Annotated in this window: 38 protein-coding genes (2 of these 38 only partly in view); 13 read left to right on the top strand and 25 right to left on the bottom strand. The window is 44.3% G+C overall.

Annotated features, from left to right (window positions below; translation table 11 throughout):
• The 3 genes from H8S90_RS10935 to H8S90_RS10925 all read right to left on the bottom strand — a co-directional run.
• Nucleotides 1-474, bottom strand: the 5' portion of a protein-coding gene (locus tag H8S90_RS10935; RefSeq protein ID WP_187342562.1) for a DUF4886 domain-containing protein. Its footprint begins 450 nt before the window's first position; 474 of the gene's 924 nt are visible here — the first part of the coding sequence; its start codon is at nucleotides 472-474; its stop codon lies off the left edge, out of view.
• A gap of 535 nt (nucleotides 475-1,009) precedes the next feature.
• Nucleotides 1,010-2,401: a UDP-glucose 6-dehydrogenase gene (locus H8S90_RS10930; protein ID WP_187342561.1), complete on the bottom strand. Its 1,392-nt coding sequence runs from the start codon at nucleotides 2,399-2,401 to the stop codon at nucleotides 1,010-1,012.
• Between the two features lie 71 nt (nucleotides 2,402-2,472).
• The gene (locus H8S90_RS10925) at nucleotides 2,473-2,928 is read right to left on the bottom strand and encodes a VanZ family protein (RefSeq protein WP_187342560.1); all 456 of its coding nucleotides are present in this window, start codon (nucleotides 2,926-2,928) and stop codon (nucleotides 2,473-2,475) included.
• A 380-nt stretch (nucleotides 2,929-3,308) separates the two neighbouring features.
• Between H8S90_RS10925 and H8S90_RS10920 the strand changes: the two genes are divergently transcribed.
• Complete coding sequence (locus H8S90_RS10920; protein WP_187342559.1) at nucleotides 3,309-4,232, top strand: ATP-grasp fold amidoligase family protein; 924 nt, start codon at nucleotides 3,309-3,311, stop codon at nucleotides 4,230-4,232.
• A gap of 271 nt (nucleotides 4,233-4,503) precedes the next feature.
• Here H8S90_RS10920 and H8S90_RS10915 read toward each other — a convergent pair whose 3' ends face one another.
• From H8S90_RS10915 to H8S90_RS10900, 4 genes are all read right to left on the bottom strand, one after another.
• Nucleotides 4,504-4,944 carry a hypothetical protein gene (locus tag H8S90_RS10915; RefSeq protein ID WP_187342558.1) on the bottom strand — a complete coding sequence of 147 codons (441 nt, stop codon included), beginning with the start codon at nucleotides 4,942-4,944 and terminating at the stop codon, nucleotides 4,504-4,506.
• A gap of 219 nt (nucleotides 4,945-5,163) precedes the next feature.
• Entirely contained in the window at nucleotides 5,164-6,582 is a 1,419-nt protein-coding gene (locus H8S90_RS10910) for an undecaprenyl-phosphate glucose phosphotransferase (RefSeq protein WP_187342557.1), read from the bottom strand.
• Nucleotides 6,583-7,074: 492 nt separating this feature from the next.
• Nucleotides 7,075-8,619 (bottom strand): RagB/SusD family nutrient uptake outer membrane protein, encoded by a 1,545-nt coding sequence (locus H8S90_RS10905; RefSeq protein ID WP_255501911.1) that lies wholly within the window; start codon nucleotides 8,617-8,619, stop codon nucleotides 7,075-7,077.
• A gap of 28 nt (nucleotides 8,620-8,647) precedes the next feature.
• Entirely contained in the window at nucleotides 8,648-11,749 is a 3,102-nt protein-coding gene (locus H8S90_RS10900) for a TonB-dependent receptor (protein ID WP_187342556.1), read from the bottom strand.
• Nucleotides 11,750-12,337: 588 nt separating this feature from the next.
• Between H8S90_RS10900 and H8S90_RS10895 the strand changes: the two genes are divergently transcribed.
• The 5 genes from H8S90_RS10895 (at nucleotide 12,338) to H8S90_RS10875 (ending at nucleotide 18,326) form a co-directional block, all read left to right on the top strand.
• The gene (locus tag H8S90_RS10895) at nucleotides 12,338-13,753 is read left to right on the top strand and encodes a Gfo/Idh/MocA family protein (protein ID WP_187342555.1); all 1,416 of its coding nucleotides are present in this window, start codon (nucleotides 12,338-12,340) and stop codon (nucleotides 13,751-13,753) included.
• Between the two features lie 176 nt (nucleotides 13,754-13,929).
• Entirely contained in the window at nucleotides 13,930-14,808 is an 879-nt protein-coding gene (locus H8S90_RS10890; protein ID WP_187342554.1) for an NAD(P)H-binding protein, read from the top strand.
• A gap of 367 nt (nucleotides 14,809-15,175) precedes the next feature.
• On the top strand, nucleotides 15,176-16,051 hold the full coding sequence (locus tag H8S90_RS10885) for an AraC family transcriptional regulator (RefSeq protein WP_187342553.1): 876 nt from the start codon (nucleotides 15,176-15,178) through the stop codon (nucleotides 16,049-16,051).
• A 341-nt stretch (nucleotides 16,052-16,392) separates the two neighbouring features.
• Complete coding sequence (locus H8S90_RS10880) at nucleotides 16,393-17,157, top strand: AraC family transcriptional regulator (protein WP_222852290.1); 765 nt, start codon at nucleotides 16,393-16,395, stop codon at nucleotides 17,155-17,157.
• A gap of 77 nt (nucleotides 17,158-17,234) precedes the next feature.
• On the top strand, nucleotides 17,235-18,326 hold the full coding sequence (locus H8S90_RS10875) for a hybrid sensor histidine kinase/response regulator (protein WP_187342551.1): 1,092 nt from the start codon (nucleotides 17,235-17,237) through the stop codon (nucleotides 18,324-18,326).
• Here the strand turns inward: H8S90_RS10875 and H8S90_RS10870 are convergent.
• The 11 genes from H8S90_RS10870 to H8S90_RS10820 all read right to left on the bottom strand — a co-directional run bounded on the left by H8S90_RS10870 (nucleotide 18,311) and on the right by H8S90_RS10820 (nucleotide 35,424).
• On the bottom strand, nucleotides 18,311-18,577 hold the full coding sequence (locus H8S90_RS10870; RefSeq protein ID WP_187342550.1) for a hypothetical protein: 267 nt from the start codon (nucleotides 18,575-18,577) through the stop codon (nucleotides 18,311-18,313). The genes H8S90_RS10875 and H8S90_RS10870 overlap by 16 nt on opposite strands.
• Before the next feature lie 9 nt (nucleotides 18,578-18,586).
• The gene (locus H8S90_RS10865; RefSeq protein WP_187342549.1) at nucleotides 18,587-19,906 is read right to left on the bottom strand and encodes a PepSY domain-containing protein; all 1,320 of its coding nucleotides are present in this window, start codon (nucleotides 19,904-19,906) and stop codon (nucleotides 18,587-18,589) included.
• Nucleotides 19,907-19,918: 12 nt separating this feature from the next.
• The gene (locus H8S90_RS10860) at nucleotides 19,919-22,369 is read right to left on the bottom strand and encodes a TonB-dependent receptor (protein WP_255501910.1); all 2,451 of its coding nucleotides are present in this window, start codon (nucleotides 22,367-22,369) and stop codon (nucleotides 19,919-19,921) included.
• A 211-nt stretch (nucleotides 22,370-22,580) separates the two neighbouring features.
• Nucleotides 22,581-24,560: a family 20 glycosylhydrolase gene (locus H8S90_RS10855; protein WP_187342548.1), complete on the bottom strand. Its 1,980-nt coding sequence runs from the start codon at nucleotides 24,558-24,560 to the stop codon at nucleotides 22,581-22,583.
• A gap of 3 nt (nucleotides 24,561-24,563) precedes the next feature.
• The gene (locus tag H8S90_RS10850) at nucleotides 24,564-25,727 is read right to left on the bottom strand and encodes an exo-alpha-sialidase (protein WP_187342547.1); all 1,164 of its coding nucleotides are present in this window, start codon (nucleotides 25,725-25,727) and stop codon (nucleotides 24,564-24,566) included.
• A 228-nt stretch (nucleotides 25,728-25,955) separates the two neighbouring features.
• Nucleotides 25,956-27,149, bottom strand: a complete 1,194-nt coding sequence (locus H8S90_RS10845) for an AGE family epimerase/isomerase (protein WP_187342546.1) — start codon at nucleotides 27,147-27,149, stop codon at nucleotides 25,956-25,958.
• 23 nt (nucleotides 27,150-27,172) lie between these two features.
• Nucleotides 27,173-28,420: an MFS transporter gene (locus H8S90_RS10840; RefSeq protein ID WP_187342545.1), complete on the bottom strand. Its 1,248-nt coding sequence runs from the start codon at nucleotides 28,418-28,420 to the stop codon at nucleotides 27,173-27,175.
• A 1-nt stretch (nucleotide 28,421) separates the two neighbouring features.
• Nucleotides 28,422-29,576 (bottom strand): kelch repeat-containing protein, encoded by a 1,155-nt coding sequence (locus tag H8S90_RS10835; RefSeq protein WP_187342544.1) that lies wholly within the window; start codon nucleotides 29,574-29,576, stop codon nucleotides 28,422-28,424.
• Between the two features lie 11 nt (nucleotides 29,577-29,587).
• On the bottom strand, nucleotides 29,588-30,526 hold the full coding sequence (locus H8S90_RS10830; RefSeq protein ID WP_187342543.1) for a dihydrodipicolinate synthase family protein: 939 nt from the start codon (nucleotides 30,524-30,526) through the stop codon (nucleotides 29,588-29,590).
• A 33-nt stretch (nucleotides 30,527-30,559) separates the two neighbouring features.
• The gene (locus H8S90_RS10825; protein ID WP_222852289.1) at nucleotides 30,560-32,089 is read right to left on the bottom strand and encodes a RagB/SusD family nutrient uptake outer membrane protein; all 1,530 of its coding nucleotides are present in this window, start codon (nucleotides 32,087-32,089) and stop codon (nucleotides 30,560-30,562) included.
• An 11-nt stretch (nucleotides 32,090-32,100) separates the two neighbouring features.
• Complete coding sequence (locus H8S90_RS10820) at nucleotides 32,101-35,424, bottom strand: SusC/RagA family TonB-linked outer membrane protein (protein ID WP_222852288.1); 3,324 nt, start codon at nucleotides 35,422-35,424, stop codon at nucleotides 32,101-32,103.
• 158 nt (nucleotides 35,425-35,582) lie between these two features.
• Between H8S90_RS10820 and H8S90_RS10815 the strand changes: the two genes are divergently transcribed.
• Entirely contained in the window at nucleotides 35,583-36,287 is a 705-nt protein-coding gene (locus tag H8S90_RS10815) for a FadR/GntR family transcriptional regulator (RefSeq protein ID WP_187342542.1), read from the top strand.
• A 6-nt stretch (nucleotides 36,288-36,293) separates the two neighbouring features.
• On the opposite strand, the gene H8S90_RS10810 is transcribed toward H8S90_RS10815, so the two are convergent.
• Both H8S90_RS10810 and H8S90_RS10805 read right to left on the bottom strand, forming a co-directional pair.
• Nucleotides 36,294-36,836 carry a YfiT family bacillithiol transferase gene (locus H8S90_RS10810; RefSeq protein ID WP_187342541.1) on the bottom strand — a complete coding sequence of 181 codons (543 nt, stop codon included), beginning with the start codon at nucleotides 36,834-36,836 and terminating at the stop codon, nucleotides 36,294-36,296.
• Between the two features lie 193 nt (nucleotides 36,837-37,029).
• Nucleotides 37,030-39,492, bottom strand: coding sequence for a TonB-dependent siderophore receptor (locus tag H8S90_RS10805; protein ID WP_222852287.1), 2,463 nt, complete (start codon nucleotides 39,490-39,492; stop codon nucleotides 37,030-37,032).
• Between the two features lie 358 nt (nucleotides 39,493-39,850).
• Between H8S90_RS10805 and H8S90_RS10800 the strand changes: the two genes are divergently transcribed.
• From H8S90_RS10800 to H8S90_RS10780, 5 genes are all read left to right on the top strand, one after another.
• Nucleotides 39,851-42,808 carry a TonB-dependent receptor gene (locus H8S90_RS10800; RefSeq protein ID WP_187342540.1) on the top strand — a complete coding sequence of 986 codons (2,958 nt, stop codon included), beginning with the start codon at nucleotides 39,851-39,853 and terminating at the stop codon, nucleotides 42,806-42,808.
• A 20-nt stretch (nucleotides 42,809-42,828) separates the two neighbouring features.
• Complete coding sequence (locus H8S90_RS10795) at nucleotides 42,829-44,241, top strand: RagB/SusD family nutrient uptake outer membrane protein (RefSeq protein WP_187342539.1); 1,413 nt, start codon at nucleotides 42,829-42,831, stop codon at nucleotides 44,239-44,241.
• Nucleotides 44,242-44,254: 13 nt separating this feature from the next.
• Nucleotides 44,255-47,350: a sialidase family protein gene (locus tag H8S90_RS10790; RefSeq protein ID WP_187342538.1), complete on the top strand. Its 3,096-nt coding sequence runs from the start codon at nucleotides 44,255-44,257 to the stop codon at nucleotides 47,348-47,350.
• A complete protein-coding gene (locus H8S90_RS10785; RefSeq protein ID WP_222852286.1) occupies nucleotides 47,347-50,382 on the top strand; it encodes a hypothetical protein in 3,036 nt (1,011 codons plus the stop codon). Before H8S90_RS10790 ends, H8S90_RS10785 begins: the two co-directional genes overlap by 4 nt.
• Before the next feature lie 98 nt (nucleotides 50,383-50,480).
• On the top strand, nucleotides 50,481-51,452 hold the full coding sequence (locus H8S90_RS10780; protein WP_187342537.1) for an NAD-dependent epimerase/dehydratase family protein: 972 nt from the start codon (nucleotides 50,481-50,483) through the stop codon (nucleotides 51,450-51,452).
• Here H8S90_RS10780 and H8S90_RS10775 read toward each other — a convergent pair.
• The gene (locus H8S90_RS10775) at nucleotides 51,442-51,903 is read right to left on the bottom strand and encodes an Lrp/AsnC family transcriptional regulator (protein ID WP_187342536.1); all 462 of its coding nucleotides are present in this window, start codon (nucleotides 51,901-51,903) and stop codon (nucleotides 51,442-51,444) included. The genes H8S90_RS10780 and H8S90_RS10775 overlap by 11 nt on opposite strands.
• Nucleotides 51,904-52,115: 212 nt before the next feature.
• Here H8S90_RS10775 and H8S90_RS10770 point away from each other — a divergent pair, with 212 nt between their 5' ends.
• The gene (locus tag H8S90_RS10770; RefSeq protein WP_187342535.1) at nucleotides 52,116-52,661 is read left to right on the top strand and encodes a PepSY-associated TM helix domain-containing protein; all 546 of its coding nucleotides are present in this window, start codon (nucleotides 52,116-52,118) and stop codon (nucleotides 52,659-52,661) included.
• Here the strand turns inward: H8S90_RS10770 and H8S90_RS10765 are convergent.
• The 4 genes in view from H8S90_RS10765 to H8S90_RS10755 are tightly spaced (at most 45 nt apart) and all read right to left on the bottom strand, a layout consistent with a single transcriptional unit that may run on beyond the window.
• Nucleotides 52,658-53,770: a metallophosphoesterase gene (locus H8S90_RS10765; RefSeq protein WP_187342534.1), complete on the bottom strand. Its 1,113-nt coding sequence runs from the start codon at nucleotides 53,768-53,770 to the stop codon at nucleotides 52,658-52,660. The two genes, H8S90_RS10770 and H8S90_RS10765, sit on opposite strands and share 4 nt — an antisense overlap.
• A gap of 18 nt (nucleotides 53,771-53,788) precedes the next feature.
• A complete protein-coding gene (locus H8S90_RS10760; RefSeq protein WP_187342533.1) occupies nucleotides 53,789-55,540 on the bottom strand; it encodes a RagB/SusD family nutrient uptake outer membrane protein in 1,752 nt (583 codons plus the stop codon).
• A 12-nt stretch (nucleotides 55,541-55,552) separates the two neighbouring features.
• A complete protein-coding gene (locus tag H8S90_RS26205; RefSeq protein ID WP_255501908.1) occupies nucleotides 55,553-55,684 on the bottom strand; it encodes a hypothetical protein in 132 nt (43 codons plus the stop codon).
• A gap of 45 nt (nucleotides 55,685-55,729) precedes the next feature.
• Nucleotides 55,730-57,671 carry the 3' portion of a SusC/RagA family TonB-linked outer membrane protein gene (locus tag H8S90_RS10755; RefSeq protein WP_187342532.1) on the bottom strand. It continues 1,415 nt past the right edge of the window, so 1,942 of the gene's 3,357 nt are visible here — the last part of the coding sequence; its start codon lies beyond the right edge, outside the window; it ends in the stop codon at nucleotides 55,730-55,732.

The raw sequence follows: 57,671 nt of genomic DNA, 5'->3' as shown, positions 1-57,671 counted from the left end.
CCGGTAAGCCCATGTTTGATGGATCAAAATTTTGCAGTTGGGAAGTACACGCTTGATAAAATCACAGAGTTCCTGTGCATATGGCCAATAACTATCTTCGTATCCGGAAAACATCGATGATTGTTGGACAGTTACAATATGCCAATCATCGGCTTCGAGTAACATTTGAAGCGATTTTCCTTTATAAACTTTTCCTTTCTCTGAATTGTTTTCCGCTGCATGCACACCATCCCAATGCCTTTTTAGGCTGGCAGCCGGTAATTCTGCCCTACCTATTTTTAGCGCAATACCGCCTTCCTTTGCAAGTTGTGGGAGATAAGCCGTAGCATTCTGGGAAAAGCTATTTCCTATAATAAATATTTTAGTAGTATCCGCATTTTGTTTGAATTGTTCATCGCCCACTTGACCAAAGCAAAAATTGGCGCTAATTACCAAACATCCTATTATTTGGCAAAAACAAAAAAATCTTTTCATTACTTAATCGATTTGATTTGGATATCTCCGCATTAAGAGTAATCCGTTGTTATTTTTCTTATACCTAAAGCTAGATCTGTTCATTGCACCATCATGCATTCCTTTTCCCCTAACAGAGATCTCCACTTTTTGTGGCTAAAAAATGTGAAGCTGATACACCCGAATAAGTAGACCCTTCATCTAAATGCTACTTTAAAATTTTTCAAAAAAGTTTATGTGTGAAAAAAATCAACATTATTATATATTTTTTCTCACAAAAGAAGTGATTTATGAGAAAATCATGATAAAAAGCTGACAACGGACCGAATCTCGGTCCGTACCTGCTCTGGGCATCGCAAGGTAATCATTGGCTCATCTCATTATCAAAAGAGCTAGAAATGAGCTAGCAAATACCGAGAGGTATACTAGAGATAACTACCTACTACGAACGAACGCGGTAGAACGTCGGTTGCTCGATTGCTGCCAACATATATCTTATATACAAGTTAGAGAGACTTAGTTTCCTAAACCTCCCTAAATCCGTCATATTATTTTTTTAACTCCCGATAGCCTTCACCTTGAAGCCTATGGCCTCCAGTTTGGCCCTGTCCAGGATGTTCCTGCCGTCAAATACATGTGCCGGCTTCAGCATATTGTCATAGATTCGCTGCCAGTCGTAATCCCTAAACTCGTCCCACTCCGTCAGCACAGCTACGGCATGCGCATCCCTGCACGCCTCATAGGGATCGTTCACCACCTTCAGCAAAGACTTGTTCTCATCGCTGCTCCGCGTGGCAAGGTAATCCAGATCCGTGTAAACCTGCTGAACCGGCACCTTCGGATCATACACCGAAAGCTCCGCCTGCTCCAGCAGTAAATGGTCCGCTACGTAGATCGCAGCCGATTCCCGCGTGTCGTTCGTGTCCTTCTTGAAGGCCCACCCCAGAAAGGCGATCTTCTTCCCGTTAACCGTGTTGTACAGCGTTCGGATGATACGGCCCGCAAAGCGCCGCTTCTGGTGGTCGTTCATGATGATAACCTGTTCCCAGTAATCGGCAACCTCCTGTAGTCCATACGTACGCGCGATGTACACCAGGTTCAGGATATCCTTCTGGAAACACGAACCCCCGAATCCGACCGAGGCCTTCAGGAACTTCGGACCGATGCGGCTGTCCGTACCGATCGCTCGGGAAACCTCGCTAACATCCGCCTCCGTGTGCTCGCAGAGCTCCGAAAGCGAATTGATCGACGATACCCGCTGCGCAAGAAAGGCATTGGCCGTCAGCTTCGAAAGCTCCGAGGACCATACGTTCGTCGTCAGGATACGTTCACGCGGTACCCAGTTCGCATAGACCTCAACAAGCGACCCGATCGCCGCCCTGCCCTCCTCGCTCTGATCACCCCCGATCAGCACACGGTCGGGGCGCAGCAGGTCATCGACCGCCGTTCCCTCGGCCAGAAACTCCGGGTTCGACAGGATCTGGAAGCTCGCACCGCTGCCCGTATGGGAAAGGATATCCTTCAGCGTGCTCGCCGTACGCACCGGAAGTGTCGACTTCTCCACAACGATCTTGTCCGTGGTGCTCACTCGCGCTATCTGACGCGCGCACAGCTCGATCCATTTCAGGTCCGCGGCCTGCCCCTTCCCAGCTCCGTAGGTCTTGGTGGGCGTGTTCACCGATATGAAGACCATCTCCGCTTCATCGATCGCTCCGTCAACATCGGTAGAGAAAAAAAGGTTCCGGCCACGGGCCTCGGCAACAACTTCGCTCAGACCCGGCTCATAAACCGGGATCTTCGTCACGTCGGAATCGTTCCAGGCTGCTATACGCGCCTCGTTCAGGTCTACAACCGTAACCCGGATATGCGGGCACTGCTTGGCGATCACAGCCATCGTCGGGCCACCAACATAGCCCGCTCCTATACAACAGATTTTTGTTATGCTCATGAAGCTATATATTATTTAAGTTAAACATTTTTTTAACATATTCCAGTTTAGAATTCCAACATTTAAAAGTATCACTTTTTTGCATACCGTGTTAATTTCACACCATCAATTACTAAGATCCCTATTAGTGCGCCAAGCGTATTACAAATAAGATCATCAATATCTGCGTAGCCTATTCCTGTGAAATACTGCGTAGATTCTATAAATAAACTAAATGAAAACGCAGAAAATAAGATTACCCAATACGACCTGACGTTAAACGCTATATATAGAAACAAAGCGTAGGGAATAAACATCACGATATTACCGAACAGATCCAGGTAGAGGTCACTTGTATTCCATCCATGTGTATACCCGAACCACTTTCTACCAAAAGGCGAAAAATTAGGAGGAGCCGAAGCTTCTCCCAGTGTCGGGCTAGGCCTTCTGCTGGCCAGAAAAACTACATATATGATTAGAGAAAAGTAAAAGAAAGCCCAAAAACGCCAAAGCCAAACTTTAATGCGTATAATAGTTTTATTTTCCAATGATTAATTCTTCTTAGCTTGTTGTTTTTATTCCCAAACAATCAGTACCTATATATGCTACCAGATTCGCTGTTGAATATGGAGTGGTTCAATTAAAAATCCATAGCTTAAAAACACCAATTACTTCAAGTATATCTACCATTTATTAAAAGTAAGCAAACGAAACAAAGAACGCAAAAACATCCAATGCTGACAACGTTTTTTGTTCTTTATGTATGTATTTGTAAAAAAAACGGGAAACTAACCACAATGAGTTTGCTTGATATACATTCTTCACACAATATTTCTCAAAACTCCGTTGGTTTATTGTGCTGAATCTGCATATTACTATCTGATATATACCCCCTATCTTTGTAATTAAGATATTAAACAAACAATTTATGGAGAACAATCGACTTCTGCAAATTCCCTTCAAGGCACTGGACATGCCTGTAAAACTTAATCAAGCAATGTTGAAATATATTAAAAATTATTTAGGCAATAGCAATGACCTAACTACAAAAATAATGAAAAGACATCGGATTTTTTGGGAAGATCCACAAGCAGAAACCGTTAGAAACACCAGAATGTCCAGATTACAGCCGTTAGCAACGTGGAAAGACGTACCTAATTGGCAACGTAAATTAAGCAACAAATACAATGCCCGGGAGTTTGCCATAAAAAATGATTGCAAAACAGCCGATCTTTACTGGAAAGGCAGTCATGTTGATCAAATTGATTTCGAAAGTTTACCTAAGCATTACGTTATAAGACCTACTATCGGACATAATTCAAACAATGTATTTATTATGAAAGAGGGTCTCAATCTCTTTGATAATAAATATTACACCAATGAAGAAATTAGAGAATATCTAAAGCTTACTTTAAGCCAACAACCGGCTATAGAGTTCCTAATCGAAGAGTTTTTGCAAAATGAAACAGCAGAACACCAAATACTTACGGACTATAAGTTTTACTGTTTCAACGGACATATCGCGAGTTGCCACGTCATTAACCGGCTATCACCTAAGTCCGGTTTTGCTTCTTTCTATGACGAACACTGGAACAAAATGCCTACCGTACATGTGGGTTATCCCTTTAAAGAATGGCAGGAAAAGCCAAAATGTTATGAAGATATGGTGAGCAAAGTAAAACAACTCAGCAGGGCTTACGAAATATTTGTACGTATCGACTTTTATGCCACAGCGAAAGGAGCCGTTTTTGGTGAATTTACACCTACACCAAGCTTAGGCAATCACTTCACTTCTTATGGAAAACGCCTGTTACTTCAACATTGGGAAGCCTATTGTAAAGGAATGATATAAAAATCTGCCTACCAAATTGGGGTTAAGGTAGGCAGAAGCTACTTTCACAGTATTTAGTATCCAACCGTAACTACTGATAGAAGCGAAGTATGTTGTGATTATATCGCATACAATTCCTCAACATACTGTAACACAAAGCTAAGCACAAACGTATAGTTTATTGCGTGTTTCTACCTAATGTATAACTTATTGTTTACTTGTGAGAAAAAACAGGAAACTGTTGTTCACTCAAAATCTAGAACAAAACATCTCTAGTCCCAACCAGATCGGGTTACACTACAAATCGTTCGTGGCCGCTACTTAGAAGAATAGCATATTCATCAACCGCCATGATGTGCGCACAAGTTCCAACAGGTACTTCCAAGATATCACCAGTCAAAAAATGACTGTTACCCGATTTCCGGGTATCCTCTTCTACACCGACTATAGTTCCGAAAATAACCTTTAAGTTTAAGGCTTCCTTTTCACAAGCTGATACAACAGCATATCCATCGGCAACCACCATAACCATCTCCAAGCTCTTCTCAGTAAGATGACCAAGATCTTTTTTACTATCTAAGGAAAACCATTCATTCAGTTCAGTGCTTCTTCTAACAACCTTAAACACACCTCCCCAAGAGGTCTTTATAAAAGACTTATCTAATTCATACCCTTGCTTCAGCAGAATTGCATAGACACCATGAAAAATATCTTCTATCGAATTATTACACATAAATTTTTTATATCAAAAAACCCGTATCGTATTATTCAAGCAATTTACTCCCAGCGAATTAGATTTAATATTGAGCAGCAGTATAACAAAGATATTTAGAATATCTTCACAATAAATACACAATTTTACACCATATATTCACACATTATCCCATCTATTCACAAAAAACAAACCAAACAGACTGCCTATAAAGAAGTTTTGAAAGCGAAGGTGCACACATCAATACGCATTTTTATCTCCTATGATCATTTGCCAGAAGGTCAAAAAGATAATCTTCAGGTCGAGTAGAAAGGTCCAATGCTCAATATACCAAATATCGTGCTGTGTACGTGCCTTCAGCAACTGCGGATTTCCAGACTCCCCTCTTAAGCCATTAACCTGTGCCCAACCGCTTATGCCTGGTTTTGCTTGGTGCCGTACCAGATAGTTTTTGATTGTTTGGGTTGATTCTATATTCATAAGTGACGCGTGTGGCCGTGGGCCAACTACAGACATTTCTCCCCAGAAAACATTTAAAAACTGCGGAAACTCATCAAGACTCGTTTTTCGCAATAGCCGCCCTACTCTGGTAATTCTCGGATCATTTTTTGTCGCTTGCTGAAATTTACCATTGCCATTTGTCGACGGAGCTTTCACATACATCGAACGAAACTTATAACATAAAAACGGCCGATTGCGTTTCCCCCATCTCTCTTGCTTATAAAATACCGGACCACGAGAATCCAACTTTATTGCCAAAGCGATAATCGGGAACAACCAAGAGCAAATGAACACCATTACAAACAGTGTAAACAGTATATCAAAACAGCGCTTCAAGGCTTGATTATATACATCCTCTAACGGCTCATTACGTACACTCAGTAACGGAAAGTTGCCTATCATGCTAAAGCTATATATGCCAGAGTTAACCATATTAAACATGTTAGGAATTATACGCAATCGTACTGCATGAGAACTCAATACCGAGGCAATCTCTCGAGTACTATAAGTACCTTCCGATTCTTCTGTAATAAATATCTCATCAATATCATTTATATTCTCAAGAGGTTTTCCTCCAGCCAACAATATTCTTCCGGCAGAGTTGTAAGGAGAACTATTAGCAAGCAACAGTTCTCCTTGAATATAACGAACAAGTTCGTAACCATAATATTTATTGTCTCGCAGGTACTTACAGAACAATTGTCCATTTTTACCTGCTCCAATAACCAAGGCTCTTTTTCTTAATTTCCCACTACGATAGAGCCACAAGTAAACCCGTTTGAGTGTAAGTTTGCTCAGCGGCATCAAAAAAGTTAACATCACGCCGTACACTACGAAAAAAGTGCGCGAATACTCTTTTTCCTGAATGGCAAAGATAAATAGGATAGCCAGCATGACCTGCCATAATATAGTGTTAACTGTTTTAAACAGTTCCCGCATTTGGTTTTCCTGCATTTGTTCTTCATACAACCTGTTTGATCGGGCAGTAAAATACCATCCACAAAGCAAAAACAACAAAAAGCCAGCATCATACAGTCCAAACCTATTCAGATAATAAGCTTCACTTATAACAATAGCGATAAAAAAGGATAAAACAAGAATGCTTATGTCGGTTACCACGCGGGTAAAGCAGAAAAAATTACGACTAAATAAGTCCATATAAAATTTCAATTTTTATTTTTACCCATTTTCTTTATAGTACACGTCTCGTCAAACATTAAGGGTTAGCGATTAACAAGTAGTAAACGAGTCAATACTTCTCGGCATTTCTAAAACAAATTCCTCAAGAAGCTACTGGCACAAATACCACTTAGAAACACAACAAAGGACGCAAAAACCGACAATGTTTTCAACGAAAGCAATTGATTATGTAGGCATTTGTTGAAAAGAGTGAAACTTTACACGAAAAGCACATGTAAGTGGATTTTAATTACTTTTTTCACATAATAAATAACCTTTTGTGTGAAAAAAGTGTATTTAAATATGCAAAGCTATGTACAGGTCTTGGTCATCCATATTATACAAACAAAAGAACCAGTTCATAGCTAGGTAATAAGGGTGGATTGCCATTATTATCAGCTATACATGACAGCAAAAAGCCGTTACCTTTAAAGGGTAACGGCTGTATAAGTATTAGCATTGATAATCCGATTACTTATCTAGGTTCGGATTATTGATTGATTCGCTTTCCGGTATTCCAAAAACATAGTAAGGGCTGTTCTCCGTAAATTCACCACCGGCGTTGTTCTGCAGTCTGGTAGTGGTATGACCAACCGCAGTCACTGTTCTGGTAGATCCATCAGGTAAAGTGATAGCCACCTGAATAGGTTCTACTTCACCTTGTTCATTAATTTGCGTATATGCCCTACGTTCTACTTTCCCTTGTGTACGGATGATATCAGAAAGCGCAAAGCCCTCGCCCCATAACTCTTTCCTTCTTTCCAGTAAAATTTCACCAATTACTTCATCCTGTGCTTTTCCGGCAACGTTTAAGGTCGTCGCGTTACGAGCATTTCTCAACTCATTTAACACTGCCGCCGCTTCGACTAATTTCCCGTCACGTGCATATGCTTCCGCCTGTATCAGATAAGTTTCAGCTGCACGCAATAAAATTATATCGCCCGTCATATCTTCCCTAAATTTAAATTTCTCATAGCGAAGCAATCCGTAACGTGCCGGTGCACTATTATCCCAGGAAAAGAGGTTAAACCGAATATCATCTTCTTCAAAATAATCCTTAAAATGCGGATCGGCCATAAAACTATAATAGTAAGATGCAGGTGTGGTAACATCTAGGTAATGAAAATGATAACTTGCCGTGTTCTGATCAGGTTGCTGTCCATGTCCCCAGATCCACTCACGGTTTGTCAAATCGTTAAAGCCGGCATAGTATTCATTGGCGTTCATTAACGGATATCCCTCTCGGGCGGCAGCGGCCTTCTCTGCAGCCTCTGCCCAACGTCCTGTATGTAAATAAGCCCTGGCCAGTAAGCCCTGCGCTACCTGCTGGTTAATCTTATACTTCTGCGATCCCGGTCTTTGATAATCCTGCAGCAGTGTTTCTGCCTGACTTAAATCACTGATAACCAAATCAAATATCTCTCGAAGAGTAGCCTTCGGATTCCCTTCCATATCAGGGCCCGTAGGTTCCGTATAAATTGGTGCAGTTTTGGCGTCTGGATCTTTCAGATAGCTCAACTGATAAAAAGACGCCAAGGTTAAGTAACTATGTGCACGAAAGGCTAGAGCCTGTCCTTTTAAACGATTTCTAAGTGCATCGTCGCCCGGGATATCATCAATATGTGCTAATATGTTATTGTTACTGTTGATGGCACTGTATAAAATACGCCAGAATGCCGTTACCCGGGTGCCCACTCGGGTATGCATTTCTAAATAGTCGTACGGACTAAGATAACCATATCGTCCTCGCACAACCGCCACATCACTACCCATGGCATCGCTGGCACGTAATATAGAGGCGTAACCTGGATTTGCAAAAGTATAGTAAGTGTCCATATATTGCCTCCACGACCCGTTTAAAACTGTTTCCAGATTTTCAACATTATCAAATACAACCGATTCAGGTACCGATGAAGTTGGTACCGTATCCAGGTAATCTTTGCAAGAGCCCAAAGCAAAGGTTATCAGCAAAACGCCTAAATATTTTTTAAATTTTATATTTCCTCTATTCATCATTTTTAATATTATTATTTTCGACAACAACTTAAAAACCTATGTTAATTCCTCCCGAGATCACACGCATCGCAGGATAACGGAAATAAGTAGTTCCTTCAATAGTTTGCTCCGGATCCATTCCCTTATGTTTAAAAAAGGTCAGCAGGTTTTCTCCTAAAAGCTGAATACCGAGTCTATTCAAACCCAGTCGTTGAGCAAATTGTTGCGGAAAGGTATAGCCTAAGCTTAGGTTACGTAGTCTCAAATACGAAGCATCGTACAAAAAGCGTGTTGATTGACTGGAAGCCTCCGCACTTGCACCGCCCAAACGCGGCACATCCGTTTGCGTATTTTCCGGCGTCCAGCGATTAGCCATTTCTCTGTGCCAGGCCACACCAGCGGTACCGTTGTGGTAAAGCGCCGGTACGTCTCCATCTAAAATTTTTCCGCCCAAGCTGTAACTAAACAGAAAAGAAAGTTCAAAACCTCTATAAGCAAAGGTATTCGTTATCCCTCCATAAAGGTCTGGCAAAGCACTTCCGGTATAATAATAACTCGCGTCCGAGTAAGTACTGGTAGTTGTTTTTCCCACCACCGTAGTATTCCCATTAGCATCTGTTTCCGTAATGTCCTGATACCATAAAGGATTTCCATTGGCCGGGTCAACCCCTGCCCAATCCCTCAACCAAAAATCAAATACAGAGCGTCCAACCATCATCTTTTTTGTGCCGCTAACGATTTCTTCCTGGGGAAGGGCCGTGATACGGTTCTTAAAATGCGTAGCATTAAGCCCTACGTCCCACCTAAAACCACCGCTATTTACTGGAGTTGCATGTAAATCCAGTTCTATACCCGTATTTTTCAAACTTCCAATATTGTCGTCAATTGATAAAAAACCCGAGGAAGGAGGTAATGGGCGTGAAAACAGCAAATCTCTCGATCGCCTTTCAAAATATTCGACCGTACCGCTTATCCTGTCATTTAAGAAACCGAAATCAAGTCCCAGGTTGAGGTTCAGATTGGTTTCCCATTTCAAATTGGGTGTAGGCAAACGTGAAGGATACACTCCACCTTCACCTAAATTATTAGCAATGGTATATAGCGCTTCATAGGCATAATAGGTACCGATATTATCATTGCCTTGCGCCCCATAACTTCCTCTCAGAATTAAGGTACTTAACCAGTTCAGGTTCTTCAACGCTTCTTCTTCCCCTAACTTCCACGACCCGCCAAACGACCAAAATGTACCCCAACGTTGCGATGGTGAAAAACGCGATGTACCATCTGTACGTAACGACGCCGAAAGGAAATATTTTTTATGCAGGTCGTACTCTGCTCTTCCCAAGAAACTCAATATTCGGTGGTCATTTGAAGATCCCGTAAAGCTGTTCAGCTGAGACGCTGCCACAGGCTCGTAAAGATAAGGTAACACGAAATTTTGCCTACTTCCATCGAAGCTACGGCTGTTGAGGTTGTAAAGTTCCTGCCCCGCCAACAAATTCAGGTGATGCCCGCCCTCAAATTCCGTATCATAGGTCAGTATATTATTCTGTGTCCAAGACAATAGTCTGGAAGTACTTTTAGATACCGAACCGTTGATATTTGCAGCCGATCCATACAGCGGGTTTGCATAATTATGCCCCGTTTGGTTTCTATAATCCACACTATATGAACTCCTCAGCTTCAAACCCTTTAATAATTTGGCCTCTACAAAAGTGCGTGCCGAAACTTCATCCCGAAGTGTTTCCCGAAGATCCAAATGGTAGGTGCCCAACAAATTCCAATTTGGGTTTACGGCGCTAGGTCGGTATGCGCCAAAATCAATAATACGCTCACCCGCCGCGTCTAACTTATACGAACCGTCGTCATTACGCTCATGTATCGGATAAAAAGAGGGCAAGCGCCGACCAAAATTGATGATATTAGATACTTGACTGTCTTCCGACTGCGGAAAGTCTTGTCTACTGTTTGTAGCGGTTACATTTAAGCCCAGGCTAAGCCATTTAGTTGCGTCAACTGTTGTATTACTCCGAATGTTAAAGCGCCTATAACCAGATCCAATTCCGATCCCTTTATCGTTCAAATAATTACCTGAAATATAATACTGATTATTCTCCCCCCCTCCGTTTATATTTAATGTTGCTTCCGTTCGTCGTGCAGGTTGTTCCAGCTGTCTTTGCCAATCGTCATTCCACAAAGGCGTGGCACCATTAACAATACGGCCGTTAAGTCCTACAGGTTCGGGGTACGCAGGTCCATAAGGATTAATTCCAAGCTCCTGCGCTACACGGCCACTTGCCAAACGTGCCGCTGCATCGGGCGTGTTTGAAGTCGTCAACTGGTTATAGATATTCTCCCAGTAAAGCTCAAAATATTGGTCGGTACTCACATGCTCGTAATCCCTAACCGCTCGCGACGAAAAGCCCTGTGTAAAACGAGCATCAATAGCAGGCTTGGCATTCTTTTTACCCTGTTTTGTAGTTATTACAATAACGCCATTCGCTCCTCTCGAACCATACAACGCGCTGGCTGTAGCATCTTTCAACACACTGATCGATTCCACGTCGGCCGGATTAATAGCATTTAAACTTCCCGCATAAGGCACACCATCTACCACATAAAGCGGATCACTGGAGGCATTGATCGAACCAATCCCCCTTATGCGGATACTTGCGTCCGTCCCTGGCTGACCACTGGCAGAAACCGATTGCAAGCCAGGAGCCAAGCCCTGCAGCGCCTTCGAAATATTGCTCACCTGAGCGCGCTGTAACTGCTCATTATTAATTTGTGCAACAGAACCGGTAAAGTCAGATTTCTTGGCCGTTCCATAAGCAATCACTACCACCTCATCTAAATCCTCCGTCGATTGTTCCAGGCGAACATTCAATACGTCGCCCGTAATACGCTCCTCTTTAGAATGGTAACCTATTGAGTGAAATACCAGCAGCTCATCCCCTTCGCTAACCAGAATGCTGTATTTACCTGTGGCATCAGTGCTCGTCTGTCTGTTCGTTCCTTTAATCCCCACATTTACATCTGGAATAGGTTCACCTGTTACCAAGTCAGAAACAGTCCCTCCCACATACGTCTGCGCAAAAACACCGCACACATTAAAGAAGAAAAACAATAAAAAGTTAATGTAATATTTCATGTTAATAATTTCTTGTCATTTTGTCGTTTTTATATCGTTCATAATCAATAGCCACAACAGAGCATACCCGCCCAAGTCCATCTTTTAGAAAGCGAATGATTGAAATAAATAAAGGTGAGTACCTCCCCGCTGCATGCGATCACACATACAGTACTTTGGCTGCAGAAAGGTGCAATCAGAAGATAAAAGTTAAGTTATACGATCCCCTGATTGCTAACGCATTCGACGGAGATAAGGCATAACGATTACGAATTGATCGTTCGGTGTAGCAAAGGTAAAGTTAGGAAGCATAGTAATAATTTAATATAGTATTCTAGTTAAAACGGTACAAATATATATAAAGAAAACGAATAAAGTCTACTATAAACATAGACTTTATTCGTTTTCATAATAGATTTGTTCAAAAGCGCGCATTTTTCGTCGATTTTTGACATTCGGCTTACCATTTCTCTAAAAACACACAAACGATTGCGTTTCGCCGCGCCTTGATATATTACCTGAGAATAATTATGATTGTGCAATAAAAGCTAACTAATCACTTTCCTGTAAAACAGGGTTATCATATATACATATTCAAAAACAAACATTATGCATACGAAAAGAAGAGATTTTTTAAAATTAACAGGGCTCACCGGTTTGGGGCTCTTGAGCCAACCATTTATCGGTAAGGCCAATCCCGGGACTCCAACCGCATCAAGTGATTTTCCAGGTTCGCCAAACAGGCAACAAACATTCAATATGAGTGGTTATGCTGCCCCGAAATTAGCCAAAGTACGTATCGGTTTCATTGGTTTGGGCATGCGCGGTCCCGGTGCCGTATACCGTATGAGCCATATCGAAGGGGTTGAAATCAAGGGTTTATGTGATATCCGCCCAGAAAAGGCAGAGAAAGTATTGGCCGAGATACAACCGAAAGGGCACCAGCCTACTTTATATACCGGAAACGCAGCATCCTGGAAAGAAATGTGCGACCGAAAAGACATCGATCTTATATACATATGTACTCCCTGGCAATTACATACTCCCATGGCTGTTTATGCCATGAAAGCAGGCAAGCATGCGGCGGTTGAAGTACCTGCGGCTACTACCGTTGATGAGTGCTGGGAGCTGGTTAACACTTCAGAGGCCACCAAAAAACATTGTATGATGCTCGAAAACTGCTGTTATGACTTTTTTGAGCTCCTCACGTTAAACATGGCACGTCAAGGTTTCTTTGGAGACATCATACATGGGGAAGGGGCATATAACCACGACTTATTAGACCTCAATTTCAGTAAAGATGGCTACCATGATATGTGGCGTTTAAAAGAGAATTACCGCAACGGAAACCTCTATCCCACCCATGGCCTTGGCCCTATCTGTCAGCTCATGGACATTAATCGCGGCGACAAGATGGAGTATCTTACATCAACGTCTACGAACGATTTCAGCATGAAGGCAAAGGCAGCAGAACTTGCCGGAGAAGATCGCTTTTACCAAACATTTGCCGACAAAAACTTCCGTGGTAACATGAATACTACTACTATCCGAACCTCACGGGGACGTACCATCATGTTGCAGCACGACGTCTCGTCACCGCGACCTTATTCACGCATTCATTTACTGAGCGGCACCAAGGCATTCGCTCAAAAATGGCCTGAGCCTGCACGCATCGCCATTGGTCATAACTGGTTGTCTCCCGAAGAATTTAAAAAGCTTGAAGAGCAATATACACCGGAAATCGTCAAAAAAGTAGGTGATATGGCAAAAAAAGTAGGCGGCCACGGAGGTATGGATTTCATGATGGACTGGCGTCTGATCGACTGTCTCCGCAACGGTTTAGCGCTCGATCAGGACGTTTATGATGCCGCTCTCTGGAGTGTCATTGGCCCTTTAAGCGAACGGTCTGTTTCGAATCGCTCTAATTCCATCGATGTCCCCGATTTCACCGCCGGTTCATGGAAAAACAATAAACCCGTTGAGTTAACGCTTCAGGGAGGCGGAACTACCGGTGTACAGAACTAATCACAATTTCGCTTTGCGGGGGCAGTTGATACACGCTGCCCTTCCCTAAATTATTCCCGTGTATCTCACCTTTTTCATGCTGGTACAATAATTGTAAATAATCTGGTATACTAACGGCCGGCAAACTTCGTAGTATATTAGTATAACTTTCTGGCCAGCATAAAACAAGGAATACTATGCATATCATTTTGGGGGCTACCGGACAAATAGGTTCGGCACTGGTTTCGGGACTGTTAGAGAACGGCCAAACGGTGAAGGCTATTATACGAGACGAACAGAAGGCACATAGCGTACCTGCTATCGCCGCTGTTGAAGTTGCCGACCTCCTGCACCTACCTTCCTTGATTCATGCCTGCAGCGATGCTACCACCCTATTCGTACTCACACCTGAAGATCCGAAAGCCATCGACGTATTGGCCACCACCCGAAGCATCATCGAAAATTATAGAAAAGTCGTCGTCGCTACGCCGGTAAAAAAGATAGTTGGATTATCTTCCATAGGTGCCCAACATGAAAAAGGCACAGGCAATTTGCGCGCATCCTATCTATTAGAACATGCTTTCGAAGACTTAGCCGTCCAGCAGATCTTCATTCGCCCCGCATATTATTTCAGCAACTGGCTGCCTTATCTAGGTTCCGTAAAAGAACAAGGAATCCTACCTACCTTCTTTCCGGTTGATCAACAGCTGCCCATGGTCGCTCCAAATGATGTTGCAGCGGTATTAACCGATGTGATGATCAAAGATAGCGATGAAGCCAGTAAGCGCGTATATGAAGTAGAGGGGCCAACGTGGTATAGCGCAGCAGATGTGGCTTTAGCTTTCTCACAAAGTCTGGATATCGATGTGCGGGCCGAACAAGTTCCACGTGCCCAATGGGAAGAAATGTTACAAAGTTCTGGCTTCTCGGCCGATGCCGCAACGCAACTTATCGAAATGACCGAAGCGGTGATTGATGGTCGCGCTTTACCGGAAGGTATTGGTAATGTAAGCTTTAGGGGTCAAACCACTTTACAAAGGTATATAGCCGAGATTGTTGCTCAACCTATGACCTAAATCATTATGCAAAAAAATTCATATAAGTACATATAATTTCACAACTATTCACTTATATTACCTATATATTCAACGCATTCGTCATTACCTAACACACTAACAGCAAAGTAATTATTAAGCCGTAATTTAAACTATCCGTTTTTTTTATGTAATTTTATTGATAATTATTCTATAATATTATTTTTTGATTTATTGCTTATGACACATGGATACCGTGAAATTCATCACAAGCGTCTATTTTCAACTGGTCGTATTGACGTTTGTGTGGTATGTGGCATCTTCACATAATTATTTGAAGACGGTCAACTTTAGATCGGAAATTTTCAAGTTGTTTATTTGCGTTGGTTTCCATTTATTAGCGATCATCATGGAGACAGGAACACCTATTGGTTTACTGTATGGCCCTATTTTTTATCGCATTTATTTACACACTATCGTAAGGGACAACCATGATACAAACAAGCCTACTATCAAGCATTTTTCAGCGTTTTTCCTCGGCTCACTTATTTACCTGGCATTATATGTTTATTCGAGAATAAATGTACAGGGAGAGGTGTGGTTATACAACTATTACTACCCTTGTTATTTATTCGCAATGGGCGGTTCTATTTTAGGATATAGTACTTTTATTATTTTTCGGCAACTGCAAGCGCCCATTGGTAAACCAACCCTGGAAAATATATTTTTCAACGTCTTATTGTGGCTTGCATTGCTCACTTCTTTACCTATTTTGATTTTTGCCGCAACACCCTACTTTAGCTATAACGTCGGTATACATGTACAGTACCTGATTTACATGATATTAGTGTTTTCTACAGCTATTTTATGCGGTTTTATCTTCGTTAGAATACCCCGTAATGTTGTAAATAACCGTACTGATCTATTTAAAATATACAGGTGTTTATTGACAGATGACCTTTACCTTGAAACGAACCTCACATTAGACAAATTAGCACATCATTTAGGTTCATCTTCAGAAAAATGTTCTAAAATCCTCAATGGTTATATCGGCATTAACTTCTATCAATTGCTTGCCAACCTTAGGATACGGCATGCTAAAAAACTGATAAGGAACGATGTCGAAAACAGATTGACAATTGAGCACCTCGCCCTGTTATGCGGTTATCGATCGAAAGCCTCTTTTAACCGCCACTTCAAGAAACTAACAAGCTGCACACCGAGCGAATACAAACAGCAGACAAGCTACAGCTATGAAAAATCTACCAATCTCCAACCTTCGTAACCATGCTTTTATTAATTCTTTTGATATTACTAGCTATTATAATCATAAATCTCGTATGTATTTACATCGACAGGAAAAGTATGTTACGTCTGCCCATTGAAAACATCTTTAATATAGGAATATATTGCCTAATATTACATGCTATACATGTAGTAGTCTTCCGCTACATCTACACACCGCCAATCTACTTATATCTTGATTGGGCCGCTCCGTACGCGCTATTATATGGCCCCATATTATTCTTCGCTACCATGACAATGCTTAAAAAAGGATATCAAGGGAAAAAAATGGCTCTCCACTTCATACCTTTTTGCTTCTACTCAGGAGTATACCTCATAGGCATGATAAACTATAACTCCGAAGGCTTCGTTTACCAGTTTCTAAAACTCACCATCGTAAAAGCGATCATCTTATCACTATTTATCTACGGTATAACCAGTTTGCATTTATTTAATAGGTACCCTATCAAACCAACGGTTCATTTTAAATTATTGACAAAAATTCCGGTTATACTTTGCTTAGTGGCATTTCTGCTAATATCTACATCAATTGTTAAGCATGAAAGCAATTTTACTTACCATATTACAAGGTTCATGTTATACACCATGATGATGCTGGTTAGTATATGGATACTTGATCATCGAATAAATTTGTTGATCGGCACAGGAGACAACAGGTTGGAGGATGCCTCGCTAAAAAAACAAGAAACGAATAGACGATACTACAAATCTGCTCTTCCTAGAGCAACATTACTGGCTTATGAAGAAAAGGTAGCACATGCAATAAATGAAGAACGGTTGTACCTCAACCCAAGTTTAGATATTAAAATGATGGCAGATTATCTACATATTAGTAAACACCATCTATCACAGGTTTTCAGTATGCAAATACGCAAAACCTTTAATGAGTATATCAGCGAAGCGCGTATCAAACATGTTTGCGACGTGCTGAAGAGCAATAACAACATAATTATAGAACATTTAGCCTATGAAAGCGGTTTTAACTCCAAAACATCTTTTTACAGACATTTCAAACAACACACCGGCTTTACGCCTTCACAATATCAGGAAAACATAAAAACAAAACCAGTAGCGTGTATCAATTAATTGGGACATACAAAGTATGCGCATTTTGAAACTATCGTCGACATAAATACACGTTATTTTGCACAAAATTTCCACCAATGAAAAAAGACATACAGATCCTCTACATAGACGATGAAGTGCAAAACTTAATCAGTTTTAAGAGTTCGTTGAGATTTGATTATCAGGTGTTCATTGCCAGTACGATCAATGAAGCGCGGCATTTGCTGGAAAAACATCCTGATATCCGTATCATCTTTTCCGATCAACGGATGCCCGGTATGATGGGTACTGATTTTTTTGAAGAGCTCAAATCCACCTATCCCCTTCCCATACGAATCTTATTAACAGGCTATGCAGATAAAGAGGCCGCTATAAATGCTATCAACAGAGGTAACGTCTTTAAATTTCTCACCAAACCCTGGAACATAGAAGAAATTTATGGAGTTATAAAAGAAGCCAATACCCATTACGAAACAAAGCTGTTAATGATTACGCAAAAACAAGAATTAGAACGGGCCTATAGCGAGCTAGATAAATTCACAAACAACGTCAGTCATGATATCAGAAACCCATTGGGAGGAATCATCTCCATTATAAAATTCGCCGAACGTAGTAAGAATCCAGAGGAGATACAGGATATCCTTTCACTGGTGAGAACCTCTTCTGAGCATCTGGATAACTATGTTATCAATCTTCAGGATTTCTACAAAACCAAACAAGGTCAGCTACACTACGAAGCAATTGACCTCAACAGTATATTTCAAGATCTTTTAAAGGTATTTCAGGCAGCAATCATCACAACAAACATCCACTTCATTGTAAAAAATGATTTGCAGACCCCCTTTCAAAGTGATAAGACCTTATTACAAATTATCCTATACAACTTAATTGCCAATGCCATTAAATTTCAAAAACCAGATACTGACGAAAAAAAAATAACCATTCATTCCTATATCGAAGACAAACAAGTTTATATCGCGTTAACCGATACAGGAATTGGCATCAAAGAGCAACATAAAGACAATATATTCAACCTCTTCTACAGAGCCTCTTCGCAGTTTGAGGGTAGTGGTTTAGGTTTATATAACGTTTCACAGGCCGTGCAGAAACTCCATGGTCAGCTAACCGTAAACTCGGTGCCTGGAGAGGGGTCTACCTTCACCATTAAGCTACCCTATATTGCCCACTGAAAGCACCAAAGTAAAACCGCCAAATATCCTCCTACAGCAACAATCAGGTACCATTCGTTTTTCTTCATCAATGCCGCTCCCAGAATAAGCGCGATTCCACAAAGTAGCCCTTTATGCCAGCCACTGTATGGCACACCGCTTTCAAAAGCATAAATGGTGTGCATCAAGCATATATTCAGCACGAAAAGTGTTAGCGGCACCAAGTAATGTTCGGTTAGCTTCACCCTTTTCATTCTCTTTCCTTTATCCATAAGTTGCGCCTATTGTAAATAGCGTTTTCTTAAAAAATCTACCAATGCGTAAAGCAGTAACCCCACTAACAAGGTGTTAATAATAACCGCGGCAACAGTTGCCGCTTGCGTATACCCCACAAACAAACTGATCAGCGCTATCAGTATCAGCAAGAGCAGAATCACGGCCGACCACAAAAAAGTCATTTTAAGTGCAGTTGTTCGGCGCCCTTTTTTCCTTTCCGTCCGGTAATAATAAATAACAAAGCCACTGATAGATAGAAAAGCGCTCACCAGCCCAAGTAGGGCATAAACAAATTTCAATAACAGTCCACCAAAGTCGCCAAAATGTAGCGCCTCTTGTATAAAATAAAACTTAGCGCCAACCGTTTGTTTACGAATATCGTATTTAAAAACGGGTCGATAATGTACTTTATCCAGCACCAATAAGTTTGATTCACGTTCGTACACAGTACCACGGATATTACCTCTGATGCCGATGGTACCAGCTCCATTCGTAGAAGGCACTAAGTAACGCGGCTCCAATTCCGGAAAAGTCTCTTTAGTCACAGCTAAAGCTTTGTTCCAATCAACGTCTAAGGCTTTATCATCAGCTGCCTCCATCACTACCTCCTGTTTAAAGGCATTCGGTATCCCAATGTTCAACCACCGCATCAACCAAGGTTGCAGTCCAAGCCAGGCCCCCGTAAGCGCTATCACCAAATTAAAAGCGAGTGCACTGATGCCCAACAACTTATGCCAATCAGCCATCATAATACGCAATTTTCCCGTTTTCCGGAGCTTAGGCCATTGCTGCTTTTTCATAAAGTCGCCATAGATCAGTAAACCCGTAATCACCAGCACAGCTAAAGCAATTCCGCCAATTCCTACCAGCTGCCTCCCCCAATTACCTTCATACAAGCGCACGTGCATCTGTCGCATATAATTCGCCAAACTATTCTGGTGGTCGCGTTTACCGATAAGTTTACCCGTTCCAGTATCTATAAAGAAATCGTACCGTTCAAAACCTTCTCCTCCCTTTCCAGGCCTGATCAGGTCCACCTGCAATACCTGCCCTTCTTTCTCGGGGAGTGCGATCATCATCGAACGATAATCAGCATGGGCACGCTTCAGCGAATCGATCGCTACATTTAGCTTTAGCTCAGCTAGGTTATTTTCAACCTTTGCCTGATGATAATATTTGATGATAAGCGCATCAATTTCCGGAATAAAAACAGCCAGGGCTCCAGTAAGGCTCAGTATACCAATGAGCACGCCCGTATACAGTCCGGCCCAATGGTGCAATTTCCATAGCAACTTCTTATCCTTTTTACCAGTACCTCCAGCCATCCTATATCCCTTCTAAAAAGTGTAGCCTACACCTACCAGAAAATTTCGGGGTGTTCCCGGAAACAGACGGTTAAAATCATACCCACCTACCCAATGCGTTTTGTTAAATATATTATTCAGGTTGGCAGACAGCTTAAACTTGTCAACCGTATAATACAGCGCCGCGTCTGCCACCACATAAGCAGGCAAAGTCAGCTGTTCACTGAAAGTGGCACGCGTACTCACATAATTTGCGCCCGCACCAATCCCTATACCTCTCAGAGCAGGAATGGTAAAGGTATATTTTGCCCAAATGCCCCCTTGATGTTTAGGAGCATTTGGCAGTACATTACCTATTTCCGCTTCATCATCACTTTCCGTAATGATGGTTTCATTTATCGCTAAGTTAGCAGTAATACTCAAATTTGGCCGTAACTGTCCATACACATCCAGTTCCATTCCTCTCGAACGCTGCTGACCTACCTGACGAAGTAACTCCGGGTTTCCAGGGTCATTGGCATTAATCAAAATATTGTTCTGTTCAATATGGTAAGCGGCAAAATTCACGCTCAACATTTTCTGCAAGAACTCCATTTTAGACCCGACCTCAAGCATGGTACTGGTTAGCGGGTCGAAAGGTCCGCCGAAGCGCCCCGGATCACCAATGGTACCTGCTCCCTGGGGCTGATATCCCTGTGCATAAGTTGCATACAGACTCACCGGCTCTATAGGTGTATACACCAAACCAAAGCGCGGTATAAAGGCCTTTTGCTGCACCTCTTCACTATCCTCCTGTTGGTAATTTAAAATATCGGTATAAAACTCCTGTCTAAAAGCAATCAGTGCCTGTAAAGGGCCCCAGGTAATCTGATCCTGTAGATACACCCCATTCACGAAATATTTGGTAACCGGTTGTGGACTAGAAACATTGAAATAACCTGAAATCTCCGAAATGGAATAATCTGGATTGGCCAGGTCGAAATGAGGCACATTTGGTACTGGAATATTATCGCGTATTAAATAGGCATCACGATTAGCCGGATCATAAGTGTTGATAATTCCATTATTCGCTGCATTCCGATACCCTAAAGCATTATAATTAGAGCCCCCAACCGGAGAAACATTCTGTATATAATCATAGCCGGTAAGCAGTTTATGTTTTAAAGGTCCGGTATTAAAATCACTCACAAGATACAGCGTGATATTATCATTATAGTTCTTTCGTTGGCGACGGATAGTCTGCATTTCCATTAGCGTAGGTATCTGTACGTTGTCTGCATCAACGGCATAGCTATTAGACGTGCGGTGCTCCAAAAGATCCTCATCGTACAGAAACTTCATATACGAGGCATTAAAAGAGATATTATCGGTAAACTTATGCTGCAAGGAAGCGGTGGTATAAAGATTAAGCTCATTGGCATAATCGTTTTCCTTACCGATGGCAAAAGATACCGGGGTAGAGTATAGATCTGTACCGGCCGAAGCACCAAAAATCGGCTGACCTCGGTCGAGCTTTGATTTGGTTTTGGAGTAGACAAAATCGATATTTACCTGCGTTTTATCATTCGGTATAAAGGAAACCGAAGGTGCAATCACGATATCTTCACCCCCCTGCAATACCCTGAACGACTGCGCATTCTGATAGGCTAAATTCAAGCGATACAATAAGGTCTTCTCCTCATTCATCGGTCCGGTAAAATCGCTGGTCATCCGGTAAGTGTTATAGCTTCCCGTGGCAAAATTAACCGACTTACGATTTACGTCCAATGGTTTCTTAGTTACCGTATTTACCGTACCTCCCGGATCAGTATTGGCAAATAAAGCCGAGGCGGGGCCTTTGATAACCTCTATGCGCTCCACATTGGGCAATAGCGATTGTCCCCAACTGTTTGTAGCATCGCGCAGGCCATTGATCAAAGCATTACCGGCTCTGAAACCGCGCAGCGTAAAATCATTATTATAGAAAGAGAAAACATTCACACCGCTAATGTTCTTCAACACATCACTGGTTTTAAAAGCTTGCTGATCATCCATCACCTCCTTTGTAACATAACTAATGGCCTGCGGTACATATTTGATAGGGGTTTCGGTTTTTGTACCCGCAAAGGAAGAAGTGTTCTTATAAGTCTGTTCTTTACGACCAATGATTTCCACTGCCTGTAGCTGATCGGCAGCCGGCTTTAAGAATATACGAAGGTCTTTCGACTCCGGCAAAGGAAAGTTAACCTGCATACGTTGTTGCTCATAGCCCAGGTAAGTGAACGATAACGTATACGTACCTTCAGCAAGGTTTTCGAAAGAAAACCGCCCTTCATCATCAGAAATACTACTGTTAGGTATGCCGCTCAGGCGAACCGTCACCCCTTTTAAAGGAGAAGCATCCGATTCGGCAAATACGTAGCCAGCAAGTGAGCGCTCCTGCGCATACAATCTATTTGTGGCTACCAGCATCAAAGCCAGCAGGAAAAGGTAGGCTTGTTTCATGTTGATTTTATTTAAATTGATTCTAAACGACAAAGTAAGTGTATAAGAAACACTTCAGCAAATTTATTTTGAATTAATCTAAACAACATCCATTAAGAAACAAGCATGCCGGTTCTCATTAAAGCACAAAAAAAGCCCGGCACACTTCGGGAGTGTACCGGGCATATCAAAAATGCTATATCAAATTCAAATCAAATGTTTTTTTGCTGGCTCAGTCCACCGGAACAAAAGTAAACATCCATTTCACTGGGTTTTGCCAATCTTTTCCTTTAAAACTACCCACAGGTAGTTTAACCAGCACATTGTTCCAGCCTCTTTTTAATTTTATTCGTGAAGGTTCCCGAAAGGTATAACCCTCGTCCATCATCGGCCGCTCCAAATCTCCTTTCCTACCCGCCTGTTTCCAATTGGGAGGCCTAATTTCACCGCCATTTACCCAAACACGGCTTTTCCTGTTATCCCAGGTACCAGCCAGTGGAGCATCTGAAGCATAAGAGCGGGAGAAATTATCGAAACCTATCCAAAAATCTCTTATCGTATCACTCTCACTCCAAATGCGCGTCTGTGCATACCAAGTGGTAAATTCCTCTGGATTCGTCAAGATACCTTGGATCACTTTATCCCACCAATGTCTTAAAATAACGGTACCCCCAAGCGTTTCAAAAGCAGGAGTATACTTCACCGAATCCATTACCCTATTTGAAGGTTCAAAAGACTGCTCCAGATCGCCTCCATTGGCATAAGGGCCATAAAACTGCCATTTGATGTTAGCCTGCCTCATATAAGGAAAGGGCTTGTTTACAAAATAATGCTGTTGATGGTCCAGTAAGCGCTTTTCAAAGGCTGCAAAACAGCTACTTTCCCAGGTGCCCGGGGCACCTATATTTGCCACCCACTCCGCTACGCCCCCTCCCTGCCACGCTCTTTCCGCAAAAGTAATCATGCCCGGATAGATCGCATTCTGATTCAGTACATCCCTTTCGCAGCGTACCGCCCTATCCGGCCAAGAGCACAAGATTCCTCCCAGTAATGCGTTATTTCCCATAGGCTGCCCACCAATCTGCCGGTGAAAAAGTGTCGTTACCGTCTCCAAGGGATCCATATGGTTGAGGTAAAGGTGTTTCGAATCCACATACTGAAGCAACGCGGTATCCGAAACAGGGCTGGGTCCTTCCTGCCAAAGTTGACGAATAGTGCTTCCCGGCAGATTCCCCCCGGGTTCCCACCCTAAAGTGCGCTTACCCATGCTATCCAGAAAGGCAACCATTTCAGGCAAAAATTGCTCATTGGTAATTTTCACCTCATCGCCTCCCACATGTAAGTAGTCCAGATCATAGGTATCACAAAACTCCTGTAAGAGCTGTTTTAGATAAAACATGCCGCTATCACTTTGCATGTCGGTTTTCATCGCTCTCTCGAAGGCACCGCTGTGGCCCGGCATATCTATTTCAGGCACCAACGTAATATGTCTTGCTTTACAATAAGCAATCAGCTCCTTAAAATCAGCTTCCGTATAGTATTTACCCGCGTTACGCAACATGTTTCCCGATTCGGTTAACTGAGGAAACTTTTTACTTTCCAAACGCCAGGCAATATCTTCGGTTAAATGAAAATGAAAGATATTAAGCTTATAAGCGGCCATTACGTCAATCTGTTCTTTCAGCAGTGCCATAGACTGAAAGTTTCGTCCTACATCCACCATATATCCACGCCACGCATAGGCAGGCCAGTCATTAATGTCACAAGCGCTCAAGATGCCTGATGGCCTTGCCAACTGCATGAGTGTCTGTATAGCATAAAAGATACCTTTCTCCGTATTCGCTTTTAACGTAATACCCGCTGGTGCCACTTGCAAATGATAAGCCTCCCCCTCATGATGAGGGGCCTCCACCTGAGCCAAGGCCAGGGAGATAACCGGTCTATGCCCAGCGGTACCCTCCCGTTGGTCTACAAGCTCCAACTCTGCCCCCATTTGCTTCATCATCTGCTGTAAAATCAAAGCCTCCTTTTGCAAGCGATCATCGCTTATGACTATTGACTTTATATTCCCTATACTTATCTGCCCCTTCCCCCAGCTCACCTGTTGTGGTAGCGGTATCAGCATAGACGGCTTTTCATCTACCTTGGCCAACAAGCTATAAAAAGAAAAAAATAAAGCAAAAAAGACACTTGTTTTCATCAGCCTACCCATTGATTACCATTTTACCGGTCTAAACACAATTTCTTTATACCCATTTTTTTCAAAGAGTACACCAATGCGCCTTTTATTCACCTGCACCATATCCGAATAGGCCGCATGATCACCTTTTCCTGGCTGCTCACGTCTGGCAATCGTCTTTTGGAAAAACCAAGACCTGCCACCATCGTCACTTAAACGCAGCGTCAGGTTATTCCTGGCGGCAGTATCTGCGGCATTACAGAAAGCCAGCACAACTCCCTTTTTCTTATCGTTAAAAGAAAGTACGCTCCCTTGATTTACCGGATCAGGCAATTGTCTGTCATAATATGTTGTATCCCAAGTTGCTCCACCATCACTACTAATGGATACAATCCTGCTACGTACATTTCCCTGCTGATTTCTGGAATTCATCACCAAACTATCGACACCGATCACTGCCGCCATCGATTCATTTCCACCTTCGAAAGGAACATCTTCGCTTAACTTAAATGTTTTTCCATGATCATCGGTATAATAGCCATGCGCGCTGTAATCTTTAAAAGCCTCCTGTGGCTCACCACTGGAATGGTTTGCTGCTACGAAAATCCGACCTTCAAACTTACCCTGTCCAAACTGCACGGCGTGCCCGGGCGTATTGGCGTAGCTGCGCCAATCTTCCGAAAAATTATAGGCTTTATTTTGTTGCGGCTGTTTTGGCCGATGTACCGCTAAGGTAATATTTACCGGTTCCGACCAAGTTCTACCGTCATCTTCCGAAGTCACGTACCATACTTCGCGTAGGCCCTTACCTTTTCGTACTTCTCCCTCATGATTATTTCCGGTATTATAAAATAGAAAAATCCGGCCATCAGGATATGCTGGGTCCAAAAAGTCTACCACGGGAGCAGGGTTTCCTGCCTGCAAATCACTATAATCCACCACCCTATGTAAATCTCCCCAACTTTTTCCACCATCGGTGCTGCGTTTCATTACAATGTCAATATCACCAAAGTCGCCCGCATGCTCCACCCTGCCTTCGCAAAAGGCCAATAGACTCCCATCCGGAGCTTTGATCATGGCAGGGATACGAAAGCTTTTATAGCCTTCCTGTCCCGAAACAAAAACGGAAATATCTTTTTCCTTTGCCTGCGCCAATAATGACACACTGCAGGCAACAACAAGTATTATGAGATAATGCATACGTTTAATTTTTATGGTTATTATTTTTTAGGACTATCGTGTAAAATACGCAAAAAAAACTCCCGGCTTGACCTGCGAAGCAAGCTTCATTGCCATTAAAAACGAATACGACAATGAAAAATCTCCTTTAAAAGGCGCTGCCACTACTTAGCTTCTGCTAACCGGGTATTTCGAGGCCGAATTTTTTGCTAACGAACAGTTGTTGCATAGCAGGCCCTTCTTGGGCAATTATTCCGATAGTCGTTTTTTTAAATATTCGTCCAAAAGCAAGTAACCATACCACTCCTGCCGAGGCAAATGGAAAGGTCCTTTAAAAAGGTTACCTTTGGCTGTTTGCGCAATGCTGCCATCCCGGTGCAGGTATCCGAACCATTCACCATTTACCGGATCGTGGAAATGTTTATAGGCATAGTTATGTATCATTTGATGCCACTTCGCATATTTTTCCTCCCCCGTCATCATATAGGCCAGCAGGGTAGCAATAATCGTTTCGTTCTGTGACCACCAGAACTTCATATCCTGCCAATATTCCTGCACCGGCTTATGGTATACATCTCTGAAGTACAGTATGCCTCCATGTTCCTCATCCCAACCGCGAGCCCACATATAATCCAGCATCTTACAGCCAAGCCTCGTTAAATCCGGGTCGTTGTTACGCACTTTTGCTTCATGCAAGATAAACCACGCACCCTCAATGGCATGCCCGGGATTCAAGGTACGGCCATCGATATGATCAATGATCTCCCCATCCGGCGCAACCTGTTCCATTACACATTTCATATCATCCTTTACGAAATATTGTTCAATCTCCCTTATCCAATTGTCGATCGCGTCGTCGCAACGCTCATCGCCAATTGTCGCCCTCAACTGCTGAGCGGTATTCATCATAATCATAGGTACACCAATCCCTCTAACCGGTCTGGTATCGGTAAATTTTGACGGGAGCTCAAGTTCACCGGAAGCGTAAGCCAAACACCTGCTAAAAAGTAGTCTTGCCTGTTCGGCCACCTGTTCATCACCGCTTGCTTTGGCATAGGCTGCAAAGGCTATTACGGCAAATGTTTCCGAAAAAAAATACCTCCGTTTACGTAGCGGTCTTCCATCTCTGGTTGTGTGAAAAAACATTTGACCGTCTGCATCAAAACAATGTTTGATCAAAAAGTCGTAACCCAGCTTGGCTCCCTCCAACCATTCCGGCCGCTTTTCAACCGTGTTATACAAGGTAGCCAAGAGCCATGTTGTGCGACCTTGAATCCAAACCGCCTTATCATCATCAATCAAGCTACCATCGGCGTCCCGCATCAATAGAAAACCGCCATACTCCCGATCATATGACCTCGGAAACCAAAAAGGAATGGTATCCTTCAACAGTTGATCATGATAGAAATCTCTTAAATCGTGTAATTCTTTTTTTGTGTACATCTTTTAGCTTCTAAAAAATTGGTTTAGGCGTTATATTCCTCTTTAAAATCATTTACTTTTGGTTTTAACACGTACAGTTGAATCAGTACTACCGCCGCCACAATCACCGCGAGCATAGCAAAGTCACTGCCGAGGCTGCCTGCATCGACCGATCCACCGAGCAGATCCGTAATAAAGGCGCCAGAAAACACCCCCACCATATTCATCAACCCATAGGCCGTGGCCCGGTATTTTGACGATACAAACTGGCATAAGATCGGCATATTGTTCGCATCGAATAAGCCAAAACCTAAGCCAAACCCCATAGCCGCCGTCACCACTGCCGATAAGCTATGCCCATAGCTCAGCAGAAACAAGGAAGGAATGGTAAGCCCCAAACCAATGGCGCTGGTATAAATCCGCCCACGTATATGTCGCTGCACCCATCTATCAGACAGTATCCCGCCTAAAATCACCCCCATAAAAGACGATGCGGCTATGGTTATAGTTGCTATAGGGCCAGCCTTTGCCATCGGTATATCCAGGTTCTGGGCAAATAGCGTAGGCAGCCAGTTCTTTGTTGCCCATCCGGGTAGGCTTGGCACGGCAAAATATAAGAGAATAACCCAAAATGAAACATTGCTCAACAGTAATGCCAACCCTTTGACCACGGGCACACGTTTAGGTGTAAGTAAAGTCTGCACCGATGCTACTTGTCGCTTTTCCTTGAGCAGCAGCATCAGCACTACGGCATAAGCCATCCCAACGAAGCCAAAAGAACGAAAGGTTAGTTCCCAAGAATAAGCACTGGCAATAGTGGCTCCGAAACCACCTAAGGCCTGTCCCATATAAAGGCCTGTCATATGAATGCCAATGGCCAAAGAGCGTGTTCTCTCCTGGTGGTAGTCGGCAATCAAAGCCAGGGCTGCGGGGATATAGAGCGCCTCGCTTACCCCCATTACTGCACGAAGCACGTACAGCTGCTCAAAATTCCGGGCATATCCCATGCCGAAGGTTACACCAGACCATACAAAGAGGCTCCCCACAATAAGCCATTTTCGGTTAACCCGATCAGCAATAATTCCAGCTACCGGACTCATAAGACCATAAATCCAGAGAAACACCGCCATGAGGCGACCAAAGTTTGCGGCCTGCTGCAGCTCTGCGATATCACCCTCCATAGCTGGGCACATGGTTGCCAACATCTGTCTGTCCATGTAGTTAAGCAAAGCCACTATCCAGAGCAGTGCTACTACCAGCCAGGGATAATTATGTTTACGGAACAGGTTCATATTACGGTTTTTCTTTTATAATTGGTTTTCCCACCCAAATCCGTGGGCTGCGGATACCCGCGCGAATTTCACCACTGGGAAGGATTACGTCATCTCCCCACACCGTTGCCGTGGTTGTTACCGGTGCCTCGTGAGGAATGGGTTGCTTAGCCTCCCACGTGTCTGTCGCCACCCGATAGCACCATATCTGGCAACTAAACCCAGGGTGGGCTGCCTGCAACGCTGCTTTCTGCTGGTTAAGTATACGGTTATTTTCCGAGTCCTCCGTCTTTTTGATCAACAGCAACAGCTCTTCCACTCTGCTAAAAGTTGTACCATTATCTCCTCCGAACACCCATATACAGTCTTTTCCGTAAGCCAAGGCTGCCGCGGCCGACAAAGGTTCAGGCAGTGGAGCCCGTTGCTGCCAGGTATCTCCCAAGGTGTCGAGATACCACACCGATTGGTAAAAGTCACTCGGCCTATCAACGTTACTTTTTCTTCCCCCAATCAAAAACAGTCCACCACCTTTCGCGATCAAATTTGCGTGCGACACCGCATAGGGCAGATTTATATGCCTTATCCATCCCTTTTCCAGCTCGTTTAAGTCTAATATCCAAAGTTTGTTAGAAACACCGCTGTCGGTTTCTCCTCCTGCCACATAAAGCGTCCCATCCAAGCAGGTCATTGCAGCATTGGTTACCGCAAAAGGCAAGTCAGGCAGCTCAACCACGTCAAGATGCTGTTCAGAAGCAAGCCAGGTAAGCGCGTACGCCCCTTTGCTCAAACCTCCTTCATTTTCACCTCCCGCTATTACCACACCCTCAGGTGTTGTACAACTGGCGGCATAGGCTAAGGCGAAAGGAAGCTCCATTGTGTGTAGCGAAGATTCTCCATCGCTGGCCTTTCGCAGGTACACATACAGATCCCGATAATACTTTTTGGCTCCCCCTTCCCAAGGCAATTTGTTTGGGAAATTGGCTCCACCACCAATTAATAACGCATCGTTAGACATGCCAACCAACGGTCCGGCAAGGCCTAAATGAGGCTGTTCACCCTCCCTGTTAGGCAGCGAAAAAGCATCATCCCATGTTAGATCTTCAATTAATGCCTGACCTTTCACTGTCAGGGACATCGCCAATATACACAACATTGCCATTCCAATAGGTTTCCGCATAATATATCCATTTAAGAAGTCTCCAGTGTAGGGTGAAGCGATTTAAAACCGGCAAAGCCCAAAGCCTCCACCTCTTGCGTAAAGACTTCAAAATCATTCTTATCCATATTGCCTACCGGCAGACGAAAATTACCGCAATCAAGTCCTATCAATTTCATGTACGCCTTACCCGTGGCTATCCCGCCAAATTTACCCAGCAAACGGATCATATCAATGGCTTGTTGCTGTAAAGCCTGCGCCTCAGCAAGATTTCCCTGGTTGAAGGCATCCATTAAACGCAGGTACAGGGGAGCTGCATAATTGAACGTACTTCCCACGGCACCTTTCGCCCCCAGCACCAAGGCCGACAACATATTTTCATCCCTTCCCCAGAGCATATCATATTTACCCTGTGCGTATCGCAGGCAAGAAAGGAAGTCCATAAAATCCTCATGGGTGTATTTAATACCGGTAAAGTTGGGTATGCGCCCGTCAACTGCCTTTAGCAAGTCAACCATATTAAACCCCACCCCGGTAAGCACCGGGATATGATAGTAATAGAAAGGTAGTTGCGGCACTTCGGCCGCTACCTCTGCGCAGCATTCGGCCAAAGTCTCCACCGTTGCCGGCTTAAAATAAAAGGGTGCAGTAAACGACACACCGTACAAATCCAAGCGCTGTGCCTCCCGGGCCAAGGCTTTACAATCAGCCAGACTAGTTCCTCCCAGTAAGACCATCACCTTAAAATCTGGATCGTTTGCAGTTATCCTTGCCCATGCCTCCATGACAGCCACCTTTTCTTCAGCAGTCATCGACACACCTTCTCCGGTAGATCCACAGATAAACGCCCCCGTAATACGGTTATGTTTCAATAAGCGGTAATATGCTGGAATAAGTTCCAGTCGTAATTCTTCCTCATCACCCATTGGGGTGAAAGGGGCAGCTATTAAGCCTTCTAAATGAGTATGCATCTAATATTTAATCAAATTATCTATCTATTTGTTCTATTCATAACCCGGCGTCTGCGCCAGTTCCGGATCGGCATTCAACATGCCCTGTGTTATCGGCAATAAGAATTTATACTGCTCGTTTGGCCGCAGATATACGGGGTTCACATATCGGAAAACCCATTCATCACCTGCTCTACGCAGTGCCCACCAGCGTTTTCCCTCCGCGATAAACTCACGCAGGCCTTCGTCTAATACGGCCTCCATGTCCTGCTGTGCACCACCCTGCCGGTATACCGGAAAATCAGCGCCATAAGCCCGTTCCCTAATCGCATTGATCTCCGTGCTCGGGTCTATTCCCAATTGCACCTTAGCTTCGGCTAGCAATAACAATACTTCGGCATAGCGATAAATCGGAAAATCATTATCGTAGAGTTGTGCCCCAGCATTAACCCGTCCGATAAATTTAGTAAGCATGGTAGCCGCTACCGGAAATTCAGGTGTATTACGGTACATGATACGGAAAGTGTTATCGAAGCGGCTATCGCCGGCAACATTTAACTTCTCAATCATTGCTAAAGACAGGCCGGCACGACTAGCGCCGCCCACCAAGGGGTATACCACATTTACAGGCTGGTTATTCTCTGGTGTACCGAACACCAGCGTTGCAGCCTGCGTAGTATTCACCAAAAAATTACCATAAGCCATCATCTGCTCCTGGTCGAGCTCATAATTCAAGGCAAAAATAATCTCCTTATTATTGTTCTTTGCCGTAGGGTCAAAGACATTTGCATAATCTTCTTGAAGACCTAACGTACTCCCTTCCTGCGCGGCAACCTCCTCAAGGGCCTCTCTAGCCAGGCTATAGTCGGCCGCATTTCCGCCAAAATGCGTTCCAGACCACAGATAAACGTCGCCTTTTAAGGTCAGCGTTGCCAATCGGTTCCAGAAAACCCTTTTCGCAGGCAAGCTATTATTTCCCTGATAGGCCGTTAACGAACTTTCAATATCAGCTTTTATCTGTTCCATAATCAGCTCCGGTGCCGACCGTGCTTTGTATAGCTCCCGCAAATCACTTACCGACGCTACCGGCTCTACTGTTAACGGTACTCCACCCCAGGTTTTCAACATGGTGTAATAGATATAAGCCCTTAAACCATACATTTCCGCCATGATCTGCTGTTTTTCCTCATCCGGTAAAGTCGTTTGTGGAAATAAAGCAATTACCGTATTCACGCGGTCAATCAGCTGGTAAAAGTTTGCCCACTCGGCAAAAGGCACCTGATTGATATTGATATTATGGGTATACAAGTTGCGTAAGCCACCATCTTCCGATTCGGTAAACAAGCCATCCGCCCATATATCCGAGCGCATTTCACCCAACTGAAAAAACGTAGCATGAAAACTTCTGAACGAGGAATAGATACCATAGTATAAGGTACGTGCCGCATTCGGGTCAGACAATACCAAATCTCTTCCCAGATCTGTCTGTGGCTGCACCTCTTCCAGTTGTTTCTGACAGCTCCCCATCGCCAACAACAATAGCGCCGCCATAAAAATTCTGTTGATATTTTTTAAGTTAATCATTTTGAAGCGATTTAGAGGGTTAAGTTTAGACCAAAAGTATATGTTCTAGGCAAAGGGAAACGACCTACATCATTTCCACCCACTTCTGGGAAATTGCCGCTATAGCCCGTAAGATAAGCCAGATTGGTTCCCGAAACATAAAGGCGTAAACCGTTGACTCTATTTCGGGTAACATTGGCCAAGAGTTCAACCGGCAGGTCGTAGCTCAGGGTTACCTCCCTTAGGGCGAGGTAATCGCCTTTTTCATAAAAGTTAGCAAAAGTAGTCGTACTTCCTCCGGCATCCTGAAAATAATTACGGCCATAATTCGCCCAATAGTAACGAGGCAAGGTGCCCTCGGGATTTTCCGGGTGCCAGGTATCTTTGATATCTACCGGTCCGTTCTGCGAACCCTGTACCTGCGATAAGCCCCTTAACACCTGTTGGTTCAACAGCATAAAACCCAGCGCATAATCGGTTTGTACAAATAACGACAAACCTTTATAGGCAAATGAAGTAGAGAAACCACCCTGCACAGTAGGCCGTGTTCTTCCCACAAACACCCTATCCAGAAAATCGATGGTACCATCTCCGTTAACGTCACGCCAACGCGCATCTCCCAACAGTTTGGTGTTTTTATTGATATGTGGCAGATAAGTATTAATGAGTTGCGCATCCTGATCCAACATTTCCTGTGAGGTATAAATACCATCATAGATCGGCGCCCAGATTTCATCATTTCCAATGCGCAAACCTTCCTGCAGACCGCCTACAAACACGCGCTGTCCACTTACCGGATCAAACACTTCTATTGCCCCTTGTCGGTTACGATCCAAGCCATTGTCTGGCAAACGCACCGCATAGTTTTTCACATGGTAGAAATTGAACCCTACCTCCCAGCTCAAACCGCCAACCGTTGTGGGCTGTAGCAGTGCCGCCTTTACTTCCAGCTCAACACCTTTGTTTTGTAGCTGTCCGAGATTCGTACGGTATACGCTATAACCCGTCCATGACGGAATCTGTAAGTCGGTGATCTTATCATACACGTCCCGGATGAAATAATCGGTAATCACGCTCAATCGATTGTTGAAGAATCCCAGATCCAATCCAAAATTCAGCGATGATACCCGTTCCCAGCGTAAATCGCTGTTTACGATCGTGGTTGGCACAAAGCCCGCACTTCCGTTGTAAATAGCATCAAAACTATACACACCAGCGGCGGGATAATCTCCAATCACATCCCTTCCCGGCAAACTACCGTTCTGCCCCCAACTGATCCTTGGTTTTAATGTACTCAGCACGTTAGACAGGGCCATATCACGGTAGAAACTTTCATTGTGTATATTCCATCCAGCAGATAAACCCGGAAAAAACCCAAAGCGGTTATCCGCTAGCCGGCTGCTACCATCGTAGCGTAGGTTCATATTAAAGAGAAAACGATTATCATAATTGTAATTGGCCCGACCAATGATGGAAGACAGTCGTTGCCATTGGTCGAAACCAGAGGCAGGCACCCCTACTGCCTCGGTAGAAGCCGATAGGTAAGGTATGAAGTCTGTCGCCCCACCTCTTGCCTCGGCTTGATAAAACCGATTCTGGTATTCATAAAACTCACCTCCACCCAAGAGGGAAAGTGTATGCTTATCCCAGGTATTATCGTACTGCAAAAAAGCATTGTACTGCCATTGGTCTGAACGCACATTACTAAAAGAAGCATTACGTGTATCGATGAAAGCGCCCGCTGTTCCGTTCTGATAAGCCTTGTTAAATGTTTCCCTTGTATTATAGCGGATAAAGCCCGATGCCGATGCCAAGGCCTTCAACTGTGGTAAGATCTGGTATTCCAAGTTAAGTGCTCCCGAGTACCTTTGTTCATTATCGTGAATATTAAACTTGTCCTGAAAGTAGCTTGGGTTACCTAAAGTACCGCCATCCACACCAGGTAATATTTCTCCCGTAACATCGTGGGTAAGTCTAACGGTAGGTGCCACACCACCAAAACGTTGGATAAGGCCGCCCGTTAAGCCGCCACCTCCATCTGCCGTCAGGTAAGACGGTCTAGATCGGTCGTTATACCCCGCAAGGTTCAGGTTAATTTTAAAATCTTTCGTTACCTGTAAGCCTCCGTTAAAGTTCACATTCATCCGTTTGAGCGACGAGCCACGCACCAAGCCAATATCCTTCACCGCACCGAGGCCCAAGGCAAAATTGCTCTTTTCTGTAGCGCCCGAAAAGTTCAGGTAATGCTGTTGGAGGCTGCTATTCTGTAAAATTAAGTCTTCCAGCTCGCGTTGAGACGTCGATCGGTACAGGATACTGTCTAATTGCTGGGCATCAAAGGGATTTCGGTCGATCAATAAGTTCCATGCCGGATCTTGCAGTAGGCTTCGGTTACCCTGAGAAAGCAGCTGCGTAGAATATAAACCATCCGGCTGTGTCCAACCCGGACTCGCAGCCCAGCCCCAGGCCCCTGTCAGTTGATTTCTTGTAGCATTCATTTCCGCTTCATTGCCATCAGCCGCGGCCGCCTCATAACGGCTACCCAAACCCCTTCGGTTCCAAATGATATAATCCTCTGCAGATAAGAAAGGAACATTATTTCTGCGCACCGTATTTTTAGCCATTTTCAGGTTATAGCTAATCTGCGTACGTCCCATCTTTCCCTTTTTTGTTGTAACCAATACCACCCCGTTGGCCGCGCGCGCACCGTAAATAGCCGTAGAAGCCGCATCTTTCAGTAAGTCCATCGACTCGATATCATCAGGATTTATTCCATAGAGCGATGGAACGATCACGCCGTCTACTATAATTAAAGGTGAACCACTGCCATCAAAGTTGGTACCTCCACGGAACGAGATGCTTGGAGTAGCACCCGGTTGCCCTGTTGTTTGCTGCACCCTTAACCCCGCCACTGTACCTTGGAGTGCCGTAGCCGCATTGGTACGTGGAGCAGATTGCAGTACCTGGCTATTCACCGAAGAAACCGCACCAGATAAATTACTTCTTGTTTGCGTACCATAGCCCACCACCACCACTTCATCCATCACCTGTACATTCACCTCTAAACCAATAGTTAATGGTTCGCCAAATACCACCGGCACCTCCTGAGGCGTATACCCAGTATAGGTTACTACTAATATGTCAGCTTCGTCGGCCTGTATGGTAAATACACCTTCGGCATTGGTTTGTGTAGTTTGCCCTTTTCCCTTGAGGAGCACCGTTACTCCGGGAAGTACATCATTTGTTTGTACATCTACCACCTTCCCCGTCACTTCACCTTGCGCGAAGGTCTGTAGATGCATAAAAAACAGCATCAATAGCAAAAATGCGTGTTTTGTCATTAGGTTCACATTCATAATCTCATGTCTAGGTAAACTAATAAGTATTACATAATACACAAATGTAAAAACTATATCATAAAAAACAATATATTTTTTATATTATGTATAACATATTAGAAGTAAAGATTAGTTATATTTGCTTTCGAAACAGCACACCATAATATCAGGCCCATATGGACAAAGCATCATTTAAAGAAAAACTCAGCACGGTTGATACTTCCAGTTTGGTAGATAAGGTGGAAATGAAGCTGATTGACCTTTTTATGAATAAGGGCTTAAAAGTAGGCGATGCGCTACCCAAAGAGGTAGAGCTTGCAGAGATTTTAGGCGTTAGCCGTACAGTGATTCGCGAGGCCATGTTACGTTTACGAATGGTTGGTTTAATAGAATCCAAAAAGCACCGGGGTGCGGTATTGACCAATCCGGATTTATTATCCCCTTTAAAAAAGTCGTTACATCCCAATATTTTAGCCGAAAAGACTTTGCGCGATATTTTCGAAATGCGCCTGGTATTGGAATTGGGCATGGCCGATCTGTTATTTGCACGGGTTACTGCAGCAGATATTGAAGCGTTGGAAGAAATTGTGGAGACAGAGCCCGTCAAAGCCGACTCAACGATTTTCAATATCACAGATGAAATAGCTTTTCACGGAAAGCTTTATGAAATCTCCGGTAACCAAACATTGAAAGATTTTCAGCATATGCTCTTACCCGTTTTTCAATATGTGCATACGAGTGGTATGCTCACTGAGCCGGTTCACTCCAAATCGTTTATTTCGCATAGGGGGCTAGTGGATATATTGAAAGTAGGCACCCCGGAAGTTTTCAGAAATGCCATGCGGAAACATTTAGACAATCACTTTTCCCGCTTATTTTAATCTATTTTACATGTATTGCCATTTCATATCCCTTTTCAGGTTAATGATATGCGCAAGGTGATGGTTACAATGCCAGGCGTAGATTCCAATATTTTCCCGTAGCGAGACTTCCTTCCCATTTTCGGGATGTACGAATACCCTTTCCAGATCACTCGGACTAAGTGCATGCAGAAGTTTTATCCAGCGTCTGTGTAATGCCTTTAATAGTATCAGGCTTTCTTCAACATCAGATGTCTTGCTGTCGGCCAATTCCGCCCAAAGCCCTTGTTCATAAGGCTTTATGGTCGGCTTATCTTCGGTTAAGGTCAGCTTAAAACGTATAAAACTATTCATATGACTATCCGCGCAATGGTGCACCACCTGCCGTACTGTCCATCCACCACTTCTATAAGGTGTATCCAACTGCTCCTTCGATAATTTTTGTACTTCATGCGCCAATCTTTCCGGGAAAGAAGCGATAATGGCGATCTGTTCGGTTAACAATTCGGGTGTTACTTTTTCGACCTTTTGGTATTTACCTATGGGATATTTAAGTTGTTCGGTTATCATGTTATATTCCCCTAACATTAGCGCACTAATTTAAGCTTTTCCTAGGAATTCACAAGTTTATCTTTGTAAGTGTGACAAAGCAGAACAGCTTGAAATCTTCCCTACACGTTAAACAGTCAATTACGTCTGATAAAAGTTATCATTTGAACAACCCGAAAATTTGAGCTGCCTAATTGGTTTTTCGAAACCCACATTAAAAAGATGCCCTTAAGGAAAGTACGTAGTTTCTGCCTGCGGACACAATACCCGAAGAGTAAGTTCGATACATTTTATCTGTTATATTTTCCACCCCCACGTTCAGCATTAAAAAGTCAGTTACCCGATAAAGTAACCGGGCATTCAAAGTGCTCCAGGCAGGCGAATACGGATTTCCATTCTCATCAGTCGCATACATATAAGTCTTTTCCTGTTCAGAAGGAGCTAAGTTATCATTGCTAACCTCACCATTATAAACTGCGTATAACTCTGCTTTAAAGCGTTGTGCAGCATACATTAAACGGGAAATTCCAAACCACGGGCCTGCGTGCCGAAGTGGAGCCGTGTCGCCATTATCCAATTCTTCGGTGCCATGTTGATAATTAAATCGGGAACTGAAACCTATACCATTAGGCATCAATAGCTGTACGCCTGCGCTCACACCATATACTTTAGCGTTTGCAGCATTCTGAATAGCTTGGATAGTACTCAATTCCCCGGCGTATTCCATTTCCGTTTGCCCATTGAGCGAAAAATCCCTACGTACCATCGCATTGCTCAGGTAAGTATAAAAACCAGTGGCATCTACTTTAAAAATTTCTCCAAAGGTTTTGGCAAAGCCCAGATCTACATTCGTGGCATATTCAGCAGATAGCCCCGGATTCGGTACTACAACCGATCCTGGAGTAGACTCAAATACCTTTCCGATATCATCAATATTGGGCGCACGAAATCCTGTTGAAATATTGGACTGTACCCGCCATTTATTGCCCGGCGTATAAACGATCCCTGCACTTCCGGTGAGTGCGCCAGTGTTCACATCCGCCCGTTCGAATGGAAAAGGGTAAAAAGTATCATTAAATTCAGCATCTACTATAAAATAATTATAGCGTAGGCCCGATTGCAGCACCATCTTATTGCTTGCCTGGTATTCGTGTGTTACAAAAGCCGCATGTGAGCTCCAGGATGAACCATCAGGATAACGCGTAGGCCCTTCTTCGCTTAAGCCGGTAACCATATTTTCCAAAGCCCCCGTAGAACCTACCTTATCGTAAACACTCTCCAGTCCGTAATTGATAACATGCTTAACGCCTAATCGCTTATAAAAATCAACATTCAACGAATAAGCATTAACACGTTCCTCATTATGATTTTTTTCTTCTTCAGCAAAAGGACGATCGTGTCTACTTTCCTTAAAATACTGATGGGCAATATTTATTTTCATTTCATCATAAATTCCCGTTGACGCCCTATGAATCAACTTCACGTGGTTCATCACCCACTGTTGAGGGCCATAATACCATTCTGCCCAACGCAACTGGTCAGACCGGTAACGAATTAAATTGTCATAACGTGGATTATCCGAGCTATTGGAATAGTGGAAGGCATATTGAAAAGACCAGCGGTCATTCGGCTGAAAAAACACCTTCTGCATCAGATTGATCTGCTTATAAGCACTTGGCACTTGTTTATAAGGATCGTCATTCGGCCGGATAACATCCCCATCCAGGTCTGAGACCACGTATTCCGGCCGGAGGTACTCATTTGGCCCCCTTTTTCCCATTTTCAGATCACCGAAGTCATTTCCAGAAACACTTGTTATAAAAGCCCATTTCCTTAGTCCAATACTCAAGTCAAAATGCCCCGTCTTCTCCTGATTAGCGGACGACCACCGGGTTAATACATTCCCCTTTACCAAAGGTGTACCGCTACTGCTCAAAAGTGGCGTTAATGTCTGAAAATTCATCACGCCTCCAATAGCATCGCTGCCATATATTACAGACCCCGGGCCAAAGAGCACAGAAACATCGTTGGTAGCCAAGGGATCTATGCTGATTACATTTTGTAGATTGCCGCTTCTAAAAATCGCTGAGTTCATCCGGATGTCATCCACCGTTATCAATACTCTGTTGGTGGCAAAGCCCCTGATCATCGGACTGCCACCAGATTGCTGGCTTTTTTGAATAAACACCTCGCCCGTATTGCCCAATAGGTCTGCCGAGGTCTGCGGTTGTTGAAAAAGGACATCCTGCCGATGCAAGCGGCTGATCTTATTCGGTAGATTGGCTTCCTGTTGGCTCAATCTATTGGCACCTATATTTACCGGGTCGAGATAAACAGGATCTGGTTGAAGTAAAACCACCATACTGTCTTGAAATAGATTTGTCACGGGTAAGGTGGTTTGACGGTACCCTATGCTACTCACCATCAAAGTGTCTCCCATAACCTCGTCTACAGCTACTCTCCCCTTATAATCGGTATAGAGTAAATAATCACTACCTGGCATGCGCACACTAGCAGAACCTACCGGATTTCGGGTAATCGCATCTAAAATATGTATTTCTTGCGCGTGCAAACCACTAAATAAGTTAAAAATCAACATAAAAACACCTGTTTTTAACAGGTAATACCTATTACTATAAAATGAAACAGTAAAAAATTCGTAAACAAGAATATTCATGAGCTAATTATTTTATTAACACATACAAAGCTATTAACAAAAAGCAAGATTTATTATAAAATAAATAACATTAAACCCTAAAACATTTACACAAAAATAATTTTTACCGCATTTTATTGGATTCATAAAAAATTTTACTGATAAAAACACAAATCAAACACCTTCAACTTTATTATTTTCCTGCATACGTAATAAAAATTGATAAAAATTACTGAATTTTCATTTTTTTACCACAAAAAATAAAAATAACTTAATATTGCAGAGTAATTTTTAACAACTAATCAAACAAACCATTGCCGCAGGATTGATTGATTTTTGGTTTACAGAAACGTTCGACTACCACTAAATAAGTTTTCATATGAAACCAAATCAATTTTTACTTATCCTTTTCATCACGTTTACGCACTTGAGCTATGCCCAAGCACAAACCATTACCGGTAAAGTGACGGCGGAAGAAGACAAGTCACCCTTAGCCGGCGTCAGTGTAGTGATAAAAGGAACTACAATGGGTACAAAAACGGCAACAGATGGCTCCTATCAAATCCAAGCGTCTTCCGGATCAATCCTAGTCTTCAGCTTTCTGGGTTATGAGACACAGGAGCTCACCATTACCAACCAGCAACAGGTAAGCGTTGAACTACATGAGGTCGCTAACCTCATGTCAGAAGTGGTCATAACGGGCTACGGCGGTGCGCAATCGCGACGTACGGTTACCAGTGCTATTTCACAGGTTAAAGCAGAGGAAATTGCCAATATACCCGCTTCCAGTAGTGATCAATTATTACAGGGGAGAGCGTCAGGGGTTCAGGTAAATTCCAATTCAGGCACCCCCGGCGGGGGAGTTTCCGTACGTATCCGCGGAACCTCATCCATTAACGCCTCTAGCGAACCCTTATATGTTATCGATGGCATCCCAATGCAATCGGAAAACCTGTCGGGTCTAAGTGTCGGTGGTGGAATTACCAATCCAATGGCAGATATCAACCCGGCAGATATTGAATCCATGGAAGTTTTAAAGGATGCCTCTGCTACTGCAATCTACGGCGCCCGGGCTGCCAACGGAGTGGTATTGATCACCACAAAGAGAGGCGCTAACAGAAAGGCAACCATCAATATTGGATCATACATAGGTAGTCAAAGCATGATTAAACGACCGGGAGTTGTAGACGGACCCGAATTTGAAACACTCATGAATGAGGTTGCCACCAATGCCGGAATGGAAGCCCCCTACGCCAATCCTGCCGCGGCTTCCAGCACAGATTGGGCATCCCCCATTGTACAAGATGGACAACTTCGGAACATCGATTTATCCATTAGTGGCGGTGGCGAAAACGTACGTTATATGATATCGGGGAACAACTTCCTGCAAGAAGGCATCATCAAGAATTCTGATTTCAATCGTACCACAGGTAGAGCCAATATTGATTTCACACCTGTCAAGAAACTCAACATGGGAACGAGCATCTTGTATTCACGCAACCGTAGAGGCCGTCTCCGTAATGACGACAATATTTCAGGCGGTCTGGAAGGTACATTCTTTTATCCACCTAACGAGGGTTATTATAACGAAGATGGATCGTACTATAAAATCCCGACGTTTGAAAATCCACTGGCAGCAGTTAATGAAACCACCATAAGCATGCTTACCAATCGGTTTTTAGGTACTGTATTTGCCGAGTATGAATTCATTCCCAACCTCAAGTTGAAATCGAACTTCAGTCTTGATTACAGCAATGTAGCCGAAAGCGTGTATGATAATTCCAAAACCAATAACGGATCGGCTGTTGGTGGTGTCGCTACACGCCTCGGGACGAATAATTCCAATTGGATACAGGAAAATGTATTGAGCTATCGCTTTCAAACGGGCGGACATAATCTGAATGCTCTTATCGGAACAACCTTACAAGAGTCTCGCAATGATGTTGCAGAATCTGTTGGCCAAGGCTTTCCTTCAGACAGCTTCCAGGAAATTGTAGCCGCCGCTGTGTTACGATCCAGTTCAACGAGCACCAGTTATGGTATTGCATCACTATTTTCTCGCGTAGATTACAATTATCAATCAAAATATTTATTCACATTAAACCTAAGGCGTGATGGTTCTTCCCGTTTCGGATCAGAATACCAATGGGGAACTTTTCCTTCCGTGGGTCTGGGATGGGTGCTCACCGAAGAACAGTTCATGCAAAACTTAGGTATTCTCAGTACCATTAAGCTGAGAGGCAGTTACGGTGTTACCGGAAATCAAAGCGGCATTAACGATTTTCAGTCACTGGGGCTATGGGGAGGGGGTGCTTATGCAGATCTGGCGGGCATAGCCCCCACCCAATTAGCCAATCCCGGCCTAAAATGGGAAACCACCAACCAATTGGACATCGGCATTGAGTTTGGCCTATTCAATGATCGCATCCATATTGATGCCGATTATTACAACAAAGACACCAAAGATCTCCTTTTAGCGGTATCCATTCCGCGCACCACCGGTTTCGATGAGCTTACCCAGAATTTTGGAGAAATGCGCAACCGTGGTGTTGAGCTGGGCATTAATGCGGCTGTCCTAGGGCCAGGAAGCGCCCTAAAATGGGATTTAGCGTTTAATATTGCTACTAACAGAAACAAAATTATGCGATTAGCGGCTCCTTTCAATGTTTATAACCGCGACATCTATCGCTATGAAGAAGGCGGTCAAATGTTTTCTTTTTATCTCCATCCACAAATAGGCGTAAACCCGCAAACCGGCGACATTGAATTTGAAGACGTTAATGGCGATGGCGCGTTCGACGTAAACAACGATCGCCGTATTGTTGGTAACGCCAATCCTGATTTCTTCGGCGGTATTACCAATACGCTCAAGTACAAGGGCTTTGACTTGATGTTTTTTCTACAATATTCCTATGGCAACGATCAATTGAACTGGAACAGATTTTTTCAGGAACATGGCGGTACACGGAGCACCAACTTCTCTATTAGCCAAGTCGACCGTTGGCAGCAACCGGGTGACATCACGATGATTCCTAGAATGACCGCAGACAACTACGCGTCTGATCTGCGTCCTTCCCGATTTTTGGAAGATGGCTCATACCTACGCCTAAAAAATATCACGCTCGGCTATAGCCTACCGCCAACCCTTGCCAACAAAATAGGCATGACAGGTGCACGCGTCTATATTTCCGGTCAAAATGTGTTTACGGTTACCAATTATACGGGCTTAGATCCCGAATTAACCGGCACCGCATCAAACGCCCTTACGCAGGGTATTGAGTTTTACACCATGCCGCAGCCGCGCACGTTTATGGCGGGTCTGAGCTTTAATTTTTAACTGTTAATCCGTTGTCAATTATGAATAAGTACCCTATTCTTAAAAAAACCAAACTGATATTGTGCTATTACGCCGTTTTGCTAACAACTTCGGGATGTAACAGCATACTTCAACAAGATCCCCGTAACGAGCTCAGTGAAGAGATCGCCATTGCGGATGCCCGCGGAGCCGAAGCAGCCGTCGCCGGCTTATACAACCAACTCCAAGACGGCAATTATTACGGCCGTAATTTTCTGATCATGAGCGACGTATCAAGTGATCAGGCACAAAGTATCGGCACCTGGGATTTTTACCGTGAAATGGACACCTACCAGAACTCTACCGGCAACACGGAAATCGGTTATTTTTATAGCAGAGCTTATAAAACCGTTTATGTGGCCAATACCATTATTTCGGTCCTTCCAACACTTGAAGACCTCACAGATACGCAACGAAGCAGCATGCTGGGCGAAGCTTATTTTGTTCGTGCCCTGGCATACTTTGATCTTATCCGGATTTTCGGCGGATATCCCGAGGTCGTGGGCAGCTTAGGTGTCGCCATTGTCAATGAAGAGGAGCGCGGCGTGCTTTCAGAACCCGCCAGAACTTCGCTCGCCGATAGTTATGCCTATGTAGAGACCGATCTCTTGCGAGCCTTGGATCTACTTCCCGAATCCAGTGACCGTTCGCGTGCATCAAAAGGCGCGGCCCGTGCACTACTCTCCAGACTTTATCTTTATACACGCGACTTTGCTTCCTGCATTAGTTATGCTGATGCTGTAATTGCCACCCAGAACACCTACAACCTTAATCCGTCATATACCGACATTTTTGCCACCAAGCTCAGTACAGAATCCATCTTCGAACTCAATTTTAATAATGCCGATCAAAGCGGTGTACGTAACTGGTATTTCCCTACCAGCCAAGGTGGCCGGGGCGATTTAGCCTGCCACCCCTCATTTGTAGAAAAGGCCCAGGCTGATCCCGATGACGTACGGGGCACCCTATATGCTTATGAAAACAGCGCCCGTGTTTATTATCCCACCAAATATAACAAGTCAGGCAATATTGATAACATACACGTCATCCGCATTGCCGAGATGTACCTCAACCGTGCAGAAGCCAAGGTGATCAGTGGCGTTGACCTCGAAGGTGCATTGGCAGACCTAAATATGATAAGAGAGCGAGCTGGAGCACAACCACATAACACCACTGATCCGAATACACTTCTAGCCTATATATGGGAAGAACAGCAGTTAGAATTTGCCTTCGAAGGACACAGTTTTTTTGATTTGATCCGCACCGGACAGGCACAGGAAACCGTCTCCAATATCCCCCGGTTAAATGCGCCAAACAGCATCAGCTTCACCAATCTTGAGCGCGCCCTATTTCCCATTCCACTTTTCGAGATAAATGCAAATCCAAACATGGTACAAAACAGCGCATATCAATAAAAACTTAAACTTTATGGAACAATCAACATTTCCCAAGCACAGCATCCGCCAACAGAAAAACCACTGGTTCCTTTACCTATTTGTTGGCATTTGGCTAGCACCCCTATGTGCACAAGCACAGGTCAGCGATGTTACACCCAATAAGCAGGAGATCCTGCAATCCATGTCATGGCGAAACATTGGCCCAAATCGTGGAGGGCGGTCACTCGGTATTGCCGGCAGCACCAAGCGCAAGAACGAATACTATTTCGGCGCTGTGGGGGGCGGTCTATGGAAAACCATCGATGGCGGGCTGACCTGGAAACCCGTTACCGATGGACAGATCAATAGTTCATCAGTAGGTGCAGTGGCCGTTTCAGAGAGCAATCCTGATATGGTGTATATTGGCACAGGCGAGGTACAGTTTCGGGGCAACATCATGCAGGGTGATGGCATTTATAAATCAGCGGATGCCGGAAAAACCTGGCAACATGTCGGGCTAAAAAACTCCCAGGCTATTGCCCGGATACGCATACATCCCACCAACCCCGATATTGTTTATACGGCGGTACTTGGCCATCCTTTTGGACCCAATGAAGAACGAGGCGTATTCAAAACAACCGACGGCGGAAAAACCTGGAAAAAAGTGCTGTATAAGGGCGATAAAGCGGGTGCAGTAGATCTTGTTATCGACGTCAACAATCCAGAAACCTTATATGCCACAATCTGGCAGGTCTATCGAACACCCTATAAAATGTGGGGTGGGGGTGGCGCCTCAGGTATTTTCAAATCTACCGATGGCGGCGAAAGCTGGGAAGAGCTCACCCGAAAACCCGGCCTACCCACCGGTACGGTAGGTAAGATTGGTGTCGCTGTTTCGCCGGTAGACTCCAAGCGGGTATGGGCGGTGGTAGAGGCCGAAGACGGAGGCGTGTATCGCTCGGATGATGCCGGTGCCACATGGCAGCTTGTAAATAATGAGCGGAAACTCCGACAACGGGCCTTTTATTATTCACGTCTAGTGGCAGACCCCTTAGATCGCGACGGCGTGTACGGGTTAAATGTAGGTTTTTATAAATCCAGTGATGGCGGCGTGACCTTCGACAAAACCATCCGCGTACCACACGGCGATAACCACGATCTTTGGATTGCCGCAGATGACTCCAATAGGTTGGCCGAAGCAAATGACGGTGGGGGCACCATTTCACTAAATGGTGGCGACACCTGGACCGACGAAGATTTTCCCACGGCACAGCTCTACCATATTATGGTGACCTCCGATTTCCCCTATCATGTAGCTGGAGCCCAGCAAGACAACACCACTATTGCTGTACCCAGTGATGATTGGTCGCACATGAGTACCCGCACCAACAGTATCAAATCCGGTCTTGGCTACGCCTATAGCGTCGGTGGAGGGGAAAGCGGTTATATTGCACAAGATCCTAAAGATCCGGATATCTTTTACGCAGGGAGCCAGGGAGCACTCTTGACACGAATCAATCGTAGCACCGGTCAAATCCGAGATGTGCAGGTTTATCCTCGTTTCTTTTCCGGAGAAGAGGCTAAAGTATTGCCCGAGCGGTGGCAATGGACTTTTCCTATTGTCTTCTCTCCTAAAAATCCAAATAAGCTCTACACCTGCTCACAGCATGTTTGGGTAAGCAGCAATGAAGGCCAATCCTGGGACAAGATCAGCCCAGACCTCACTTATGCAGACACCACCACCTTGGGCATAAGTGGTGGAGAGATCACCCGTGATATGAACGGACCGGAGATCTATGCCACGGTATTTGCCCTGGCCCCATCCCACCATGATGAGCAGGTAATATGGGCGGGTTCTGATGATGGACTCATACACATCACACGCGACCACGGCAAAAATTGGACAAATATCACCCCTCCAGACATGGTACAAAATACGCGGGTAAGCATTATTGAAGAATCACCCCATCATCCGGGTACTGCCTACGTGGCCGCTAAACGCTACCAGATGGATGATCGGGCACCCTATATCTGGAAAACCAAAGATTACGGAAAGACCTGGACGAAAATTGTCCAAGGCATAGGCGAAGACGATTATGTGCACAGCATACGCGAAGACCTCGTAGTACCGGGGTTGCTCTATGCCGGTACGGAACATGGCGTTTGGGTATCTTACAACGATGGCGCCCAATGGCTACCTCTTCAGTTCGATCTTCCCGATACGCAGGTATCCGACCTTATTGTTACCGAAAAAGACCTAGTCATTGGCACGCATGGCCGATCAATATACATTCTGGACGACATCGCACCCCTTCGCCAACTGGCTACCGTAAATCTCGAAGAACCTCACCTATTCAACACCTACCCTGCAGTTCGACGTATAGAAGAAGGGTTGATACAATATTACCTACCCAAAGTTCCACAGACGTTGCGCGTCGAGATATTCAATGCACAGGGAGATACCGTCATTGCCTATCAAGGCACTCCCGATGAAACAGGGCAGGAAGATACCGGTGGAAGATATGCTGTACAGCAAATGCCCAGTATGAAAGCTGGTCTAAATAATTTTCAGTGGAACCTCCGTTATCCCGGGGCCACTAGCTTCGATGGCATGATTATCTGGAGTGGCCGCCCGCAGTTAGGCCCTTTTGCGCCTCCCGGCGAGTACCAAGTCAAACTAACTGTTGACGGCGAAACCTTCACAGAACAGCTGCAGATTAAATTAGACCCCCGGCTAAAAGGCGTCAGTGAGGCCGACGTTATGGAGCAATTTAAACTGGCCATCGACCTCCGCAATAAAACCAGCTTAGCCAATGAGGCCGTGATTAAGATAAGGAAAATGAAAGCGGCTATGGAAGCTAATAAAGAAAAGCACCGTAAAATGCTCGATCAGCTTTCCAGCATTGAAGAAGCACTTTATCAGGTGCGAAACCAGAGTGCACAAGACCCACTCAATTTTCCTATTAAACTCAACAACCGCTTGGCATCGCTTTGGCGCAGTGTAGAAACAGGTGATGCCAAACCTACCGCCGGCGCCTATCAGGTGACCGAAGAACTTACCGAAGAGCTCAATACCTACCTTAGCCAGTTAGACACCTTGTTCTCTTCAAAAGAAATAAAACCGTACCTCAAAACCCTTGATCTATGATATTAGCCATTCCACAACGCACGCGGCTTGACCTACTTTTGTTTCATGTGTTTTTTTGCTTTGCAATGCTTTCCCCGTTTTCGGGGAAAGCGCAGAGCGAATCACCTACCGACCTGTTCAAAACCCTTGAATATCGGAATGTAGGCCCCAATCGGGGCGGGCGGTCCCTTGCAGCGACCGGAAGTCCACAGCGGCCAAATGAATATTACTTTGGTGCTACGGGCGGTGGCTTATGGAAAACCACCGACGGTGGAACTACCTGGAAACCGGTCACCGACGGGCAAATCAAATCTTCATCTGTTGGCGCAGTAGCCACAGCCCTTACTAACCCAGACATCGTTTATATCGGTATGGGCGAATCGGAGTTCAGGGGCAACATTATGCAGGGTGATGGCGTTTATAAGTCTACAGATGCCGGGAAAACCTGGCATCATATGGGGCTGGAAGAAACCCAAACCATTTCGCGAATTCGCGTTCATCCCACGAATCCTGACATTGTATATGCCGCAGCGCTAGGCCATCCTTTCAATCCCGATGAAAACAGAGGGGTATACAAAACAGTAGACGGAGGCAAAACATGGAAAAAGATCCTTTACAAAGGAGACCGCGCAGGTGCCCAAGACCTTATCATTGATCCAAAGGATCACAATACCATCTACGCTTCTATTTGGGAAGTCTACCGTACCCCGTGGAAAATGTGGGGGGGCGGGGGTGCTTCCGGGTTCTACAAATCTAGCGATGGCGGTGAAACATGGGAAGAGTTGACCTACAAACCCGGCCTGCCTGCCGATCCCATCGGGAAAATTGGCATCACGGTGTCTCCGGTAAACACGCAACGGGTATGGGCCATTATTGAAGCCAATGATGGAGGCGTATTTCGTTCAGACGATGGCGGGATGACCTGGCAACAGACCAACAGCGAACGCAAGTTACGACAACGCGCTTTCTATTATACACGTATATACGCCGATCCCAAAGATGAAAACGGTGTATACGTACTCAATGTAAACTTTTTTAAGTCGAACGATGGCGGAAAAACCTTCGACAAAGAAATCAAGGTACCGCACGGCGACAATCACGATCTATGGATAGACCCCAACGACCCTCTTCGGATGGTAGAGGCCAATGACGGTGGCGGCACCGTTTCTGTTAATGGAGGAGAAAGCTGGACCGATCAAGATTTTCCGACAGCCCAACTCTACCACATCATTGCCACCAATGATTTTCCATACCATGTGGCCGGTGCACAGCAAGACAATAGCACAATAGCTGTGCCGAGCGAGGACTGGCAGCATATGGTTTCACGCACCAACTCCCTCAAAAGCGGGATGGGGTATGCCTACGAAGTGGGCGGCGGGGAGAGCGGGTATATTGCACAAGACCCGCTCAATCCAGATATTTTTTATGCCGGCAGCTACTCCAATACACTTACCCGCATCAATCGCCTCACCGGCGAGCGGCGAAACGTTGAACCTTATCCCCGTTACTTTATGGGGGAAGCGGCCAAAACACTGCCTGAGCGCGTACACTGGACTTTTCCTATTGTGTTTTCTCCGGTAAATAAAAAGAGACTCTACGTCTCTTCCCAGCATGTTTGGTTTACTGAAAATGAAGGACAGACCTGGAAAAAAATCAGTCCAGACCTTACTCTTGGCGACACTGCTACCCTTGGTGAGAGCGGAGGTGTCATCACCAAAGATATGAGTGGGCCAGAAATTTACGGAACCGTTTACACCTTAGCGCCATCTTTTCAAGACGAGGAAACCCTCTGGGCCGGTTCTGACGATGGCTTGGTGCATATTACACAAAATCATGGTGGGCTTTGGGAAAACATTACCCCTAAAGATATGGCTAAATACACCCGCGTCAGTATGATCGAAGCCTCCCGTCATCAGGCAGGTAAAGCTTACGTTGCCGGCAAAATTTACCAATTAGGTGACCGCGCACCCTACATTTGGAAAACGGACGATTACGGGCAGACCTGGACGAAGATTATTGACGGCATTCCCTATGGCGATTTTGTGCATGTGGTACGTGAAGATCCCACACGGCCCGGCTTATTGTACGCAGGCACAGAGCACGGCATTTATGTATCATTCAATGATGGCATAAACTGGCACAGCCTTCAACTGAACCTTCCGGATACCCAAGTGCCGGATATTGCTGTTACCGAGAAAGATCTTGCCATTGCTACTCACGGACGTTCGATGTATATTCTGGACGATATTGCGCCGATCCGCGAATATAGCGGTGACCTCAAAGACGAGCCACTGCATCTATTTACCCCCTATTACGCCGTTCGGCGGGTGCAAGAGGCCACCTTTCAATATTACCTCAAACAAGCGGTAGATTCCATTGACTTAGAAATATTCGATGCACAAGGCAGGCAAGTGCAGCATTTTACAGGCAGCAGCGACACTACCAAAAAAAGCAGTTTATCGGTTAAGGCCGGTTTAAACACGTTCTCATGGGATTTACGCCATCCGGGCGCAACCGTATTCGATGGTTTGATCCTTTGGTCAGCAAGGCCAGCAAACGGTCCTTTGGCAACGCCCGGTAAGTACACTGTAAAAATAACCACCGAAGACCAAAGCATCGAAAAAATATTTGATATCAAGCTCGATCCGAGGCTTAGCTCCATCACTACAGCTGACATTGAAGAACAGTTTAAGCTAGCCATGCAGATCCGGGATGAAGTCAGCAAAGCCAACCAAGCTGTAATAGACATCCGGGAGATTAAGACGAAGATTGAGCAGCAGAAAAACCAAAAAACCTATAGCAAATTATTGGGTGAGCTGGAACGGATTGAGTCGACTATTTATCAGGTTAAAAACCAGAGCAACCAAGACCCACTGAATTATCCTATAAAACTCAATAATAAACTCGCTTCCCTCCAACGGATAGTGGAAAGCGGGGAAGCCAAACCCACAGACGACAGTTATACTGTTTTTGAGGAGCTCAGCGCAGAGCTGGCCGTTTTATTGAATGATTTAGAAAAAGTAACAGACCACAAACTGATTAAACTCTTATAAACAACTCGATGGACTTTCCTTCAGAGGCAGCTGCAAGCATTAGCTGCCTCTTTTTTAACCATTTATTAAAGAACATACATTAAACATACTATTAAACTATGGGAAAAGATGTGATACTCGTTGTTGGGGCAAATGGTCAGGTTGGCAAAGCGCTCCTTCCCCAACTCATCGAAATTTATGGTGATCGTTCGGTGATTGCAGTGGATATTACCAGTAATATTTGGTCCTGGACGTGCCGTTTTTTCTCACTCGATGCTACCGACCCAAAAAAACTATACGATATTATCCATAAATATGGTGTCACCCAGATTTATCATTTGGCGGCCATTTTATCGGCCAACGGCGAACGCAACCCTTCCCAAACCTGGGATGTAAACATTAGAACGATGCTCAATGTACTGGAAATCGCGAAAACCACGAAGGCATCTAAAGTATTCATCCCTAGCTCCATTGCTGTTTTTGGCCCAAGTGCGGTCAAGGAAAACACTGAACAATTCAGTTATCTCGACCCCACCACCGTGTATGGCATCAGCAAGGTCGCTACAGAAAACTGGATTTATTATTATAATGTCAAATACCATTTAGACATTCGTTCTTTACGCTATCCCGGCATTATCGGCGCCCAGAGTATTCCTAATGGTGGCACTACAGATTATGCCGTGGAAATGTTCTACAAAGCCATTACCTATGAGGTATTTACCTGCTACTTAAAACCCGGCACCGTATTGCCGATGATTTATATCGATGATGCCATTCGCGCTACCATCGAACTGATGGATGCGCCACTTGGAGCACTTCGCATTAGAAGCTCCTACAATCTGGCAGCAACAAGCTTCGATCCATCGACTCTTACGGCCTGTATTAAACAGTATATCCCCAATCTAAAGGTGTATTTTGAACCTGATTTCAGGCAAAAGATTGCCGAATCGTGGCCAGACACTATCGATGATCACTATGCGAGGACAGACTGGCAATGGAAACCCCTATTTGATCTCAAAGCCATCATCAGCAGTATGATGGCAGAAGTACGTAAAGCCATAGAAAAGAAAGGAGGTTCTATCAAAAATTGATAGTATGGGTATATTTGATCTCTTTCAGCACAAAGGTACTATTGAGTGTACCGATGTTATCTAACCTGCTAAGCTTATGCCGTACGAAATCGTGGTAAGCATCTAGACTGGCGATATTGATTTTCAGCAAGAAATCTACACTTCCGGCCATATGATAACACTCCTGGATTTCTTCAAAACCCAAGATCTCCCGCTCAAACATTTCGATATAAGCTTCATTGTGATAACGCATTGACACTTGGCAGAGCGCTGTTATGGATTTATTCAACAACCTTTTATCCAATATTGCCACATATTCTTTGATATATTTTAGATTTTCCAGCCTCCGAATACGCTCATACACCGGAGAAACAGTTAAATGCAAAATATTTGCAAGTTCTTTCGTCGTTATTTTTGCATTTTCCTGCAATTTCTTTAGGATTATTTTATCAATATCATCCAACTCTTCCATAAGATGCGCTCTTTTTAATAAGAAGGTCATTATTAGGATCAAACATTTAGCGCGGCATATGGTAAAAATAGCAATAATATGTGTGAAAACAACAAATATTATGGTATAATTTTTCGAAATTTATAACAAAAACGAAAAATAATACTAACCTAAAAAACAATTAAGACAAAAAACATAAATATATTCATAAAAACACCTAAAAAGTTCACAATATGTCATTCAAAAAGAAAAAAATATTTAAAAAAAATGTACTCAACAGAAAAATCCATTATTGGGGATCAATCCTAATCAGTTTCCCATTTCTACTTATTTTGGTTACGGGTATTTTATTACTACTGAAAAAAGACGTCGCTTGGATTCAGCCGGAAACGCAGAAGAGCGAAGACACCCGCTTACTCATCAGCTTTGAAGATATGCTTAGCCAACTGCAAACCATTGAGGTGCTATCTATCGAGTCATGGATAGATGTTTCCCGTATCGATATTCAGCCCGATAAGGGTATTGCCAAAATTACCACCCAAAATAGTTATGAGATACAGCTCAGTCTTTCATCGGGAGATGTTCTTCAGGTTGCCTACCGTCGATCCGACCTCATCGAATCTCTGCATGACGGCAGTTTCTTCCATGATAAAGCCAAATATTTTTATAGTTTACCAACGGCCATTACCCTCTTGTTGTCCTTGGTAACGGGTATTATTTTATTTCTTCAGCCTATTTTGGCAAAAAGGAGAAGGCAAAGAAAAACAAGCAATAATTAGTCGAATTCCATAATAAATTCATTCCGTTCATACTTTTTCCAGGCAGACTTCTGTGTGGTTGGCGACAAGCCAAAAAAAGGAGAAAAGGTCTTCACCTTTACTGTCTTACCATCAGGGAAAAATTCTAAAATCCGCAACCAGCCATCACCACCGTTCCCGTTCCGATGTCCGCCGCCCATAGACTGGGCATCGAAAAGCATCTGATGAACGGATTTACCCACAGCGTTGGTGTCCCTGCGATAACCCTCCCCGGAGATATGGCCACATAAGACCAGCTCAATATTGGAAGATGGCTGTACCAGCTTTTCCCATATCTGCTTTCCGTTGTTGGCCTTAGGTAACTTAATGGCCGGCGATTTCTGAATCTCGTTGTTGATGGAATAGGGCTCCCAGAACAACCAGGTCACGTCTCCGGCAGTATGCGCATCTTTTGCGTTCAGGTAGTTATGTGTCGTCAGAACAACACGATGATTTTTGTACTGTTCAAATGCCGCAACATTTTTCGCCCATGTCAGTACGGTATCCCTTGGTCCGTATTCAACCGTCATGAACAGGTAGTTTTTTCCGTTCAGCCCTTTGATTTCATAGGCTGAGTTTTCCAGTGTAGGCTGTCCACTTTCATCCCTGCTGTTTTGCACGAGCAGCTGCTGGTTCAAGTGGTTTCTATCTATTGTGAAAAACTCACTATAACGCGATGTTCGGTTGCCTTGCCTATCTATACTATAATCGTGATTACCTGTGGCGGCCATATACGGAACCTTCCCATCCAACCTCGAGAAAGCGCTGGATACGGCTTCCCATTGGCGTTGGGTGGTCTGGTTTCCATCGTAATCGTTGGCTATTTTTTCGTTGTTCTGCACCAAGTCTCCGGCACACATTACCATTTTTATATTGAGCGAGTCAATATTTTCTTCTACCCAAGCCGTCATTAAGTCCAATATGCCCTGGTTTCTACCCCATTTCACATAGTTCTGCACATCCGGAATCAAAATGAGTGACCAAGAACCTTCCTGTTCCAATGTCGGTTTTTGATAGGTTTCCTGCGCAAAGGCAAAATCAGCTGACAAGCAGCATAAAACAAGCAATAAACATCTTGATATTCTCTTCATGATATATGATATTTTAATTTAATAACCTGGGTTTTGTGTTAGATTGTTATTAGCGTCACGTTCGGTCTGCGGCACTGGCCAAAGCTCATCCTTATTTTCCCGGTAAAGTACCTCCTGCGTATTAAAATATTTGGTTGCCTCGCCATGGTTGTAGATCGGCGAGTAATTTTCGTCGATACGGACGAGCACGTCCTTTGTCCATTCATTGGCCGATCGGTTTAAATAGAGGTATCCATTCATCACTTGTGGAGCCAGCTTCCAACGGCGGATATCATACCAGCGAAGGCCATCATTACACAACTCAATTTTACGCTCGTAACGCAGCGCTGTGCGCAATTCCGACTGTGAAAGATTTGAAGCTATGGCCGGCATATGCGCCCTCGCACGTATCTGATTAATGGCATCATACACCGAAGCGTCAATATCTCCCGCCTCAATTTTCGCTTCTGCATAAATAAGCAGCAATTCGGCGTATCGAAAAATTCCCGCATTTAAATCCGAAAAACCCGAAACCGAATTTCGTTCATAATCGCTATTGTCTGTGTGTTTTCTCCAAAGGTAACCACTGAAAGAGCGGTAAGCGTTTGTCGCATCGGCGTTCTCTACCGAAGCCGGCTCATTGCTCTGTCCGTTAATAACAGGCCAATAATTATTTACCCGGCTGAAACGTGCATGAGGTTCAAACTGAATACCCATCAGGCGCGCGTGTGGGCGGGCACAGTACATGTCCAGTCTGGGGTCACGATTCACAAAAGGGTCAGCTGCATCGTATAAAGGCGATTCGTCTATCGGCAGGCCATCAGTCGCCTGAAAAGAATCAATAAAATTTTGTGTAGGGCCCCAATAACACACCCCTTTACCCAAACGGGCTGCCATATAGTACCCCTGATTATGTGTATTACCGCTAATCGACTGATTATATTCAGCCACCCATATCCATTCCTTGCTGGACTGGTAACCTGCATATCCAAAAATATTGGCACATTCCGGCTCGCCCGCTTCGTGCGTTTGGTTAGCGTAATCGATAGAAGCATCAAAAGGTGTAAGTTCATAGACACCCTGCGCCATTTCCATTGCGCGGGCGGCAGCTTCTGCCGCCAATGCATACTGCTCACTGTACAAAGCCACGCGCGCTTTGAGCATATAAGCTACTACGCCCCCGGCACGGACATTACCATATTGCGTTTGCGATGTAGGCAGATAGTCTGCCACAGCAGTCATCTCATCTATAATCCATCGTTGAATTTCCGCTTTGGGTGTACGGGGCAAATCGGCATCATCCAAACCTAAAGCATGCAGTACCAAAGGTACATCTCCATATAGTTCAATCAACTGCGAATAACAATAGGCACGGATAACACGTAACTCCGCATCAATTTGGTTATAAGCATCTTCAGTCATCTCCGCCCTGATATCCTCCAGGTTATCAAGTACAGAATGGCATCGGGCAATTGTTTTATAATGAACACCCCAAGGTTTAGTTGCCAAAGCATTATCAGTGGTAAGGGAGCTGGTAATGGGCGAAGTATAGTTATTGCCCGGCCGTGCATAGCCTATATCCGTGATATTATCCATCACATGCCAGATAGGGGTGCTCGCCGCATCAAGCTGTGTGAGTCCTTTGTACGCACCGTAGAGGCCTAAAATAGCTTCTTCTTCGGTTGCCGGAAAAGTTCCGGCAGTTGGACCGTTTAGTGGAAACTTATCAAGCTCACACGCGCTCAACAGTAAAGATCCTAGGATCAATGTTCCGAGAAATATTGTTTTCATTAGAATAATTATTTATTTGTGTCTGTTTCCAAAGGTGTTCATGCTGCCTTCGGCGGTATGAGTGTAGGCATTCAATGGAATAAATGAGCTCGTTACACTCGGTTTTTTTTCGGCAATGACGCTTGCATGATCTGTCTTTTTCATATTCTTTTTCAAGCGATAGCATACAGGTTTTATCACCATTTTTTTTTAAAATTTGACGTCGATACCAAATGAATAAACTTTAACTTGAGGGTAATAGGCCCCACCGCCCAAGGATACACCATCCGCCGCACCGGGATCGTAGGCTATCTCGGGATCATATCCTTGCCAAAAATCTGTCAGGGTAAACAGGTTCTGCCCATTAACATACAGGTACAAATCACTGATACCAAACTTGCTGAGCATATTTTTAGGTAGTGCGTAACCTATTTGCAAATTTTTCAACCGCATATAGGCAGCACTTCGCATCCAGAAGCTGGAGTTCTGTGTATTGTTGGTAGAAGTGATGGAAACCCTCGGGAAAGAAGCCTCCCGATTATCTTCTGTCCAATAGTCCAATTGCCAAGGTTTTATGGCGCTGGAATTTACTGCCGGTATCACGTAGTGCGAATTCAGGTAGCCATCCACTTTAGCTACCCCCTGAATCATGGCATTTAGTCGAAAGCCTTTCCATCCCAGATCCAGCTGCATACCATACGTGTAGCGCGGTATAGTGCTACCGATAACCGTTCTATCCTCGTCGGTTATCCGACCATCGGGTATGGGGTTGCCATTCGCATCGAAGGCTCCCGCCAAATCCCTGTACCTGATGTCTCCCGGATGTAAGCTACCGAACTGGGTCGGTCCGGCATCGATTTCGTCTTGCGACTGGTATAAGCCATCGGCCAGGTAACCGTAAATCGAATTCACCGGATACCCTTCCTGCTGCCGCAACAAGGTGCCCGAAGTTTGCCCCTTCATATCGGTTATCACATTTTTTACGTCTGAAATATTCAGGCCAACACCCAGATTAAAATCGCCCCATTGATTATCATATCGGGTGGCGAATTCCCACCCAGTATTCCGAACTTTCGCCGCATTCTGATAGGGCGCATTTAGACCGGTTAGCTGAGAGGTGTACAAGGTGAGCAAAATACCATCCGTGTTTTTCCGATACCAATCGGCCGTAAAAGACCACTTCTTGAAGAGTGTGGCATCCAGCCCCACTCCAACCATGCCCGTCTCCTCCCATCGAAGGTCGGGGTTGGCCATCGTGTTTAAAGTCACGAGCTGATAAATTCGTTCCGCCATCGAAATACTGCCCACGGCCAAAGTTTCCGTAAAGGGATAATACGAGCTACCGATATTCTGATTGCCCAGCTTCCCCCAAGAAGCTCGCCATTTCAATTGGTTAACCACCTGTTTGGTATTAGCCATGAAAGGCTCTTCTGAAAGCCTCCAAGCGGCAGAGAAAGAGGGGAAAAAAGCCCATCGATTCTTATTGATGAAACGGGAAGTACCGTCATACCTAAAATTAGCTTCGAAGAGGTAACGGTCTTTATAATCGTAATTAAATCTTCCAAAAGTAGAAACCAACAGCCATTGGGCATGCGTACCATCATTATCTTTTGTTTCATTATCAGCACCGGCAGTAAGCACTTCATAGGTATCGTAAGTAAAGTCACGCCGGTATCCCATCAGGTATTTCTCATCATAAGTTTCGCGTGAGGCACCAAGCAAAAATTTAAACGTATGATCGGCCCATTCTTTAGAAGCCGTTGCCAAAAACTGATAATTCCCAAAATAATAGCGATAACCCGTTTCGGTCAAAGCCGTAAACGTATTTGCTGCCCCGGCTTCAGTCCCGTCGTCGTTATAGGTCATGACACTTTTTACAAAATTATGCGTGTTTCTGGTTTGATATCGTGGCGCAACTATTCCAGTAAGTGATAACCAAGTTGCCGGTTTATAGGTGATGTTAAGGTTACCGAAGAATTCGATATTGTTCACCTTTCGGTTCCCGCCCTCATCAATAAAAGCCACCGGATTGTTGTTTACCCATCCTTCCGACCAATTGCCGTTCCGCCTGATGGGGATATTCGTAGGCATGCGCCCCAAATAATTCCAGATCGTGCCTTCATTTGCAATTTGCAATCGATCGCTATTGGTA

It is taken from the genome of Olivibacter sp. SDN3 (assembly GCF_014334135.1).
GTDB lineage: Bacteria > Bacteroidota > Bacteroidia > Sphingobacteriales > Sphingobacteriaceae > Olivibacter.
This window is presented reverse-complemented; position numbering and strand designations above follow the sequence as displayed.

Excerpts from the sequence above, each read along its gene's own strand:
- H8S90_RS10825 (WP_222852289.1), bottom strand. The coding sequence starts at position 32,089 with ATGATTAACTTAAAAAATATCAACAGAATTTTTATGGCGGCGCTATTG.
- H8S90_RS10775 (WP_187342536.1), bottom strand. The coding sequence starts at position 51,903 with ATGGAAGAGTTGGATGATATTGATAAAATAATCCTAAAGAAATTGCAG.
- H8S90_RS10820 (WP_222852288.1), bottom strand. The coding sequence starts at position 35,424 with ATGAATGTGAACCTAATGACAAAACACGCATTTTTGCTATTGATGCTG.
- H8S90_RS10855 (WP_187342548.1), bottom strand. The coding sequence starts at position 24,560 with ATGGGTAGGCTGATGAAAACAAGTGTCTTTTTTGCTTTATTTTTTTCT.
- H8S90_RS10765 (WP_187342534.1), bottom strand. The coding sequence starts at position 53,770 with ATGAAGAGAATATCAAGATGTTTATTGCTTGTTTTATGCTGCTTGTCA.
- H8S90_RS10795 (WP_187342539.1), top strand. The coding sequence starts at position 42,829 with ATGAATAAGTACCCTATTCTTAAAAAAACCAAACTGATATTGTGCTAT.
- H8S90_RS10785 (WP_222852286.1), top strand. The coding sequence starts at position 47,347 with ATGATATTAGCCATTCCACAACGCACGCGGCTTGACCTACTTTTGTTT.
- H8S90_RS10910 (WP_187342557.1), bottom strand. The coding sequence starts at position 6,582 with ATGGACTTATTTAGTCGTAATTTTTTCTGCTTTACCCGCGTGGTAACC.
- H8S90_RS10905 (WP_255501911.1), bottom strand. The coding sequence starts at position 8,619 with ATGATGAATAGAGGAAATATAAAATTTAAAAAATATTTAGGCGTTTTG.
- H8S90_RS10930 (WP_187342561.1), bottom strand. The coding sequence starts at position 2,401 with ATGAGCATAACAAAAATCTGTTGTATAGGAGCGGGCTATGTTGGTGGC.
- H8S90_RS10780 (WP_187342537.1), top strand. The coding sequence starts at position 50,481 with ATGGGAAAAGATGTGATACTCGTTGTTGGGGCAAATGGTCAGGTTGGC.
- H8S90_RS10920 (WP_187342559.1), top strand. The coding sequence starts at position 3,309 with ATGGAGAACAATCGACTTCTGCAAATTCCCTTCAAGGCACTGGACATG.
- H8S90_RS10865 (WP_187342549.1), bottom strand. The coding sequence starts at position 19,906 with ATGGCTGGAGGTACTGGTAAAAAGGATAAGAAGTTGCTATGGAAATTG.
- H8S90_RS10885 (WP_187342553.1), top strand. The coding sequence starts at position 15,176 with ATGGAGACAGGAACACCTATTGGTTTACTGTATGGCCCTATTTTTTAT.
- H8S90_RS10870 (WP_187342550.1), bottom strand. The coding sequence starts at position 18,577 with ATGGATAAAGGAAAGAGAATGAAAAGGGTGAAGCTAACCGAACATTAC.
- H8S90_RS10900 (WP_187342556.1), bottom strand. The coding sequence starts at position 11,749 with ATGAAATATTACATTAACTTTTTATTGTTTTTCTTCTTTAATGTGTGC.
- H8S90_RS10850 (WP_187342547.1), bottom strand. The coding sequence starts at position 25,727 with ATGCATTATCTCATAATACTTGTTGTTGCCTGCAGTGTGTCATTATTG.
- H8S90_RS10835 (WP_187342544.1), bottom strand. The coding sequence starts at position 29,576 with ATGCGGAAACCTATTGGAATGGCAATGTTGTGTATATTGGCGATGTCC.
- H8S90_RS10760 (WP_187342533.1), bottom strand. The coding sequence starts at position 55,540 with ATGAAAACAATATTTCTCGGAACATTGATCCTAGGATCTTTACTGTTG.
- H8S90_RS10860 (WP_255501910.1), bottom strand. The coding sequence starts at position 22,369 with ATGAAACAAGCCTACCTTTTCCTGCTGGCTTTGATGCTGGTAGCCACA.
- H8S90_RS10790 (WP_187342538.1), top strand. The coding sequence starts at position 44,255 with ATGGAACAATCAACATTTCCCAAGCACAGCATCCGCCAACAGAAAAAC.
- H8S90_RS10845 (WP_187342546.1), bottom strand. The coding sequence starts at position 27,149 with ATGTACACAAAAAAAGAATTACACGATTTAAGAGATTTCTATCATGAT.
- H8S90_RS10810 (WP_187342541.1), bottom strand. The coding sequence starts at position 36,836 with ATGATAACCGAACAACTTAAATATCCCATAGGTAAATACCAAAAGGTC.
- H8S90_RS10875 (WP_187342551.1), top strand. The coding sequence starts at position 17,235 with ATGAAAAAAGACATACAGATCCTCTACATAGACGATGAAGTGCAAAAC.
- H8S90_RS10830 (WP_187342543.1), bottom strand. The coding sequence starts at position 30,526 with ATGCATACTCATTTAGAAGGCTTAATAGCTGCCCCTTTCACCCCAATG.
- H8S90_RS10805 (WP_222852287.1), bottom strand. The coding sequence starts at position 39,492 with ATGAATATTCTTGTTTACGAATTTTTTACTGTTTCATTTTATAGTAAT.
- H8S90_RS10770 (WP_187342535.1), top strand. The coding sequence starts at position 52,116 with ATGTCATTCAAAAAGAAAAAAATATTTAAAAAAAATGTACTCAACAGA.
- H8S90_RS10915 (WP_187342558.1), bottom strand. The coding sequence starts at position 4,944 with ATGTGTAATAATTCGATAGAAGATATTTTTCATGGTGTCTATGCAATT.
- H8S90_RS10840 (WP_187342545.1), bottom strand. The coding sequence starts at position 28,420 with ATGAACCTGTTCCGTAAACATAATTATCCCTGGCTGGTAGTAGCACTG.
- H8S90_RS10880 (WP_222852290.1), top strand. The coding sequence starts at position 16,393 with ATGATAAACTATAACTCCGAAGGCTTCGTTTACCAGTTTCTAAAACTC.
- H8S90_RS26205 (WP_255501908.1), bottom strand. The coding sequence starts at position 55,684 with ATGAAAAAGACAGATCATGCAAGCGTCATTGCCGAAAAAAAACCGAGT.
- H8S90_RS10890 (WP_187342554.1), top strand. The coding sequence starts at position 13,930 with ATGCATATCATTTTGGGGGCTACCGGACAAATAGGTTCGGCACTGGTT.
- H8S90_RS10815 (WP_187342542.1), top strand. The coding sequence starts at position 35,583 with ATGGACAAAGCATCATTTAAAGAAAAACTCAGCACGGTTGATACTTCC.
- H8S90_RS10800 (WP_187342540.1), top strand. The coding sequence starts at position 39,851 with ATGAAACCAAATCAATTTTTACTTATCCTTTTCATCACGTTTACGCAC.
- H8S90_RS10895 (WP_187342555.1), top strand. The coding sequence starts at position 12,338 with ATGCATACGAAAAGAAGAGATTTTTTAAAATTAACAGGGCTCACCGGT.